Annotated in this window: 52 protein-coding genes (1 of these 52 cut by a window edge); 30 read left to right on the forward strand and 22 right to left on the reverse strand. The window is 64.4% G+C overall.

The features are described from left to right. On the forward strand, positions 1–129 hold the 3' portion of the coding sequence (locus tag K359_RS0106550; protein ID WP_029078623.1) for a TonB family protein. It extends 666 nt beyond the left edge of the window; 129 of the gene's 795 nt are visible here — the last part of the coding sequence; its start codon lies off the left edge, out of view; its stop codon occupies positions 127–129. Positions 130–241: 112 nt separating this feature from the next. On the opposite strand, the gene K359_RS0106555 is transcribed toward K359_RS0106550, so the two are convergent. From K359_RS0106555 to K359_RS0106570, 4 genes are all read right to left on the reverse strand, one after another. Beyond that, positions 242–1462, reverse strand: a complete 1221-nt coding sequence (locus K359_RS0106555) for an ABC transporter substrate-binding protein (RefSeq protein WP_029078624.1) — start codon at positions 1460–1462, stop codon at positions 242–244. A gap of 197 nt (positions 1463–1659) precedes the next feature. Beyond that, a complete protein-coding gene (locus K359_RS0106560) occupies positions 1660–2088 on the reverse strand; it encodes a hypothetical protein (protein WP_084518293.1) in 429 nt (142 codons plus the stop codon). A gap of 81 nt (positions 2089–2169) precedes the next feature. Beyond that, positions 2170–2850 (reverse strand): site-2 protease family protein, encoded by a 681-nt coding sequence (locus tag K359_RS0106565; protein ID WP_029078626.1) that lies wholly within the window; start codon positions 2848–2850, stop codon positions 2170–2172. An 86-nt stretch (positions 2851–2936) separates the two neighbouring features. Next, a complete protein-coding gene (locus tag K359_RS0106570; RefSeq protein ID WP_029078627.1) occupies positions 2937–3851 on the reverse strand; it encodes a DMT family transporter in 915 nt (304 codons plus the stop codon). Positions 3852–3942: 91 nt separating this feature from the next. Between K359_RS0106570 and K359_RS0106575 the strand changes: the two genes are divergently transcribed. Continuing rightward, positions 3943–4815, forward strand: a complete 873-nt coding sequence (locus K359_RS0106575; protein ID WP_029078628.1) for a LysR substrate-binding domain-containing protein — start codon at positions 3943–3945, stop codon at positions 4813–4815. Here K359_RS0106575 and K359_RS0106580 read toward each other — a convergent pair. From K359_RS0106580 to K359_RS0106595, 4 genes are all read right to left on the reverse strand, one after another. Next, positions 4812–5558 (reverse strand): SDR family NAD(P)-dependent oxidoreductase, encoded by a 747-nt coding sequence (locus K359_RS0106580; RefSeq protein ID WP_029078629.1) that lies wholly within the window; start codon positions 5556–5558, stop codon positions 4812–4814. The two genes, K359_RS0106575 and K359_RS0106580, sit on opposite strands and share 4 nt — an antisense overlap. Before the next feature lie 25 nt (positions 5559–5583). Then, complete coding sequence (locus K359_RS0106585; protein WP_029078630.1) at positions 5584–6315, reverse strand: SDR family oxidoreductase; 732 nt, start codon at positions 6313–6315, stop codon at positions 5584–5586. Positions 6316–6432: 117 nt separating this feature from the next. Next, complete coding sequence (locus K359_RS0106590; RefSeq protein WP_029078631.1) at positions 6433–8271, reverse strand: IlvD/Edd family dehydratase; 1839 nt, start codon at positions 8269–8271, stop codon at positions 6433–6435. A 212-nt stretch (positions 8272–8483) separates the two neighbouring features. Next, positions 8484–9512 (reverse strand): LacI family DNA-binding transcriptional regulator, encoded by a 1029-nt coding sequence (locus K359_RS0106595; protein WP_029078632.1) that lies wholly within the window; start codon positions 9510–9512, stop codon positions 8484–8486. A 206-nt stretch (positions 9513–9718) separates the two neighbouring features. Between K359_RS0106595 and K359_RS0106600 the strand changes: the two genes are divergently transcribed. From K359_RS0106600 to K359_RS0106675, 15 genes are all read left to right on the forward strand, one after another. Next, positions 9719–10786 carry an ABC transporter ATP-binding protein gene (locus tag K359_RS0106600; protein ID WP_029078633.1) on the forward strand — a complete coding sequence of 356 codons (1068 nt, stop codon included), beginning with the start codon at positions 9719–9721 and terminating at the stop codon, positions 10784–10786. Positions 10787–10865: 79 nt separating this feature from the next. Beyond that, positions 10866–12185: an ABC transporter substrate-binding protein gene (locus K359_RS0106605; protein WP_029078634.1), complete on the forward strand. Its 1320-nt coding sequence runs from the start codon at positions 10866–10868 to the stop codon at positions 12183–12185. 109 nt (positions 12186–12294) lie between these two features. Continuing rightward, complete coding sequence (locus tag K359_RS0106610) at positions 12295–13254, forward strand: carbohydrate ABC transporter permease (protein ID WP_029078635.1); 960 nt, start codon at positions 12295–12297, stop codon at positions 13252–13254. Between the two features lie 194 nt (positions 13255–13448). After that, entirely contained in the window at positions 13449–14372 is a 924-nt protein-coding gene (locus K359_RS0106615; protein WP_029078636.1) for a carbohydrate ABC transporter permease, read from the forward strand. Between the two features lie 70 nt (positions 14373–14442). Continuing rightward, positions 14443–15429: a D-erythronate dehydrogenase gene (gene denD, locus K359_RS0106620; RefSeq protein WP_029078637.1), complete on the forward strand. Its 987-nt coding sequence runs from the start codon at positions 14443–14445 to the stop codon at positions 15427–15429. 29 nt (positions 15430–15458) lie between these two features. After that, on the forward strand, positions 15459–16415 hold the full coding sequence (locus K359_RS0106625) for a sugar kinase (RefSeq protein ID WP_029078638.1): 957 nt from the start codon (positions 15459–15461) through the stop codon (positions 16413–16415). Beyond that, on the forward strand, positions 16412–17062 hold the full coding sequence (gene eda, locus K359_RS0106630; RefSeq protein WP_029078639.1) for a bifunctional 4-hydroxy-2-oxoglutarate aldolase/2-dehydro-3-deoxy-phosphogluconate aldolase: 651 nt from the start codon (positions 16412–16414) through the stop codon (positions 17060–17062). Before K359_RS0106625 ends, eda begins: the two co-directional genes overlap by 4 nt. A 45-nt stretch (positions 17063–17107) precedes the next feature. Beyond that, complete coding sequence (locus K359_RS0106635) at positions 17108–18280, forward strand: acetyl-CoA acetyltransferase (RefSeq protein ID WP_029078640.1); 1173 nt, start codon at positions 17108–17110, stop codon at positions 18278–18280. Position 18281: 1 nt separating this feature from the next. Then, a complete protein-coding gene (locus K359_RS0106640) occupies positions 18282–19832 on the forward strand; it encodes an AMP-binding protein (RefSeq protein WP_029078641.1) in 1551 nt (516 codons plus the stop codon). Between the two features lie 62 nt (positions 19833–19894). Continuing rightward, a complete protein-coding gene (locus K359_RS0106645; RefSeq protein ID WP_029078642.1) occupies positions 19895–20095 on the forward strand; it encodes a hypothetical protein in 201 nt (66 codons plus the stop codon). 162 nt (positions 20096–20257) lie between these two features. Next, positions 20258–21457: a CaiB/BaiF CoA-transferase family protein gene (locus K359_RS0106650; protein ID WP_029078643.1), complete on the forward strand. Its 1200-nt coding sequence runs from the start codon at positions 20258–20260 to the stop codon at positions 21455–21457. An 11-nt stretch (positions 21458–21468) separates the two neighbouring features. Then, complete coding sequence (locus tag K359_RS0106655) at positions 21469–22635, forward strand: acyl-CoA dehydrogenase family protein (RefSeq protein ID WP_029078644.1); 1167 nt, start codon at positions 21469–21471, stop codon at positions 22633–22635. A 130-nt stretch (positions 22636–22765) separates the two neighbouring features. Next, positions 22766–23902, forward strand: coding sequence for a thiolase family protein (locus K359_RS0106660; RefSeq protein WP_029078645.1), 1137 nt, complete (start codon positions 22766–22768; stop codon positions 23900–23902). After that, positions 23899–24258 (forward strand): Zn-ribbon domain-containing OB-fold protein, encoded by a 360-nt coding sequence (locus K359_RS0106665; RefSeq protein ID WP_029078646.1) that lies wholly within the window; start codon positions 23899–23901, stop codon positions 24256–24258. Before K359_RS0106660 ends, K359_RS0106665 begins: the two co-directional genes overlap by 4 nt. Positions 24259–24783: 525 nt before the next feature. Beyond that, on the forward strand, positions 24784–25311 hold the full coding sequence (locus tag K359_RS0106675) for a carboxymuconolactone decarboxylase family protein (protein WP_029078647.1): 528 nt from the start codon (positions 24784–24786) through the stop codon (positions 25309–25311). A gap of 163 nt (positions 25312–25474) precedes the next feature. On the opposite strand, the gene glsA is transcribed toward K359_RS0106675, so the two are convergent. The 4 genes from glsA to K359_RS0106695 form a co-directional block, all read right to left on the reverse strand. Further along, complete coding sequence (gene glsA / locus K359_RS0106680) at positions 25475–27334, reverse strand: glutaminase A (RefSeq protein ID WP_029078648.1); 1860 nt, start codon at positions 27332–27334, stop codon at positions 25475–25477. A gap of 22 nt (positions 27335–27356) precedes the next feature. Next, complete coding sequence (locus K359_RS0106685; RefSeq protein WP_035976226.1) at positions 27357–29555, reverse strand: TRAP transporter permease; 2199 nt, start codon at positions 29553–29555, stop codon at positions 27357–27359. A gap of 46 nt (positions 29556–29601) precedes the next feature. Beyond that, positions 29602–30765 carry a TAXI family TRAP transporter solute-binding subunit gene (locus K359_RS0106690; protein ID WP_029078650.1) on the reverse strand — a complete coding sequence of 388 codons (1164 nt, stop codon included), beginning with the start codon at positions 30763–30765 and terminating at the stop codon, positions 29602–29604. 153 nt (positions 30766–30918) lie between these two features. Next, positions 30919–31140: an acetyl-CoA carboxylase biotin carboxyl carrier protein subunit gene (locus tag K359_RS0106695; RefSeq protein ID WP_029078651.1), complete on the reverse strand. Its 222-nt coding sequence runs from the start codon at positions 31138–31140 to the stop codon at positions 30919–30921. 130 nt (positions 31141–31270) lie between these two features. Here K359_RS0106695 and K359_RS0106700 point away from each other — a divergent pair, with 130 nt between their 5' ends. Together K359_RS0106700 and K359_RS0106705 are read left to right on the forward strand one after the other, a co-directional pair. Continuing rightward, positions 31271–32242, forward strand: a complete 972-nt coding sequence (locus K359_RS0106700; RefSeq protein WP_029078652.1) for an IclR family transcriptional regulator — start codon at positions 31271–31273, stop codon at positions 32240–32242. Further along, positions 32172–33731 carry an acyl-CoA carboxylase subunit beta gene (locus K359_RS0106705; protein WP_029078653.1) on the forward strand — a complete coding sequence of 520 codons (1560 nt, stop codon included), beginning with the start codon at positions 32172–32174 and terminating at the stop codon, positions 33729–33731. Before K359_RS0106700 ends, K359_RS0106705 begins: the two co-directional genes overlap by 71 nt. A 100-nt stretch (positions 33732–33831) precedes the next feature. Here the strand turns inward: K359_RS0106705 and K359_RS0106710 are convergent, their stop codons facing one another. Then, entirely contained in the window at positions 33832–34995 is a 1164-nt protein-coding gene (locus tag K359_RS0106710) for a patatin-like phospholipase family protein (protein ID WP_029078654.1), read from the reverse strand. Positions 34996–35217: 222 nt separating this feature from the next. On the opposite strand from K359_RS0106710, the gene K359_RS0106720 reads away from it, so the two are divergent. The 3 genes from K359_RS0106720 to K359_RS0106730 all read left to right on the forward strand — a co-directional run bounded on the left by K359_RS0106720 (position 35218) and on the right by K359_RS0106730 (position 38518). Further along, a complete protein-coding gene (locus tag K359_RS0106720) occupies positions 35218–36003 on the forward strand; it encodes an acetoacetate decarboxylase (protein ID WP_029078656.1) in 786 nt (261 codons plus the stop codon). Between the two features lie 130 nt (positions 36004–36133). Next, positions 36134–37153, forward strand: coding sequence for a transporter (locus K359_RS0106725; protein WP_029078657.1), 1020 nt, complete (start codon positions 36134–36136; stop codon positions 37151–37153). Between the two features lie 24 nt (positions 37154–37177). Then, positions 37178–38518, forward strand: a complete 1341-nt coding sequence (locus K359_RS0106730; RefSeq protein ID WP_029078658.1) for a carbohydrate porin — start codon at positions 37178–37180, stop codon at positions 38516–38518. 27 nt (positions 38519–38545) lie between these two features. Here K359_RS0106730 and K359_RS0106735 read toward each other — a convergent pair whose 3' ends face one another. Then, positions 38546–39850: an MFS transporter gene (locus K359_RS0106735; RefSeq protein ID WP_029078659.1), complete on the reverse strand. Its 1305-nt coding sequence runs from the start codon at positions 39848–39850 to the stop codon at positions 38546–38548. 325 nt (positions 39851–40175) lie between these two features. Further along, entirely contained in the window at positions 40176–41372 is a 1197-nt protein-coding gene (locus K359_RS0106740; protein ID WP_029078660.1) for an acetyl-CoA C-acyltransferase, read from the reverse strand. Between the two features lie 1028 nt (positions 41373–42400). Between K359_RS0106740 and K359_RS51305 the strand changes: the two genes are divergently transcribed. Further along, positions 42401–43006, forward strand: a complete 606-nt coding sequence (locus tag K359_RS51305) for a CarD family transcriptional regulator (protein ID WP_029078661.1) — start codon at positions 42401–42403, stop codon at positions 43004–43006. 71 nt (positions 43007–43077) lie between these two features. Here K359_RS51305 and K359_RS0106750 read toward each other — a convergent pair whose 3' ends face one another. Then, the gene (locus tag K359_RS0106750; protein WP_245284528.1) at positions 43078–43815 is read right to left on the reverse strand and encodes a hypothetical protein; all 738 of its coding nucleotides are present in this window, start codon (positions 43813–43815) and stop codon (positions 43078–43080) included. 384 nt (positions 43816–44199) lie between these two features. Between K359_RS0106750 and K359_RS51310 the strand changes: the two genes are divergently transcribed. The 3 genes from K359_RS51310 (at position 44200) to thrS (ending at position 48088) form a co-directional block, all read left to right on the forward strand. Beyond that, positions 44200–45549: an adenylate/guanylate cyclase domain-containing protein gene (locus K359_RS51310; RefSeq protein ID WP_198031117.1), complete on the forward strand. Its 1350-nt coding sequence runs from the start codon at positions 44200–44202 to the stop codon at positions 45547–45549. A gap of 583 nt (positions 45550–46132) precedes the next feature. Further along, positions 46133–46603 carry a VOC family protein gene (locus K359_RS0106760; RefSeq protein WP_245284529.1) on the forward strand — a complete coding sequence of 157 codons (471 nt, stop codon included), beginning with the start codon at positions 46133–46135 and terminating at the stop codon, positions 46601–46603. Positions 46604–46876: 273 nt separating this feature from the next. Beyond that, positions 46877–48088 carry a threonine--tRNA ligase gene (gene thrS / locus K359_RS51315; RefSeq protein ID WP_051346027.1) on the forward strand — a complete coding sequence of 404 codons (1212 nt, stop codon included), beginning with the start codon at positions 46877–46879 and terminating at the stop codon, positions 48086–48088. 100 nt (positions 48089–48188) lie between these two features. Here the strand turns inward: thrS and K359_RS0106770 are convergent, their stop codons facing one another. The 3 genes from K359_RS0106770 to K359_RS63160 all read right to left on the reverse strand — a co-directional run bounded on the left by K359_RS0106770 (position 48189) and on the right by K359_RS63160 (position 49426). Next, positions 48189–48395 (reverse strand): hypothetical protein, encoded by a 207-nt coding sequence (locus tag K359_RS0106770; protein WP_029078664.1) that lies wholly within the window; start codon positions 48393–48395, stop codon positions 48189–48191. A gap of 194 nt (positions 48396–48589) precedes the next feature. Further along, on the reverse strand, positions 48590–49102 hold the full coding sequence (locus K359_RS0106775) for a ParB N-terminal domain-containing protein (RefSeq protein ID WP_029078665.1): 513 nt from the start codon (positions 49100–49102) through the stop codon (positions 48590–48592). Positions 49103–49258: 156 nt separating this feature from the next. Then, on the reverse strand, positions 49259–49426 hold the full coding sequence (locus tag K359_RS63160) for a hypothetical protein (protein WP_165123232.1): 168 nt from the start codon (positions 49424–49426) through the stop codon (positions 49259–49261). Between the two features lie 194 nt (positions 49427–49620). Here K359_RS63160 and K359_RS0106785 point away from each other — a divergent pair, with 194 nt between their 5' ends. Then, positions 49621–50265: a hypothetical protein gene (locus tag K359_RS0106785; RefSeq protein ID WP_035976230.1), complete on the forward strand. Its 645-nt coding sequence runs from the start codon at positions 49621–49623 to the stop codon at positions 50263–50265. A gap of 218 nt (positions 50266–50483) precedes the next feature. Next, positions 50484–50825 (forward strand): nuclear transport factor 2 family protein, encoded by a 342-nt coding sequence (locus K359_RS0106795; protein WP_029078667.1) that lies wholly within the window; start codon positions 50484–50486, stop codon positions 50823–50825. 8 nt (positions 50826–50833) lie between these two features. Here the strand turns inward: K359_RS0106795 and K359_RS0106800 are convergent, their stop codons facing one another. Then, positions 50834–52162 (reverse strand): ATP-binding protein, encoded by a 1329-nt coding sequence (locus tag K359_RS0106800; RefSeq protein WP_035976233.1) that lies wholly within the window; start codon positions 52160–52162, stop codon positions 50834–50836. A 71-nt stretch (positions 52163–52233) separates the two neighbouring features. Between K359_RS0106800 and K359_RS0106805 the strand changes: the two genes are divergently transcribed. After that, a complete protein-coding gene (locus K359_RS0106805; RefSeq protein WP_029078669.1) occupies positions 52234–52878 on the forward strand; it encodes a response regulator transcription factor in 645 nt (214 codons plus the stop codon). Between the two features lie 289 nt (positions 52879–53167). Here K359_RS0106805 and K359_RS63165 read toward each other — a convergent pair whose 3' ends face one another. After that, entirely contained in the window at positions 53168–53314 is a 147-nt protein-coding gene (locus K359_RS63165) for a hypothetical protein (protein WP_165123234.1), read from the reverse strand. 363 nt (positions 53315–53677) lie between these two features. Here K359_RS63165 and K359_RS0106815 point away from each other — a divergent pair, with 363 nt between their 5' ends. After that, on the forward strand, positions 53678–54937 hold the full coding sequence (locus K359_RS0106815; protein WP_029078670.1) for an MFS transporter: 1260 nt from the start codon (positions 53678–53680) through the stop codon (positions 54935–54937). Positions 54938–55034: 97 nt separating this feature from the next. Here the strand turns inward: K359_RS0106815 and K359_RS0106820 are convergent, their stop codons facing one another. Beyond that, entirely contained in the window at positions 55035–57314 is a 2280-nt protein-coding gene (locus K359_RS0106820) for an FdhF/YdeP family oxidoreductase (protein ID WP_029078671.1), read from the reverse strand. Positions 57315–57344: the final 30 nt, after the last annotated feature.

The following is a 57344-nucleotide window of genomic DNA, read 5'->3' on the forward strand; positions in this document are numbered from 1 at the left end:
GCCGCCTATGACGACGCGGCGGTCTCGATGGTGCACCGTTCCGATCCGGTGCCGGCGCCCCCGGCCGACCTGACCGACGATCAGTTCTCCTTCAGCCTCGACGTCAAGTTCAACAAGCCGAAGAAGTAAGCGGAAAGACTCGCGACATAATCGCAAGTCTTCGTCATTCCGGGGCGCGACGAAGTCGCGAGCCCGGAATCCATTTCACCGTTGAATACGCTGCCCAGTCGCGTAGGGCGGGTTAGCTTTTCTTCACCAATGGGCAGACGCTCTTCTCGAGCGGCAAAAAGGCTTCATCGGCGGGGATGGTGGCGACCAGCTTGTAATAGTCCCACGGATACTTTGACTCCGACGGCTTCTTCACCTCGAACAGATAGGCGGGGTGGATCTTGCGGCCGTCGATGCGGATCGAACCCTTGCCGAACAGCGGATCGTCGGTCGGCAATTCCTTCATCTTGGCGACCACGGCGCGGCCGTCGTGCGGATTGCCGCCGAGCGCCTCCAGCGCCTTGAAATAATGGATCAGCGACGAATAGACCCCGGCCTGCACCATGGTCGGTGGGTTCTTCTTGAAGCGCTCCATGAAGCGCTTGGTGAAGGCGCGGGTCTGGTCGTTCAGGTCCCAGTAGAACGTTTCGGTGAAGTTCAGGCCTTGCGCGACGTTGAGGCCGAGCGCGTTGACGTCGGTCAGGAACATCAGCATGCCGGCCAGCTTCTGGCCGCCGGCGACGATGCCGAACTCGGCCGCCTGCTTGATCGCATTGGTGGTGTCGCCGCCGGCATTGGCCAGTCCGACGATCTTGGCCTTCGAGCTCTGCGCCTGCAGCAGGAAGGACGAGAAGTCGGCGTTGTTGAGCGGATGCTTGACGCTGCCGAGCACCTTGCCGCCATTCGCGGTGACGACCGCCGCGGTGTCTCGCTCGAGCGCCTGGCCGAACGCGTAGTCCGCGGTGAGGAAGAACCAGGTGTCGCCGCCGGACTTCACCAACGCCTTGCCGGTGCCGTTGGCCAGCATGTAGGTGTCGTAGACCCAGTGCACCGTGTTCGGCGAGCACTGCGCGCCGGTCAGGTCCGATGATGCCGAGCCGGAGTTCAGGTTGACGACGTTCTTCTCCTTGGCGAGGTTAGCAATCGCAAGCCCGACGCCCGAGCTTGCGAGGTCGACGAACACGTCGACCTTCTCGACGTCGATCCACTGCTTGCCGATGTTGACGCCGACGTCGGGCTTGTTCTGGTGATCGGCAGCGATCACATCGATCTTCCAGCCCTTGGCGAGCAACCCGGAATCCTCGATCGCCATCTGCGCCGCCACCGTCGAGCCGGGTCCGCCGATATCCTGATAGAGACCGGACTGATCGCCGAGGCTGCCGACCCGGACAACCTTGTCCATGGTCTGCGCCGACGCGCTGCCTGCGAATACCAGGCTCGTGGTCATGACCAGGGCTGCAATGGAACGCTTCATCTTCCCTCCAGTATGATTTTGTTTTTTGAGTTCCGCATTATGCCCGGCATCGGGCGCATCGCCTAGGGCACTGGCGCGATCGGCCGCACGCGTTATTCCACGCTGCGGCGATATGAGGGGCCGGTGACGCGCGACGGGATGCCGCGGCGTCCGCGCGTCGATCATCAAAACGGGGGAGGGTTGAAGCGCGGACTGCGCTATTTGAAGTAGTAGCGGATCGCGACGTAGACCACGACAAGACAGGCGAAGATCAGCGCCACCGGCATCGGGCGCTTGGCGTTCGCGTCGGAGGCGTTCGCCTTCTTCGCAGGCAGGCGGCGGAACGTGGTGACGTTGCCGGTGTCGGCAACCGGTTCGCGCGAGCGCGCCGGAACTTCCGGCGCTTTGCCGGCGCCGCCCATCTCCGCATAGTAGGTGCGATACATCTGTTGGATGGTTGCCTCGCCGGCATCGGCTTCGCTCATCTGGTCCACAAGCTTCTTGTAGATGGCGAGGAAATTCTGCGCCTCAGGCGGCAATGCGGAGGCGCCGTTCAGCTTGGCCATCATCTTCCAGGTTGCAAGGTCAGCCCGCGCGCGGGTGTCGGCGCGTCGTGCAATCAGCATATCGGCAGCTTTGATCACCATGGCCTCGAAGCGTTCCCGTTCCCGCGCATGACCCGGACAAATGGACGCCGGTTTTCCGATCAGGTCATGCCTAAAGCAAGGCTATGTGTTTCCGGTAATGAGGAGAAGGGCATTGATCACATAGCCGGTCAGAGTTCGCAGTATCGTTGAAATAACATCAAGATTTAGGCCGATCTGCCGGCCGACCACCGGCAGCAGGATCAACAGCCCGATCAGGATCAGCATGCCGTAGGGCTCGAGCCTGGAGAGCGGGATCGCCAGCGGCCGCGGCAACAGTCCGACCGCGACCCGGCCGCCGTCCAGCGGCGGAATCGGCATCATGTTGAAGATCGCGAGCACGATATTGATCAGGAAGGCGTTTTTCAGGTTGTCCGCGGTCCATTTTGCGGCATCGGCCGGCACCAAGGGCAGTGCGTGGAATGCCAGCGCCGCCGCGGTCGCCAGGATGATGTTGGTCACCGGGCCGGCCAGCGCCACCCACACCATGTCGAGCTTGGGATGGTTGAGCTTGCGGAAGTTCACCGGAACCGGCTTGGCGTAGCCGAACAGGAACGGCGAATGCGCGAACAGCAGCATGGCCGGCAGGATCAGCGTGCCGAACGGGTCGATGTGCTTCAGCGGGTTGAAGCTGACGCGGCCAAGCTGCCAGGCGGTGTCGTCGCCGAGCCGGTGCGCGACGAAGCCGTGTGCGGCTTCGTGGAAGGTGATGGCGATGAGGACCGGCAGCACCCAGACGGAGACGTCGTAGAGGGAAATATTCAAATGCGTGCCGCCTCGGGTTCGCTTGGACCGGACCGTCAGGCTAGCACGGATTCGCCAGGAACCTGGCTGGCAGGCGTTGCCGCAGGTCAGCGCGGGTCCGGAGCGACGGCCGGCTCAGCCACGTGCGCCTGTTGCGGCTGGGTGGTGGCGATCCAGATGCCGGCGAAGACGGTGACGATGCCGGCCATCAGATTCCAGCTCAGCGGTTCGCCGAGCAGGACGGCGCCGACCAGCGAGGCCGCGATCGGATTGACGGTGACGGATATTGCGACCCGGGTCGGCGTCGTCCGCTCCAGCGCGAAGGCCCAGAGATAGAAGGTGAGCGCTGCGCCGAAGGCGCCGAGATAGATCGCGCCGAACCATTGCGGTGCGCCGAAATCGGCAACCGGCGCAAAGCTGCCGCGCACGAGCGAGGCCGTTATGAGGACCGCGGCTCCGGCCGCCATGGCGAATGTGGTGAAGGGGATCGGGCCGGAACGGCGGATGAAGGGTTTCGACCAGATGCTGTAGAGCGCCATGCACAGCGCGGCGGCGACCATCAACAGGTCGCCGCGCCAGGCGCCCATGGGCGCCGTGGCGAGGCCGGAGAGCAGCGCCAGCGAGACGCCCAGGATCGTGACCAGCACGCCTGTGGTCTTGCGTGCGGTCAGCGGCTCGGCACCGAGTGCCGCGCCGACCAGCATCGTCAGCAGCGGCAGCGTCGAGAGCGCGAGCGCGCCGCGCGCGGCGGTGGTTGATATCAGCGAAGCGTTGAACAGGATCGGAAACGCCGCAAAGAACAACAGGCCAAGGCCGGCCACGCCGGGCCAGTCACGCCGCGGCGGCCAGCTCCGACGCTGCAACAGCGCCAGCGGCAGCAACAGCAAGACGCCGATGCCGAAGCGGAATGAGCCGATGGCCAACGGATCGATGGCGCCGACCAGATACCGCGTCGCCCCGATCGAGGTGCCGCCGAGCGCACTCGACAGCACCGCCGCCAACACCCCAGAGATCTCGCCCATGCCGTTCGCCCCCGGTTTCGCTTGCGCAATCTAGGGAAGGGGCGATAATCAGGAAATCGAATAGATTTGATCAATCAAATCACGGATCGTTATGAGTATTCCTGTCCTGGATCCGGACCTGCTGCAGGCCTTTGTCGCGGTGGCGGACCATCGCTCCTTCACCCGCGCCGCTTCGGCGCTGAACCGGACTCAATCGGCCGTCAGCATGCAGGTGAAGCGGCTGGAGGAGCGGTTGCAGGCCGAGCTGTTCCACCGCAGCACGACCAATGTCGACCTAAGCGCGGCCGGCGAAGGGCTGCTGGGTTACGCCCGCCGCATTCTGAACCTCAACGCGGAGGCGGTCGGCCGGGTGCGCGAGCGCGGCACGGACGGGCGGGTGCGCTTGGGCGTGATGGACGACTACGGCACGTTGATCGTCCCGCCGTTGCTCAAGGACTTCATCGCCAACTATCCGCTGATCCATGTCGAGATGGAGACCGGGCTGACCTCGTCGATGACCGACCGGCTCGGCGAAGCCTATGACCTCGTGATCGCGATGCACCCCGAGGGGCGCGGCGAGGGCGAGCTGCTGCGCAGTGAGCAGGCGGTGTGGGCAACGAGCGCCGCGCATCGCGTCGAACAGCTCGATCCGCTGCCGGTCGCGCTCTACCCGCAGGGCTGCCTGTTCCGGAGCTGGGCGATGCAGGCGCTGGACGAAGCCAACCGCCCGTGGCGGCTCGCCTTTGTCAGCCACAGCCTGTCAGCGGTCGAGGCGATCGCGGCGCAAGGCCTTGCCGTGACCGTCGTCAAGTCGGGCACCTTTCCGCCGAGCTTGCGCCGCCTGACCGCGCGCGACGGCATGCCGCGACTGCCGCGCGCCGAGATCCGCCTGCATCGTGCGCCAAATCTTTCGCGCGCAGCGTCACTGCTCGCCGATCATCTCGTCACGGCGCTTCGGCAGCCGGCCAGGCGTGGAGCCGCCTAGTACGTCGCGCGTCCGCCGGAGATGTCGAACACTGCGCCGGTCGAGAAGGCGCAATCTTCCGACGCCAGCCACGCCACCATCGAGGCGAGCTCCTCGACCAGCACGAAGCGGGCTTTCGGAATCTTCGACAGCATGAAGTCGATGTGCGCTTGCGTCATCTGGTCGAAGATCGCGGTCTTCGCCGCGGCCGGCGTCACCGCATTGACCAGGATGTCATGCTGGGCGAGCTCCTTGCCGAGCGATTTCGTCAGCGCGATCAGCCCGGCCTTCGACGACGAATAATGCGCGGCGTTCGGATTGCCTTCCTTGCCGGCGATCGAGGCGATGTTGACGATGCGGCCGTATTTCTGGCCGATCATGGTCGGCACGATCGCCTTGCAGCAGATGAAGGGACCCTCGAGATTGATGCGCATCACCCTGCGCCAGTCGTCGAGATCGGTTTCCCACACCGGCTTGTTGGCCCCGGTGATACCGGCGTTGTTGACGAGGATGTCGATCTTGCCGAACGCCCGCAGCGTCTGATCGCGCGCGGCGTCGACCGCGGCGGGGTCGGTGACGTCGGTCTTGATCGCGATGACGTTCTCGCCGATCGCCCGCGCGGTCTTCTCGGCCAGCGGCTGGTCGAAATCCCAGATCGCGACCTTGGCGCCCGATCCGACAAAGCGCTCGGTGATGGCGCGGCCAAAGCCTTGCGCGCCGCCGGTGACGACGGCGCAGCGGCCGTTGAGATCGATCCTGTTCATGCAAAATGCCTTTGATCGCGTGGAGTCAGAGCATGAAGCCGCCGTCGACGACCATGTCGACGCCGGTGGTGAATGCCGCTTCGTCGCTCGCAAGATAGACCGCCATGGCCGCGATTTCCTCTGCGGTGCCGAGCCGGCCCATCTTCTGGCGGGCGACGAATTTCTCGCGTCCATCCGGGCCGGCGGCGGCCGCGCGATCGAGCATCGAGGGCGTCTCCACCGTGCCCGGGCAGATCGCGTTGCAGCGAATGCCCTGGGTGATGAAGTCGAGCGCAACCGCGCGCGTCAGCAGCGAAACTGCCGCCTTCGACGCGCTGTAGACATAGCGATTGGCCGGCGGCCGCAGCGCCGCGCAAGACGAGATATTGACGATGCTGCCGCCTCCGCCCGCCAGCATCCCAGGCAGAAACGCCTTGATGGTCCGGTGCATGGATTTGACGTTGAGGTCGAACGAGAAGTCGAAATCCTCGTCCGAGCACTCCAGAATGGTGCCGTGATGCACGAAGCCTGCCGCATTGAGCAGGATGTCGATCTTGCCGACGCGCTTGGCGAAGCTGTTGACCTCAGCGCTGCTGCGGACGTCGAGCCGCGCGGTCTCGGCGACGCCTTCCTTGCCCAGCGTGGCGATGCCGCTCTCATTGATGTCGGTCGCGATCACGGTGGCGCCTTCACGCGCGAATGCGATGGCGCATGCACGTCCGATGCCTGCCGCGGCGGCGGTGACAATTGCGCGCTTTCCCTTCAGTCGATCTGACATGCGTTTCTTCCTTCAGCTCTCGTATCTTTTTGCTGTCATGCGCGGGCTTGACCCGCGCATCCATCTTGCGAAGAGCGATGGATTGCCGGGTCAAGCCCGGCAATGACGGTTTTGGGGTCAGTGATTATCCCGCGCCACGCCGACCTTGCCGGCGATGTCGTGGTAGCGGGTCGCGAGCTCGAGGCAGGCGCCGGTCGCGTGCTGGCCGACGGTCTGGCGGTAGAGCTCCTGCCACGGCGTCTGGTTGGCCGGGTGCGGGAAGCCGCCCTTGGCCTTCAGCTCGGCGCGGCGGGTGCGCAACTCATCCTCCGAGATCAGGATGTTGGCGCTGCCCTTGTTGAGGTCGATGCGCACCTTGTCGCCGGTCCTCAGGATCGCGAGCCCGCCATCGGCGGCGGCCTCCGGCGAGGCGTTGAGGATCGACGGCGAGCCCGAGGTGCCGGACTGCCTTCCGTCGCCGATGCAGGGCAGGGACAGGATGCCGCGTTTGATCAGCGCCGCCGGCGGCTGCATGTTCACCACCTCGGCGCCGCCGGGATAGCCGATCGGGCCGGTGCCGCGGACGAACAGCACGCAGTGCTCGTCGATCTCGAGCGCGGGGTCCTCGATCCGGGCGTGATAGTCCTCCGGCCCCTCGAACACGATGGCGCGGCCCTCGAAGGCGTTGAGGTCCTTCGGGTTGGACAGATAGCGGTCTCGGAACTCCTTCGAGATCACGCTGGTCTTCATGATCGCGGAATCGAACAGATTGCCGCGCAGCACGAGGAAGCCGGCGTCCTTCACCAGCGGCTTGTCGTAGCCCCAGATCACGTCGCCATCCGGCTTCGGTGCTTCCTTGCAATTCTCGCCCATGGTGCGGCCGTTGACGGTCAGCGCCCCTTCATGGATGCGCTTGTGCTTGATCAGCTCGCGCACCACCGAGGGCACGCCGCCGGCGCGGTGATATTCCTCGCCGAGATAGAATCCGGCCGGCTGCATGTTCACCAGGAGCGGCACGTCATGGCCGTATTTCTGCCAGTCGTCGATCGACAGCTCGACGCCGACATGGCGCGCCAGCGCATTGATGTGGATCGGCGCATTGGTCGAGCCGCCGATCGCGGAGTTGACCACGATGCAGTTCTCGAACGCCTCGCGGGTCAGGAAGTCCGACGGCTTCAGATCCTCCCAGACCATGTCGACGATGCGTTTTCCGGTCTCGTAGGCGATCTGGCCGCGCTCGCGATAGGGCGCCGGGATCGCCGCGCAGCCCGGCAGCGAGAAGCCGAGCGCTTCGGCCAGGGAGTTCATCGTGGAGGCGGTGCCCATGGTGTTGCAGTGGCCGACCGAGGGCGCCGAGGAGGCGACGATCTCGATGAACTGCTCATAGTCGATCTCGCCCGCGGCGAGCCGCTCGCGGGCCTTCCAAACCACGGTGCCGGAGCCGGTGCGCTGGCCCTCGTGCCAGCCGTTCAGCATCGGTCCACCCGACAGCACGATCGCCGGCAGGTTGACGGTCGCCGCCGCCATCATGCAGGCCGGCGTGGTTTTGTCGCAGCCGGTGGTCAGCACCACGCCATCGAGCGGATAGCCGAACAGGATCTCGACCAGGCCGAGATAGGCGAGGTTGCGGTCGAGCGCCGCGGTCGGGCGCTTGCCGGTCTCCTGGATCGGATGGGTCGGAAACTCCATCGCGATGCCGCCGGCGGCGCGGATGCCCTCGCGGACGCGGTGCGCAAGCTCGAGATGATGCCGGTTGCAGGGCGACAGGTCGTTGCCGGTCTGGGCGATGCCGATGATCGGCTTGCCTGACTGCAATTCCTCGCGGGTCAGGCCGTAATTGAGGTAGCGCTCGAGATAGAGCGCGGTCATGCCCGGATTGTGCGGATTGTCGAACCATTCCTGGGAGCGGAGCCGGCGGCCCTTACCCTGCTTGGTCTCGCCTGCGGCGCTATGCCCGTTGGTGGGGGGTTTTGTCATTGGTTTCTCCCGCAATGCAAACACTTGATGGGCCCATTCAAGGGCTCTGGTTCAACGTTGTTCTACCTTGCGCAAATCGTGGCGCATTACAAACCTCGACGATCACGCACAGGTGTTTCACTGGATGGATTGGACCTTAGTTGAAGGCTCTTGGTTGCGCTACCATTTTGTCATTTTTGCTTCCCTTGTGACGGTCTGTTGGCGGGTGGATGTCAGGTGCGTCGCGCCGAGCTTTGTCGTTCCATGACACTGAAGCCGAGATCGACGACCGGCTCGGCGGGGCGGCGTCCTTCCAGCGTCTCGATCACCATCATGGCAGCGCTTCTGCCCATTTCGTAGCGATTGGTGCGCACGCTGCTCAGCGTCGGCTCGCTCGACGCCATGAATTCGAGGTCGTTGAAGCCGACGATGGCCATCTGCTCCGGCACCGCCACGTGACGGCGCTTGCATTCGAACAGCGCCCCCAGCGCAAGGTCGTCATTGACGCAGAACACCGCGTCGATATCGGGCGCCTTGGCGAGCAGGTCGGCAAATAACGTGCCGCCCAACGTCACCGAGGTTGGAATCGCCGTGGTGACGATCAGCTGTGGATCGAACAGCCCAGCCTCGGTCATCGCGGCGCGATAGCCGTCGAGCCGGCGCTGCACCCGTGGATCCATCCGCGCGCCGAGGAAGCCGATCCGCCGGTAGCCCTGCGCGAGAAGATGGGCGATCGCAGCTTTTGCCGCGTCAAAATGCGAGAATCCGATCATCATATCGATCGGAGAGGGGCCGACCTCCATGATTTGCACGATCGGGCAGTCGACCGTTTCCATGATGCTGCGGGAATCGGGGGTCTGGTTGATGCCGGTGATGATGAGACCGGCCGGCTTCTGTGCCAGAAAAAGACGCAACAGGCGCTCTTCCTGCAGAATGCTATAGCGGGTGTTGGCGAGCTGGATGCTGTAGCGGCTGCCGTCGAGTGCCTCATAGATGCCGCGCAGCACGTCGGAGAACACATTGTTGGTCAGCGACGGGATCAGGACACCGATCACCTCGGTGCGCTGCGATGCGAGCGCGCGTGCCGCGAGATTGGGCACATAACCGAGTTCTTTTGCCGCACTCTCAACCCGGGCGCGCTTGCCGAGCGAGAGGGCTTCCGGATTCCTGAAGAAGCGTGAGGCCGTAATCGGGCTGACACCGGCGAGTTTCGCGACTTCCGCGAGCCGGATCTTGCCTGGCATGATGCGCTTTCGGGCCATTTGCCGCTCATATCACGACGTTCGTCGCAGACAAACTGATATTGACAGCGCTACCAAGCGATTGCTAATCGAACGATTGCCAAAACCGGATAAACTGCGGACAATAAGTTCAGTCCAACAGAGCCGCGCACCCAGCGCGGCCGGAACAAAACAGAGCGGTGGCGGCACTCGCCGTACGTCGTCGGGAACTTGAGGGAGGGAAGTGGATGTCGTCGGTCCAGATTCGCGACGTGCGGAAATCGTTCGGCAATTTTGAAGTCCTGCACGGCGTGTCGATCCCGATCGAGGACGGCGAGTTCGTCGTTCTGGTCGGCCCTTCCGGCTGCGGCAAGTCGACCCTGCTGCGCATGCTGGCGGGGCTTGAGAACATCACCTCGGGCACGATCTCGATCGGCGACCGCGTCGTCAACAATGTCCAGCCCAAAGAGCGCGACATTGCGATGGTGTTCCAGAACTACGCGCTCTATCCGCACATGACGGTCGCCGACAACATGGGCTTCTCGCTGAAGCTGCGCGGCGCCAAGCCCGAGGAAATCTCGAGCGGCGTCAGGCGCGCAGCCGAGATCCTCGCCCTGACGCCGCTGCTCGAGCGCTATCCCCGCCAACTCTCCGGCGGCCAGCGCCAGCGCGTCGCAATGGGCCGCGCCATCGTGCGCGATCCCCAGGTGTTCCTGTTCGACGAACCGCTGTCGAACCTCGACGCCAAGCTGCGCGTCGCGATGCGCACCGAGATCAAGGAGCTGCATCAGCGGCTGAAGACCACGACCGTCTACGTCACCCACGACCAGATCGAGGCCATGACCATGGCCGACAAGATCGTGGTGATGCATGACGGCATCGTCGAGCAGATGGGCTCGCCGCTCGAGCTCTACGACAAGCCGGAGAACCAGTTCGTGGCCGGCTTCATCGGCTCGCCCGCGATGAATTTCCTCAAGGGCAAGGTCAAGGTGAACGGCGCGGCCTATTTCGAGGGGCCGAACGGCGTCAAGCTGCCGCTGAAATCGGCGCCGGCCAATTCCGACGGCCAGCCCGCGGTCTACGGCGTGCGGCCCGAGCATTTCACCATCGCCGATGACGGCGCCGAGGCCGAGATCGTGGTGGTCGAGCCGACCGGCTCGGAGACCCAGGTGTTCGCCAAGCTCGGCGGCGAGCAGGTCGTCGCCGTGTTCCGCGAGCGCCATCAGTTCAATCCCGGCGACAAGGTTCGGCTCAAGCCGGATCCGGCGCTGGTTCATCTGTTCGACGATTCGACGGGGAAACGACTGAATAGCTGACGGACCGATTGATCTGAATGGCCGACCAACAGGCCAGATCAAAAACAAGAAAAACACAAATCATTTGGGAGGAAGAACGATGCACGATTTGACTCGCCGCTCGCTACTTCAGGGCGGCACCGCGCTGGCTGCAACCGGCATGCTCACCGGGCCGGCGCTGTTTGACTTCGCCAAGGCCTGGGCGCAGAGCGCGCCCTGGAAGGCGGAGCCCGGCGCCAAGCTCACCGTGATGCGCTGGAAGCGCTTCGTGCCCGCGGAAGATGATGCGTTCAACGCCATGGTCGCGGCGTTCAAGACGGCGACCGGCACCGAGATGAACGTGTTCAGCGAGTCCTTCGAGGACGTGCAGCCGAAGGCGTCGGTTGCCGCCAACACCGGCTCCGGTCTCGACCTCGCCTGGGGCCTGCACACCCTGCCGCAGCTGTTCCCGACCAAAGTGCTGAAGATGAACGACGTTGCCGACTATCTCGGCAAGAAATACGGCGGCTGGACCGACGCTGCCGCGAAAACCTGCAAGCAAGGCGATGACTGGCTCGGCATTCCCGTCGCAACCATCGGCGGTTACCTGACCTATCGCAAATCGGCGGTGGAGAAGGCGGGCTTTAAGCAGGTGCCGTCGGACTTCCCGGCCTATCTCGAACTGTGCAAGGCGCTGAAGGCAAACAACACGCCGGCCGGCTTTGCGCTTGGCCACGCCACCGGCGACGCCAACGCGTGGGTACACAACATCCTCTGGGGCCACAACGGCTGGACCGTCGACAAGGACGACAAGGTCATCATCAACTCGCCGGAGACGATGAAGGCGCTGGAATATGCCAAGGCGTTGTCGGACACCTTCATTCCGGGTGTCGCATCCTGGAACGACTCCTCCAACAACAAGGCGTTCCTGTCCGGCGAGCTGTACCTAACCTCGAACGGCATCTCGATCTACGTCGCGGCCAAGGACGATCCGAGCAAGAAGGAGCTCGCCGAGGACATCGACCACGCGCTGTGGCCGGTCGGCCCGCTCGGCAAGCCGACCGAGCTGCAGCTTGCGGTTCCGATCCTCGCCTTCAACTTCTGCAAATATCCGAACGCGGCGAAGGCCTTTGTCGCCTTCATGCTGGAGAAGGAGAATTTCGAGAAGTGGCTGTCGGGCGCGCGGGGCTATCTCACCCAGACGCTCAATGCCTACGACACAGCTCCGGTGTGGACCGCCGATCCGAAGAATGCCGTGTTCGGCCAGGCCTCCAAGCGCGCTCTGCCGGCCTCCGGCATCGGCACGCCCGGCGAGAAGGCGGCGACCGCGATCGCCGACTTCATCGTGGTCGACATGTTCGCGAACTACTGCACCGGCGCCAAGGACGGCAAGACCGCGATGGCGGAAGCCGAGCGGCAGTTGAAGCGCATCTATCGCTGATGTGATGCCCGCGGGCGGCGGACAGCCGCCGCTCGCGCCATCGCTGGAATGCCATCATTGGAAGTTTGCGTAGCCATGCTCAATGCTTTGAGCAATCGGGACATCGCCTATGGCTGACATTGCCCTCGCGCCGCGACGTGCGAAGACGGAAATCCGCGAAGCGACCACGTGGGATCAGCTCCGCCACAACAAGAACTGGCTCGGCTTCTGGTTCATGTTGCCGGCGCTGGCCTTTCTGATCTTCTTCCTGGCCTATCCGCTGGGGCTCGGAATCTGGCTGTCGTTTACCGACACGCGGATCGGCCGAGTCGGTCATTTCATCGGCACCGAGAACTATGAGTGGCTGTGGGACGATTCCATCTTCTGGCTGTCGGTGTTCAACACGCTGCTCTACACCTTCGTCGCGAGCGCCATTAAGTTCGCGGTCGGGCTCTATCTGGCGCTGCTGCTCAATGAGCGGATGCCGTTCAAGGCGCTGCTGCGCGCTGCCGTCTTGATTCCCTTCATCGTGCCGACGGTGCTGTCGGCGCTGGCGTTCTGGTGGATATTCGATTCCCAGTTCTCGATCATCTCCTGGTCGCTGAAGCATCTCGGCGTGATCACCCAGAACATCAATTTCCTCGGCGACACCACCTGGGCCCGCATCTGCGTGATCTTCGCCAATATCTGGCGCGGCGTGCCGTTCGTCGCGATCACGCTGCTGGCCGGCCTGCAGACCGTGCAGCCCTCGCTCTACGAGGCCGCGACGCTCGACGGCGCGTCGCGCTGGCAGATGTTCCGCTTCATCACCTATCCCTTGCTGACGCCGATCATCGCGGTCGTGATGACGTTCTCGGTGCTGTTCACCTTCACCGATTTCCAGCTGATCTGGGCGATGACCCGCGGTGGCCCGGTCAACGCCACCCATCTGATGGCGACGCTGTCCTACCAGCGCGCGATCATCGCGGGGCAATTGGGCGAGGGCGCTGCGATCTCCAGCGCGATGATCCCGTTCCTGCTTGCCGCGATCATGGTGTCATGGTTCGGCTTGCAGCGCAGGAAGTGGCAGCAGGGAGAAAGCAATGATTGATCTCTCCGCTCGCTGGTTTTGTTTTGCGCTGACGGGGCAGGCCCCGCGCGCGCTCTCGCGTCCCGGGCGCAGCGCGGCATGCAATGACGCGCTGCTGAACCGGGACCCACGGGTCCACTCCACCAAGACAATGGGTCCCGCATCTGCGGTGCACCGCTGCGCGATGCACCGCGCGCGGGACAAGAGAGGGCGTCATGACTGATCTTCCCGCCCAAAAGGTCGATCTCAAGTCCATCCTGTCGACGTCGGCCCGCGTCGACAACAGCGAGGGCATGAGCTACCTGCAGTCGGTGCCGCGGCGGATCGTGACGCTCTACATCCCGCTCTCGATCATCGTCATCATCCTGCTGTTCCCGTTCTACTGGATGGGGCTGACCGCCATCAAGCCGGACGACCAGCTGCTTGACCTGGACAAGTACAATCCGTTCTGGACCTGGAATCCGACCTTCAAGCACGTCCACAAGCTGCTGTTCGAGAGCTACTATCCGCACTGGCTCTGGAACACGATGTATGTGGCGATCGGCGCCACCGTGCTGTCGATCGTCGCGAGCGTGCTCGCGGCCTATGCGATCGTGCGGCTGCGCTACAAGGGCGCCAACCTCGTCGGCGGCCTGATCTTCCTGGCCTATCTGGTGCCGCCGTCGATCCTGTTCATTCCACTCGCGACCGTCGTGTTCCAGTACGGCCTGTTCGACTCGCCGATGGCGCTGATCCTCACCTATCCGACGATCCTGATCCCGTTCTCGACCTGGCTGTTGATGGGCTATTTCAAGACCATCCCGTTCGAGCTCGAGGAATGCGCGCTGATCGACGGCGCCAGCCGCTGGCAGATCCTGATCAAGATCGTGCTGCCGCTCGCGATCCCCGGCCTGATCTCGGCCTTCATCTTCTGCTTTACGCTGTGCTGGAACGAGTTCATCTACGCGCTGACGTTCCTGCAATCGACCCCGAACAAGACGGTACCGGTCGCCATCGTCAACGAATTCGTTGACGGCGACATCTATCGCTGGGGTTCCCTGATGGCAGGGGCGCTATGCGGCTCGCTGCCGCTGGTTATTCTTTACGCCTTCTTCGTTGAGCATTATGTCTCGGCGATGACGGGCGCCGTGAAGGAATGAGCGCGCAAGGCCCGCATCTGAATTCGAAGAACAAGCCAAGAAGACAAGACAAGAAAAGGAGAGCAGGGTCGTGCACATTCTGATTCTGGGCGCCGCCGGCATGGTCGGCCGCAAGCTGACCGAGCGTCTGCTGCGCGAGGGACGCCTCGGCAAGCAGGACATCACCAGGATGACCCTGCAGGACGTGGTCGCGCCGGCCAAGCCCGCGAATGCCGCGATCCCGGTCAATGTCGTCGCCTCCGATTTCGCCGACGCCGGCGCTGCGGCGCCGCTGATCGCCGAGCGGCCCGACGTGATTTTCCACCTCGCCGCGATCGTCTCCGGCGAGGCGGAGGCCGAGTTCGACAAGGGCTACCGGATCAATCTCGACGGCACCCGCTATCTGATCGACGCGATCCGCGCGGTCGGTGGTGGCTACAAGCCGCGGCTGGTGTTCACGTCCTCGATCGCGGTGTTCGGCGCACCGTTCCCCGAGAAGATCGGCGACGAGTTCTTCCACACGCCGCTGACGAGCTACGGCACGCAGAAGTCGATCTGCGAACTCTTGATCAACGACTACACCCGCAAGGGCTTGCTCGACGGGATCTCGATCCGTCTGCCGACAATTTGCGTGCGTCCAGGCAAGCCGAACAAGGCGGCGTCCGGCTTCTTCTCCAACATCATCCGCGAGCCGCTTGCGGGCGAGGAGGCGGTCCTGCCGGTCTCCGAGGACGTCCGGCACTGGCACGCCTCGCCGAAGTCTGCGGTCGGCTTCCTGGTCCATGCCGGCACCATGGACCTCAATGCGATCGGGCCGCGGCGCAATCTCAGCATGCCCGGGATGTCCGTGACGGTCGGCGAGCAGATCGCGTCGCTCGAGCGTGTCGCCGGCAAGAACGTCACCGCGCGCATCAAGCGGGTGCCCGATCCGACCATCATCGGCATCGTCTCCGGCTGGCCGCGCGATTTCGTCACCGACCGCGCGCTGAAGCTCGGCTTCACCACCGCCGAGGAGACGTTCGACGACATCATCCGTATCCACATCGAGGACGAGCTCGGCGGCAAGTTTGCCGCCTGAGCGACGTCCGGGCGAGCGCGGCTCTCGAGATGACCAGGGTTGCCAGCATCGGCGAATGCATGATCGAGCTGCGTCAGGCCCCGGGCGGCCAGATCGGCGGTCTGTATTCGCGCTTCTACGGCGGTGACACGCTCAACACCGCCGTCTATCTGTCGCGGCTCGGCGTCCACATCGATTACATTACGGCGCTCGGCGATGACGCGCTGAGCGATGAGATGATCGCCGGCTGGGCGAGCGAAGGCATCGGCACCAAGCATGTCGCGCGATTGGCGGGCAAGCTGCCGGGGCTCTATCTGATCCAGACCGACGACAAGGGCGAGCGGCGCTTCGTCCACTGGCGCGACAGCGCCGCCGCACGCGAGCTGATGGACCTCCCCGAAACGGACGACCTGCTGAACTCGCTCGCGACCTATGACGTCGTCTATCTCTCGGCGATCACGCTCTCGATCCTGCGCGACGACGGCCGGGAGCGGTTGATGGCGGCGCTCAAGCGTGCGCGGCTGCTGGGGACGCGCTTTGCGTTCGACACCAACTTCCGCGCCCGTGGCTGGCCGGATCTGAACGTCGCGCGAAAAGTCTTCAGCAGCGCGTTCGAGACCGCCGATATCGTGCTCGCCTCGACGGAAGATCTGGCGCCGCTTTATCCCGGCGAGAGCAACACGGCGCTACTGGCGGGCATCTCCAGCCCGGAGGTCGTGCTGAAGCTCGCCGAACCTGCCTGCATCGTGCGCTCTGCCGGCGGCACGCGCGAGGTGAGGGCGGAGCCGCTGCCAAAGCCGGTGGTCGATACCACTGCGGCCGGCGACAGTTTTGCCGCGGCCTACCTCGCCGCGCGGCTCGGCGGCGCCGAGCCCGAGGAGGCAGCGCGCGCCGGCCATCGGCTGGCCGGCGTCGTGGTGTGCTATCCCGGTGCGATCATTCCCCGCTACGCCATGCCGCCGAAGAAGGCGCCTCGTCCCCCACCATCCCGCAAGGCCTCGCAATGACAACGACTTCAAAGCAGGACCGGATCGCCGAACTGATCCGCCAGGCCACCGTGATCCCGGTGCTGACCATCGAGCGGCTCGCGGATGCGGTGCCGCTCGCCAAGGCGCTGGTCGCCGGCGGCGTGCGGACACTCGAGGTGACGCTGCGCACGCCGGTCGCGGTTGACGCGGCCAGGGCCATCATCGCCGAGGTGCCTGACGCGATCGTCGGGATCGGCACGATCCTCAATGGCGACGATCTGGCGCGCGCCGAGGCGCTCGGCGCCAAATTCGGCATCAGCCCCGGCGCGACGCCCGAGCTGCTGAAGGCGGCTGCCGCCAGCCGGCTGCCCTTCGCACCGGGGATCGCGACCGCGTCCGAGCTGATGCAGGCGCTGACGCAAGGCTTCGACGTCGTCAAATTCTTCCCCGCCGAGCAGGCCGGCGGTATCAAGGCACTGCGGGCTCTGGCTGGTCCGTTCCCGCATGTGAGGGTCTGTCCGACCGGCGGTATTGGCGAGGCCAATGCGGCGACCTGGCTCGCCGAGCCCAATGTGCTGGCCGTCGGCGGCTCCTGGCTGTGCCCGGCCTCCGATATCCGCGCCGGCAATTGGGTAGGCATAACCGCCATGTGCGCGCAGGCGATGAAAACGCTGAAAGCCGCCTGAAGATACGCTACATAACTCCCTGAACAGGAACAGGGAGATACGGCCATGACAGCAGCCAGCATCGTGGGTTGGGCGCATACGCCATTCGGAAAGTTCGACGCCGAGACCGTCGAGAGCCTCGTCGTCAAGGTCGCCAACGAGGCGCTCGCCGATGCCGGCATTGCTGCGTCCGACGTCGACGAGATCATGCTCGGCCATTTCAACGCCGGCTTCTCGCCGCAGGATTTCACGGCTTCGCTGGTGCTGCAGGCCAATCCGGCGCTGCGCTTCAAGCCGACCACCCGCGTCGAGAACGCCTGCGCCACCGGATCGGCCGCCGTCCATCAGGGCATTCGCGCCATCGAAGCGGGCGCTGCGAAGATCGTGCTGGTGGTCGGCGTTGAGCAGATGACGCGGACGCCGGGCCCGGAGATCGGCAAGAACCTCCTGAAGGCGTCGTATCTGCCGGAGGACGGCGACACCGTCGGCGGCTTCGCCGGCGTGTTCGGCAAGATCGCGCAGGCCTATTTCCAGAAGTATGGCGACCAGTCGGACGCGCTGGCGATGATCGCCGCCAAGAACCACAAGAATGGCGTCGCCAATCCCTATGCGCAGATGCGCAAGGATTTCGGCTTCGAGTTTTGCCGCGCCGAGAGCGACAAGAACCCGTTCGTCGCGGGTCCCCTGAAGCGCACCGATTGCTCGCTGGTGTCGGATGGCGCCGCCGCGCTGGTGCTGACCGATGCCGAGACCGCCAAGACCATGGGTAAGGCGGTGAACATCCGCGCCACTGCGCATGCGCAGGATTTCCTGCCGATGTCCAAACGCGACATCCTGCAGTTCGAAGGCTGCACCACCGCCTGGCAGCGCGCGCTGCAGAAGGCCGGGCTGCAGCTGTCCGATCTCTCCTTCGTCGAAACCCATGACTGCTTCACGGTTGCCGAGCTGATCGAATATGAAGCGATGGGCCTGACGCCGAAGGGCCAGGGCGCGCGCGCGATCATGGAGGGCTGGACCCAGAAGGACGGCAAGCTGCCGGTCAATCCGTCCGGCGGCCTCAAGGCCAAGGGTCATCCGATCGGCGCCACCGGCGTCTCGATGCACGTGATGAGCGCAATGCAGCTCACGGGACAAGCGCCCGAGGGCATGCAGCTCAAGAACCCGCAGATCGGCGGCATCTTCAACATGGGCGGCGCCGCGGTCGCCAATTACGTCTCGATCCTCGAGCCGGCGAAGTAGCTTGAACGTTGCCGAATGGCTGGCGGCGACGGCGCGGGCGCGTCCCGCCGCGCCGGCGCTGCTGACCGGATTCGACCTCGACGCCGACTATGCAACCTTTGCCCGCCGCGCCGCCTCGATCGGGGCGGCGCTGGCGCGCGATCACGGGATTGCCGCCGGCGACCGCGTCGCACTGTTTGCGACGAATTGCACGCAATATCTCGAATGCCTCTACGGCATCTGGTGGATCGGCGCCGCCGCGATCCCGATCAACGCAAAACTGCATGGCCGCGAGGCGGCGTGGATCTGTGGCAATGGCGGCGCGAAGCTCGCCTTCGTCTCCGACGACACGATCGATGCGTTGAGCGAGGCGAAGTCCGATTGCCCCGCCGGCATGACCATGCTGTCGGTCGACAACGCTGCCTACAAGGCGATGCGAAGCGGCGAGGGCGCGCCCGCGCCGCTACCGCGCGAAGTCAACGACCTCGCCTGGCTGTTCTACACCTCCGGCACGACAGGCCGTCCCAAGGGCGTGATGCTGAGCCACGGCAATCTGGTCGCGATGTCGCTGTGCTACCTCGCCGACGTCGATGCGGCGACGCCGAACGACGCCTCGCTCTACGCCGCGCCGATCTCGCACGGCGCCGGCCTCTACAATTTTCCGCATGTCCGCATGGGCGGCCGTCACGTCGTTCCGCAATCCGGGGGCTTCGATCCGGATGAGGTGCTCAACCTCGGCCGCCAGCTCGATAACGTCGTGATGTTCGCCGCACCCACCATGGTGCGCCGCCTCGTCGATGCCGCCAGGAAGCGCGGCGAGAATGGCGAGCGGCTGCGCACCATCATCTATGGCGGCGGGCCGATGTATACCGCCGACATCCTGGACGCGATGGCGACGATGGGCCAGCGCTTCGTGCAGATCTATGGCCAAGGCGAGTCGCCGATGACCATCACGGCGCTGTCGCGCGACTGGCACCGGCAGAGCGATCACCCGCGCTATCTCGAACGGCTGGCCTCGGTCGGCACGGCGCAGAGCGTCGTCACCGTGCGCATCACGGACAAGGGCGGCCAGCCGCTGCCGGCGGGCGAGACCGGCGAGATCGAGGTCAAGGGCGCAACCGTGATGCTCGGCTACTGGAACAACCCGAAGGCCAATGCCGAGACCCTGAAGGACGGCTGGCTGCGCACCGGCGACGTCGGCCGGCTCGATGCGGACGGCTTCCTGACGCTGTCAGACCGCTCCAAGGACGTGATCATCTCCGGCGGCACCAACATCTATCCGCGCGAGGTCGAGGAAGCCCTGCTGACCCATCCCGATGTCCGCGAGGTCTCGGCGATCGGCGTGCCGGATGCCGAATGGGGCGAGATCGTCGTCGCCTGCGTCGTGCTGGAGGACGGCGTCGCGGCCGACGACGGCAAGCTCGACGCGCATTGCCTGGCTTCGATCGCCCGCTTCAAGCGGCCGAAGCGCTACGTCTATCTCGATGCCCTGCCGAAGAATAATTATGGCAAGGTGCTGAAGACCTCGCTGCGGGAGATGATGGCCAAAGGGATAGGCCAAGGGATAGGCTAAGGGATAGGCCGCTGCCTCCCGCCGCGCTAAGCTGCCTGTGCCTGTCACCGGGAGAACGGACCATGGGAATCGAGACGTCTCTGTCACTGTCGGAAGTGAACAATCGCATCGCAATCCTCCGGGACAACATCAGGCAGCTGATCGAGCAGGCCGCAGGCGCTGCGGGCGCCGAAGTCGAGGAGCGCATCGCCGACCGCCTCGAGCAGCAGAATGCGGAACTGGAAAAGCTCCTGAAAGCGCGCGAGGCGATGACGGGGCAGTAACATTAGGGGCGGTGGACACGCTACGGTTTTCCCGCCGTTCCGCCGCGCGGAAACCGTTCGGCCGCCGCCGCGCATACGCCCATACGCCTGGCGCCGGTTGATCTCGGCAAAGACCTCCCGTTACTAGCTCCGTAACCAGAACATCCGGGAGCGAACAGGACGATGGGACCACTGCAGGGTATCAAGGTCGTCGACATGACGACCGTGCTGATGGGACCCTATGCCACGCAGATGCTTGGCGACTACGGCGCCGACGTTATCAAGGTGGAATCGCCTGACGGCGACGTGACGCGGCAGATCGGTCCGACGCGGCACCCCGGCATGGGGCCGGTGTTCCTCAATACCAACCGCAGCAAGCGCTCGGTCTGCCTTGACCTGAAGAAGCCGGCGGGGCGCGAGGCCGTGCTGCGGCTGATCGCGAAGGCTGACGTGCTGGTGTACAATGTGCGCCCGCAGGCGATGGCGCGGCTGCAGCTCGGCTACGACGTCGTCGCCAAGGTCAATCCGCGCCTGATCTATGCCGGCGTGTTCGGCTTCGGCCAGGAGGGACCGTATGCCGCCAAGCCCGCCTATGACGATCTGATCCAGGGCGCGACCGCGCTGCCGGCGCTGATGGCGCAGACCTCGGACGGCGTGCCGCGCTACGTGCCGAACGCGCTGGTCGATCGCATCGTCGGCCTCACCGCGGTCGGTGCGATCTGCGCGAGCCTCGTGCATCGCGACCGGACCGGGCAGGGCCAGCGCGTCGACATTCCAATGTTCGAGACCATGGCCGGCTTCGTGATGGGCGACCACATGGGCGGCCTGACCTACGATCCGCCGCTCGACAAGGGCGGCTATGCCCGCCATCTGTCGCCGGACCGGCGGCCGTACAAGACGCTCGACGGCTATATCTGCGTGATCGTCTACAACGACAAGCAGTGGGAGAACTTCTTCAAGGCGACCGGGCGTGACGATCTGCGCAGCGATCCGAAGTTCGCGACCTTCGCCGGCCGCGCCAGCAATATCGATGTCGTGTACGCCGAGCTCGCGCGCATCCTGCTGACCAAAGCGACTGCCGAGTGGAACGAGATCCTCGAAAAGGCCGACGTGCCTGTGATGCCGATGCACGATCTCGAGAGCCTGCTGCAGGACCCGCATATGGTTGCCACCGGCGTCTTCCCCGTGATTGATCATCCAACCGAAGGCCGCATTCGGAGCATGACGCCGTCGGCACGCTGGTCGGAGACCAAGGTCGAGCCGAGCCGGCTGGCACCGCGGCTGGGCGAGCACAGTGCGGAGATTTTGCGGGAGGCGGGTTACTCCACCGATGAGATCGCGGCGATGGTGCGCGACGGCGTTGCCAAAGCGGTGAAGGCATAGGAGCACGACAGATGGATTTCGCACTCTCCGCCAACCAGGAATCGATCCGCGATGCCGTCGCAAAGATCTGCACTAGCTTCGACGAGGCCTACTGGCTGAAGAAGGACAAGGAAGGCGGCTATCCCTCTGACTTTCACCGCGCGCTGGCCGATGCCGGCTGGCTCGGCATCTGCATCCCCGAGGAATATGGCGGCTCCGGCCTCGGCATCACCGACGCTGCCATCATGATGCGGACGATCTCCGAATCCGGTGCCGGCATGTCCGGCGCGTCAGCCGTGCACATGAACGTGTTCGGGCTCAACCCGGTGGTAGTGTTCGGCACCAGGGAGCAGTGCCAGCGCATGCTGCCGCCGATCGTCGACGGCCGCGACAAGTCCTGCTTTGCGGTCACCGAGCCGAATACCGGCCTCAACACCACGCAGCTCAAGACCCGCGCGGTGCGCCAGGGCGACAAATATATCGTGAACGGCCAGAAGGTGTGGATCTCGACCGCGCAGGTCGCCAACAAGATCCTGCTGCTCGCGCGCACCACGCCGCTGGAGGAGGTGCGCAGCCCGACCCACGGCTTGAGCCTGTTCTACACTGATTTCGACCGCAAGCGTGTCACCGTGCACGAGATCGAGAAGATGGGCCGCAAGCCGGTCGACTCCAACGAGCTGTTCTTCGAGAATTTCGAGATCCCCCTCGAGGACCGCATCGGCGAGGAGGGGCGCGGCTTCGAATACATCCTGCACGGCATGAACCCGGAGCGCATCCTGATCGCGGCCGAAGCCGTCGGGCTCGGCCAGATCGCGCTGAAGCGGGCGTCGGAATATGCCAAGGGCCGCATCGTGTTCAACCGCCCGATCGGCATGAACCAGGGGATCCAGCATCCGCTGGCGAAGTGCTGGATGGAGCTGGAGGCCGCCTGGCTGATGGTGCTGCGCGCCGGCTGGCAGTACGACCAGAACCTGCCCTGCGGCCCCGCCGCGAACGCGGCAAAATATCTCGCGGCGGAAGCCGGCTTCCACGCCTGCGAGCAAGCGGTGATGACCCATGGCGGCTTCGGCTACGCCAAGGAATATCACGTCGAGCGTTACTTGCGGGAATCCCTGATCCCGCGCATCGCGCCGATCAGCCCGCAGTTGATCCTCAGCTTCATCGGCGAGAAGGTGCTCGGCCTTCCGAAGTCGTATTGATGTTAACCCGTCATTCCGGGGCGATGCGAAGCATCGAACCCGGAATCTCGAGATTCCCCGATGCGCAATCGCGCATCTGCGGTCTGGTCCTTCGGACCATCCCGGAATGACAGCGGATCGAGGTGAACAGATGAGCTTCGTCACCGGCGTCGGCCTCACACCCTACGGCAAGCATGAGGGCTCATCCTCGCTCGACTTGATGAGCAAGGCGGCCGAGCTTGCGATATCGGATGCCGGGCTGAAGCGCTCCGAGATCGACGGCATCCTCTGCGGCTATTCCACGGTCTCGCCGCACATCATGCTGGCGACCGTGTTTGCCGAGCATTTCGGCATCCGCCCGTCCTACGCCCACGCCGTGCAGGTCGGTGGCGCCACCGGGCTTGCGATGACCATGCTGGCGCATCACCTGGTCGACGCCGGCGTTGCAAAACACGTGCTGGTGGTCGGCGGCGAGAACCGGCTGACCGGGCAGAGCCGTGACGCCTCGATCCAGGCGCTGGCCCAGGTCGGGCACCCCGATTACGAGGTGACACTGGGGCCGACGATCCCAGCCTATTACGGCCTGGTCGCAACGCGTTACATGCATGAATACGGCCTCACGCAAGAAGACCTCGCCGAGTTCGCCGTGCTGATGCGCAAGCACGCGCTGATGCATCCCGGCGCGCAATTCCACGAGCCGATCACGGTTGCCGACGTGATGGCCTCGAAGCCGGTGGCGATGCCGCTGAAACTGCTCGACTGCTGTCCGGTGTCCGACGGCGGTGCGGCCTGCGTGATCAGCCGCGAGCCGACCGGTGAGCGGCGGGTCCGTGTCCGCGGCTGCGCCCAGGCACACACCCATCAGCACGTCACGGCCGCGCCGGCGCTGAGCGAGCTTGGCGCGGAGATTTCGATCGCGAAGGCGAAAGCGGCGTCGGGCGTCGCGATCTCGGACGTCCGCTATGCGGCGGTCTACGACAGCTTCACGATCACGCTCGCGATGCTGCTCGAGGACCTCGGCTTCGCCGGGCGTGGCGAGGCGGCGGCGCGGGTGCGCGCCGGCTGTTTCAATCAAGATGGCGAGATGCCGCTCAACACCCATGGCGGGCTGCTCAGCTACGGCCATTGCGGCGTCGGCGGCGCAATGGCGCATCTGGTCGAAACCCATCTGCAGATGACCGGCCGCGCAGAAAACCGTCAGGTGCGCGACGCCTCGGTCGCGCTGCTGCACGGCGACGGCGGCGTGCTGTCGTCGCATGTCAGCATGTTCCTGGAGCGCGTGCGATGAGCGGACCGATCGCGGACTGGACCAAAGGCGCGGAAGCCATCGTCTATCAGAGCTGCAACGCCTGCGGCGCGCGGCAATATTTCCGCCGCAGCTTCTGCGCGGCGTGCGGCGCGTCCGATCTCGCCGAGCATCGCGCGAGCGGGGCAGGGACGGTGTATGCGGCCTCGCTGGTCTGCCGTGCCGCGACACCGGCGACGCGGGCGCATGTGCCTTACAACATCCTGCTTGTTGATGCCGACGAGGGCTTTCGCATGATGGCCCATGGCGACCACGACCTCGCCATCGGCGACAAGGTTTCCGCGCGTTTCACGCAATTTGCGGGACGGCTGGTTCCATATTTCGCGAAGACGAAATGAGGGGCTGAACGATCCGATCAGAACGCAAGACCAGGCTGAATTGGTTCGCTCGCGCCCCTCATAGTTGCGGATATTAGTGCCAGTAAAAGACAAAGCTGGCGATGACGAGCATTGCCGTCACCGCCAGCATTTGCGCAAGCGCTTCCGAGGCCGCCCTCTTGGTGGCTTCCTTCATGCGTTTCCCCTAGACTTGGGCGTGACTCATCGTTGCGCTGAAAGCGCGCTAGACGGCCAGATTTTTGTACTCGGAACACCCCGCGTCGAGCATCCGCTTTTGATGAGTCCCCACTCAGCGAATATCGACTGTGACAAGGTTGTCTCGGAATGCGGCGGCAATTTGACTCGCGCGTGTTGCTCCTGCGACGGCCGCCCGTACAGAGCGTTTTCGAGCGAAGTGGATACCGGTTCGCGTGAAGAAAACGCGTCAAAACAAGGATCTAGAGCCCCGTTCCGATTTCATCGGAACGGAAAAGGCTCTAGTGTTTCGGAACCCGACAGAAACGACGGCAAGATCAAGGTTAGGAAATGGCCCGTATCGATTACTCCGATCCCGCGAAGGCAAACCCGCGCACCCGCGAGATCCTCGACAAGAACCGCAACGCCAACATCTTCCGCATGATGGCGCATTCGCCGAGCTACTTCGAACAATACTGCCGGCTCGGCGGTGCGATCCGCCACAAGGGCGAGCTCGATCCGATCGTGCGCGAGCTTGCGATCACGCGCACCGGCATTCTCTGCGAGGCGCCTTACGAGATCGTCGCGCACAAGCGCATCGGCAAGAATGTCGGCGTCACCGACGAGCAGAACGCGGCGCTGGACAACTGGCAGTCCGCGACCTGCTTCACCGAGGTGCAGCGCGCGGCGCTTACCTTCACCGACGAGGTCGTCAAGCTGAAGAAACCGACCGACGCGACCTTCAAGGCGATCGCGGCGATGCTGACGCCGGCCGCGCTGATCGAGCTGCAGCTCTCGGTCGGCTTCTACATCATGACGTCGAAGTTTCTCGAAACGTTCGAGATCGACATGCAGCCGGTGACGGAAGTGGTGAGCTGAGGCGCCGCGCGCGAAGACCGGAGCGCATGCACCCTCCGACGTCATGGCCGGGCTTGACCCGCCCATCCACGTCTTTCTTCACGGTCAGCAGCAAGACGTGGATGCCCGGGTCAAGCCCGGGCATGACGGAGTTGTACGAGTCCTCTCGCTGCGTGATTGGAATCTACCCCGACGTCAGCAGATCGACCTTCGCATTCGCCAGGATCAGCCGCTCGGCGAGAATCTGCGCGAGGTTGCGCATGATCCGCTCGCCGGCGCGCGGATGTTGCCCGCGGAAGCGCTCGAAATCCTTGATCGTCACTTCGTAGGTCGTCGCCGACATGTCGGCGACCACGTCCGCGATCCGCTTCGGCTCCAGCAGTCCCATCTCGCCGAACGCCATGCCTGCGGTCAGCGTCGCAAGGCGGATGCCGTCGGGCAGGGTGACGTGGACCACGCCGCTGCGCAGGAAGAACAGTGAGGTCGCCTCGCTGCCCGCGGCGATGATCTGCTCATTCGGCTGGTAGGTCCTGACCGTGCAGAGCGGGATAAGATCGGCAATCTCCTGCTCACTTAGTCCGGCCAGCAGCGGCTGCTCGGCAAGCTCCGTCGTCTCGAGGAAGTCGATCGAGCCGCCATAGCGGTAGACGATCTGGTCCTCCGCCCACTCGATCGCGGTGTCGAGCAGATAGAAATCCCTGATATTGCCGAGCCGGTTGGTCCATTCGCTGATCGTGGTCCATTCGCGCGAGGTCCGCTTGATGCCTGAGAGGATCACGGTGACGCCGAGCTCGGCCAGTTCCTGAAAGGCTTCCGCGACCAGCCGGGCGCCGGCGCGGGTCGTCGCGGTGACGCGGCGCAGATCGAAGATCACGAACTCCGGCCGCGGGCTGCCGGCGAGGCGGCGCGAGACATAGTCGACATTGGAGAGCGACAGCGTGCCGACCAGCTCGATCACGCGCACCTCCTGGAAGTGCTTCGCCAGGATCTCCTGCTCCTGCGGTCGGCGCACCCGCCGTGACGGGTTCTTGCCGATATTGTAGTCGGCGATGATGCTGTGGCGGGCGTCGTCGCTGCGGTTCAGCATGTGCAGGTCGTAATGCGACGACAGTGCCTCGCATACCTTGATGCCGCGCACGCTGTTGCCGTGCTTGTCGAGCTTTGGTGAATAGCTGCCGAGCCCAAGCCGCGCCGGCAGCGCCGCCAAAATGCCGCCGCCGACGCCGCTCTTGGCGGGGATGCCGACCCGGTAGATCCATTCGCCGGCGAAGTCGTACATGCCGGACGACGTCATCACCGAGAGCGTACGCGCGATCGCATAGGGCGTGACCACCTGCTCGCCGGTCACGGGATTGATGCCGCGGTTGGCGAGCGTTGCGGCCATCACCGCGGTGTCGCGCGCGGTGACCAGGATGGCACATTGCCGGAAATAGACGTCGAGCACCGCCGGGACGTTCTCGGTGATCACGCTGTTGGTGCGCAAGAGATAGCCGATCGCCCGGTTGCGGTCGCCGGTGGCGCTCTCGGAGGCGTAGACCGCTTCGTCGACGCCGAGCTCGCGGCCGGCGAAGCGGCCGAGCGCCTGGCGGATGAAGTCGAACGCACCGTCGCCCTTGTCGGCGTGGAGCAGGCCGGAGCAGGCGATCGCGCCGGCATTGACCATCGCATTGAACGGATGGTTGTCGGCGTTGAGCCGGATCGAATTGAAGGGGTCGCCCGACGGCTCGACGCCGATCACGCTCTCCACCCGCTCGGCGCCCAGCGTGTCCAGCGCCAGTGCGAACACGAACGGTTTTGACATCGACTGGATGGTGAAGGGCACCCTGGTATCGCCGACCTCGTAGACATGGCCGTCGAGCGTCGCGAGGCTGATGCCAAAATGGGCAGGGTCGGCCTTGCCGAGCTCGGGGATGTAATCGGCGACCGCGCCGGCGGCCTCCGGAAGGAAGTCTGCGTAACACGTGTGCAGAAACCGCAGCAGCGGCGGCTTCGAGCTGGACCAGCTGACGGTGCTGGCGGTGACAGGCGGAGGCGATTGTTTCATCGCCTCCTGTTGTGCAACGCAATCAGGGCGCGCGCAACTGGTTCGCAACCAGCGGCTGGCGGCGCACCAGCACCAGCGCGATCAGGATGGTCGGGGCGAGGATCGCAAGCCCCAGCAGCGTCACCTGCAGCTGCGACAGCGGGTTGATGCCGCCGCCCGGCGTCGCGATCACAAAGCCGCCGATCACCAGCAGCACCCGCAGCGGCCATTCCACGATGCCGGCCCTGCGCAGGTCGCCGACATAGGCCTGGTAGCCCTGAATGCCGCCGCAGATGAAGACGATGCCCAAACAGGCAAGGCCGGTCAGCCCGAGCGCCTCGAGATAGGGATTGCTGCCCTGGAGCAGCAGGGCCGGGTTCAGCACGAAGAAGAACGGGATGAAATAGATGATGCTGCCGACCCACATCGATTCCCATCCGGTCTTCATCGCCGGCGCGCCGGCGATGCCGGCAGCCGCGAAGGAGGCGATCGCGACCGGGGGCGTGATCGAGGACAGCATGCCCCAGTAGAAGATGAACATGTGCACGGCCATCTTGTTCAGCCCGAGCTTCTCCAGCGCGGGGGCGACAAGAATAGCGAGGAAGATGTAGCAGGACGTCGTCGTCAGCCCGAGCCCAAGGATCAGGCTGGTGATCGCGCACATGATCAGCAGCAGGAAGGCATCCCCGGCGGCGATGCTGAGCAGATCGTTGGCGAGGCTCGAGATCACGCCGGTCAGCGAAAACGCGCCGATCAGGAGGCCGCAGCCGGCGAGGATCGCGATCAACTCGACGAAGGTCTTGCCGTTCAGCTCGAGGAATTGCAGCCAGCGGGCGCCGCCCCAGTTCTTGCCAGGGAAGAACTCGTTGAGTGCTACAAGCAGGCACATTCCCCACAGCACGGCGTTGAGCACGTCGAACCAGAGCATCAGCGCCGTCACCGCGACCGACAGGGCGAGAACCGCCGTGTTGCCAGCCTTCCACGGCGCCGGGCCCGACCATTGGTGCAGGATCACGAGCAGGGCGGAGGCATAGAACGGCGCGTGGCTTTCGCGCTTGAAGTAGAGCAACATCACCACCAGCACGACGATGACGAACAGATAATACCAGCCCTCCATAAAGGCATCGCGGAACCGCGGCAGCTCGGCGCGCGGAATGCCTTCCAGTTTGTGGCGGGCGGCGTAGGCATCGACTTGCGCGAACAGGCCGACATAATAGAGCATTGAGGGGATGGTCGCGGCGAGTGCGACGTCGGCGTAGCTCGTGTTCATGAACTGCGCCATTACGAACGCCGTGGCGCCGAGCACCGGGGGTGCCAGCACCGCGCCGGTCGAGGCGCAGGCCTCGATGGCGCCGGCATAGGACGGCGTGAAACCGGTCTTCTTCATCGCAGGGATCGTCATGGTGCCCGCGGTGAGCACGTTGGAGACGATGCTGCCACCGACGGTGCCGAGCACTCCCGAGGCGAACACGCAGACCTTGGCGGCGCCGCCGCGGAAGGTGCCGCACATCGCGAACGCGATATTGATGAAGAACTTTCCGGCACCCGTCATCATCAGCGCGGTGCCGAACACCAGGAAGCCGATCACCGTGTCGGCAAAGGCCTGGATCGGGATGCCGAGCAGGCTCTCGCCGGAGAGCATGTGATAGGCAGTGGTTTGCTGCAGCGTCGACTGCGTGCCGCGGAATGGGCCGAGCCAGCTGGCGTCGGCAAACAACGGATAGAGCGTGAACGGCAACACGCTCAGCAGCAGGCTCCAGCCACCGGTGCGGCGCAACGCCTCCATCAGCACGAACCACATGATCAGTCCGGCTACGATGACATTGGTCGGCGCGCCATCGAACTCCCATCCGGCCTGCGCCGCCTTGCGGATGTTGGCCATCAGCCAGATCGCCGAGCCGAATGTCAGCGCGAACAGCAGCAGGTCGTACCAGGGAATCCGGTCAAGCGGCGCTTGCTCGCTTCCCGGGAAGATCAGGAAGGTGAACGGCAGCATCAGCGCGATCAGGACATAGAAATATTCGGTGTTGAGCTGGGTGTAATCGATGAAGAAGCGCAGCGAGAATTGCTGATTGACGCACAGCAGGATGGTCGCAGCAGTGGCCACCAGCAGGGCCCAGCGCCAGGCGCCGCGCAAGGTGCGGACGCGCGTGACCTCGGATTCCTGCAGGTCGGCCGCCGCGGAGAGATGCGGATCGTCGAACTCGACCTTCTTCGCCATCGCGGCCGCGCCGTCGGACATCGCGCTCCCTCTCGGTGATCTTGTTATCGCGGCAGCCTAACCGCCTTTAGTCGAAGCCATTAGGCATATTGGCTTTCGTAAGCGCCGTGGCGCGCGCCTTCATCCAGCCGTCGAGGAAGGCTTTTTCATCGGAGGGTGGATTGGACTTGCCGTAATCCGTCCAGGCCGCGCCCAGCACCTCCTGGCGCTTGTAAAGTGCGTTGTTGTGCGCGTCCTGCTCGTCGCTCCAGTAGCCTGCTTCCTTGAGCGCCTTCACCGCGCCGGGATGCACCGGGACGACCCAGTTCTTGGTCTGACGGTCGGCGCTGAGGCCGCCGGCGCCGGGCGCCGAATCCTTGTAGGCGTCGTAGTTGACGATCATCGCCTTGGTGATCGCATAGATCTGGTCGGCCGGTTGCGCGGCGTAGGCGACGAAGATCGGGTAGGGGTAGTTGCCGAGCTGGATCGGCTTGTCCGGCGAGATGCCGGCGCCGCAGGTTGCGGTTTGCGGGAAGAGGAACGAGCCGACCTTCTTCACCCGCGCCCAACCTTCCTTGTCGCTGGCGGGCAGCGGCGGCCACATCAATCCGCGCGGCGAGGTCTCGGCCTCCTTGGCAGGGCCGGTGATCGTGGTGCCGAAGGCGGCGTCGGTGTCGTTGTTGATGAGGCCCTTCCACATCGCGCCATAGCTTGCGAACTCGACGACCTTGACGTCGCTTTGGGTGAGGCCGCCGAAGGCGAGCATCGCCAGCGAGTTCTGGTTCAGCGCCGGCGAGCCGACCACGAAGCCGACCCGCTTGCCGCGCAGATCCTTCATTTCCTTGACGCCGGCATCGGCCGCCACGCCAAGCGCTCCGCAATTGCAGTCGACCGACGACAGCATGAGCTGCAACGGCTGCGGGCCCCATTCCTTGGCGCCGAACTCGAACACGCCTTCCTGCGCGAAATAGGTCCCCGATCCCATCGCCGAGGAGACCGCGCGCTTGGCGCGCAAGGGTGCGAGACGCGCGACGTCGTTGCCGGCCGGCAGCACGCGGACGTCGGTGCCGTATTTGTCCTTCATCATCTTGCCGACGCCGACCGCGATGTTGAAGCCGGCGGTGCCGGTGTCATAGGCGGTCACCGCCATGGTCGGCGGCAGCTTGATGTCCTCGGCCGAGGCGGGCAGGGCAGCGACGAGTGACAGGCCGGCAAGCGCGGCAGGCGCGAGCGCCATCAGCCGATGGATCATAATCCCTCCCTTTGTTTCGCTGTGCGAAACTTTTCCGGGCGGGATGATTGCATCGCGATCCGGCGATGGCAACGCCGCCCTGGCCGCAGGCCGCCGATTTCGGCCGCTGCATCACCGGACAGATTGTCGCGGCTGGCCGGAGGTTGCGAGATCTCAGGTCTCGACGATCGCGACCGCCTGGCCTTCGGCGATGACGTCGTCGATCTTGACCAGAATCGACTTGATTTTGCCTGCTGCCGTCGATGTGACCGGTATTTCCATCTTCATCGCCTCGACGAACGCAATCTCGTCGCCATCGCCGATGCTGGTGCCGGCCTCGACAGGAAGCGCGCAAACGCGCCCGGCAACTTCGGTCACGATCTTGATCTCAGGCATTCCACTCTCCGATACCGTCTTGCGGAAATTTCATCCGGCGAACGGCTTTTTGTTGTGGCGGCAGATTGCCTGAGGTAGCTTCATCTGCAAGTGGAATTTTATTCCGCAGGACGGAATGGAGCCAAAACAAATGGGACGGCGCTCGGAACGACTTAGCAGGCAGGGAATGCTCGCCAGCGAGACAGGCGATGGCGATGTCATCCAGGTGGTGTCGCGCGCCTTTGATGTGTTGCGGTGCTTCGAAGGGCACGAAGCCCGGCTCGGCAATCTCGAAATCTCGAACCGCTGCGGCCTGCCGCGTTCGACGGTGTCGCGGTTGACGCACACGCTGACGCGGATGGGACAGCTCGTCTATCTGCCGCGCGATCAGAAGTATCGGATCGGTCCGAGTGCGGTCGCGATGAGCACCACGATGATGAAGGGGCTGCAGCTGCGCAATCTGATCCGGCTGCGCCTGCAGGATGTCGCCGATCAATTGCCGGGCACGGTGGGCTTCGTGATCCCCGACCGCTTTCAAATGGTCTATCTGGAGTTTGCCCGCGCGGCGAACGCGCTCGGCCTGCATGAGGCGACCGGCAGCCGCATCTCGATGGCGACCACCGCCGCCGGCCACGCCTACACGGCCGCGCTCGATCCCGCGATCGGCGACGCGCTGATATCAGAGATGGAAGGCGAGTTGCCTGAGAGCGCCAAGATGCTGACGCCGCGGATCGAGGCCAACCGCCGTCACCTGCAGGAGCACGGCTACGTCGTCGCCTGCGGCCTTTGGAGCCCGCATATCAACGGCGTCGCGGTGCCGCTGTGGTCGCCGCAATATCAGACCTATGTGGTCACCACGATCGGCCTGCTCTCGGCGATGTACGACGAAGAGCGGCTGCACCGCGAGGTCGCGCCGCAGATGGTCGAACTCGCCGCCGCGCTCGGCAGCCTGCTCGAAGGCGCCGACGGCGATATCTTCAGCAATCGGATCGAACGCAAGTCGCTATCGGTGGCCGCCCATAACAACAAAATGATCAAGACGGAGGCAATGAATGAACTGGAAGCCGGAACTCGACGACCTCGCCCGGCGCGAAGCGTTCGCGCGGGAGATGGGAGGCGTTGACAAGGTCAAGCGGCAGCGCGACCAGGGCCGGCTCACCGTCCGCGAGCGCATCGACAAGCTCGTCGACCAGAACAGCTTCCACGAGGTCGGTGCCATCTCCGGCATCGCCGAATATGACGAGAGCAACGAACTCAAGCATCTGACGCCGGCGAACTGCGTGTTCGGCCGCGCCAGGGTCGACGGCCGCACCGTGGTGGTGGTCGGCGACGATTTCACCGTGCGCGGCGGCTCGGCCGATGCATCGATCTCCGCCAAGCCGTTGATGGCGGAGGAGATGGCGCATGATTTCCGCCTGCCGATCGTTCGCGTGATCGAAGGCTCCGGCGGCGGCGGCTCGGTGAAGACGATCGAGACCAAGGGCGCCGCCAATCTGCCAGGCGGCGTCGGTGGCACGCGCTGGTACTGGTACACGACCGCCAATCTGGCGCGCGTGCCGGTGGTCGGCCTCGGCCTCGGTTCGGTCGCCGGCTTAGGTGCGGCGCGGCTGGCGGCCACGCATTATTCGGTCATGACCAAGAGCTCCGCGATGTTCGTCGCCGGCCCGCCGGTGGTGAAACGCTTGGGCCAGGATCTGACCAAGCAGGAACTCGGCGGCGCCGACATCCAGACCCGCGCCGGCGCGATCGATCAGGCGGTCGAGACCGAGGAGGAGGCGTTCGACTACGCGCGGCGCTTCCTGTCCTATTTGCCGTCGTCGGTCTACGATTTGCCGCCGACCATTCCCTGCACCGACGATCCGGAACGCGCCGAGGAGCAGCTGTTGAAGGCGGTGCCGCGCAACCGCAGGCAGGTCTACAAGATGCGGCCGATCATCGAGGCCGTCGTCGACAAGGGCTCGTTCTTCGAGGTCGCCGCCAATTTCGGCCGGCCTGTGATCACCGGGCTGGCGCGCATCGAGGGCCGGGCGGTGCTGCTGCTCGCCAGCGATCCGTTCCACTATGGCGGCTCGTGGACCGCGGACGCCTGCCAGAAGGTGGTGCGCTGGGTCGACTTCGCCGAAACCTTCCATCTGCCGGTGGTCTATCTGATGGACTGCCCGGGCTTCATGATCGGGCTTGAGGCGGAGAAGTCGGCGACCATCCGGCACGGCGTGCGGGCGATGGCGGCGGTCAACCAGAGCACGGTGCCGTGGTGCACCATCATCATCCGCAACGCTTTCGGCGTTGCCGGCGTGGTGCATCAGCCGGCCAACCGCTTCTCGATGCGCTATGCCTGGCCGTCGGCTTATTGGGGCTCGCTGCCGCTCGAGGGCGGCATCGAGGCCGCCTATCGGGCCGAGATCGACGCGGCCAGCGATCCCGCCGCCAAGCTGCGCGAGATCGAGGATCGCCTCAACAAGCTGCGCTCGCCGTTCCGCTCGGCCGAGAAGTTTTGGGTCGAGGAGGTGATCGATCCGCGCAAGACGCGCTCGCTGCTCTGCGAATTCGCGCGTCTCGCCGAACCGATCCGAACCCCGGGCCCGCCGGGCAACATGTCGACGCGGCCGTAAGCTTTTCACGCCGTCATTCCGGGGCGATGCGAAGCATCGAACCCGGAATCCCGAGATTCCGGGTCTGGTCCTTCGGACCATCCCGGAATGACGATGCGTGCTACTCGCTCTCCCGATGCACGTCGTGGATCACGATGCCCATGCCGTTCTCGGGCATCTTGATCCATTCGCGATGCTTTAGCGAACGCTTGGTGTCCTCGTGTCCACTCACCCAGTGCTCGCGCATCGAGGTGCCGGAGAATTCGTGGTCCTTGGCGTCGCCCTCATAGGCCTTCTGCTGATAGATCAGCTGCAGCAGCGTGATCCCGGGCAGCCGGCTGTTCGCCTCCTTGAGCTGGCGCTCTTCGTCCGAGAGCTGATCGTCGGGGATTTTTCCCAACGCGTTGTGCAGGGCGGTGCGCAGATTGTAGGTCTTGCGATAGACGTCGGTGTTGTAGCGGGTGCGCGACGAATACATGATGTCCTTGTGGCGGGCCATCACGTCCTGGATGTCGCGTGGCAGCATGCCGCGCGCCGAGAACAGGTCGACCTGGAACACCAGCGAGTTGGCGTTGTCTTCCTGGTCGAGCAGATGCTGCAGGGGCGTGTTGGAGACGATGCCACCGTCCCAGAAATGATCGGTGCCGACCTTCACCATCGGCAGTGCCGGCGGCAACGCGCCGCTCGCCATGATGTGCTCGGGGATGATCTCGTCATGGGCATTGTCGAAATAGATGAAGTTGCCGGAGAGCACGTTCACCGCGCCGACCGCGAAGCGCATCTTCTTGGAGTTGATGCGGTCGAAATCGACCAGCTCGAGCAGCGATTCACGCAACGGCGTGGTGTCGTAATAGCTGGTGGCGGTGCGCGCGCCGGCCGGGCTGAACCACGGATTGGCTTGATGCGGGGTGAAGAAGCCGGGTTGCCCGAGCGTCGTCGTCAGCCATGAACTGGTGAAATTGCGGGCCTTGCGGAAGATGTCGCCGTCTGGCGTGTAGTGCCAGATCTTGCGGCTGGTGATGCGATCCCAGAATGTGTGCAGCCGCTCCAGCCGCTTCGAAGGCGGATTGCCGGCGATGATCGCCGAGTTGATCGCGCCGATCGAGACGCCGCAGACCCAGTCGGGTTCGATATTGGATTCGTGCAGCGCCTGATAGACGCCGGCCTGATAGGCGCCGAGCGCGCCGCCGCCTTGCAGGACAAGAGCCACGCGATCGCAGCCTTCGGGGCGCCAGCCGGGCGTCGCGTGCTCGATATCGTCAAAATGAGGGGTTCGCGCGTCCATCTCATGGCACTCCAAAAATTCGCGGCGAGAATTCAGGGCGCCGATGACGCCGTGATGACAAACACCGCGTCGGCCCATGGCGCATCCGCCATGCCTGCCTGCATGGTTAGCATTGGCCACCACCGTGAGACGCGGGTCATGCGGCTGACGGAAATCCCTCATCTCGCTGTCAATCTCGGCCGTTAGCTTCCGCGCAAGCTTTTCAAACAGGGGGTTATTGCGATGCGCAGGGAAGATCTGCTCAAGCTTCCGTCCATGCCGGCCGCCGGTCCGAGCTATCCCGCCGGTCCCTACCGCTTCATCGATCGCGAATTCCTTGTCATCACCTATGAGACCGATCCGGAGCTGATCCGTGCCGGCCTGCCTGAGCCGCTGGAGCCGATCGAGCAGGCGATCGTGCATTACGAATGGATCAAGATGCCCGACAGCTCCGGCTTCGGCAGCTACACCGAGTCCGGTCTTGTGATCCCCGCACGCTTGCATGGCGAAGAGGTCAATTTCGTCTGCCAAATGTATCTCGACGATGATCCGCCGATCGCGGCCGGCCGCGAGATCTGGGGCTTTCCGAAGAAGTACGCCCACCCGAAGCTCGAGATCGTCAAGGACACGCTGACCGGTACGCTGGAATATGCCGGCCAGCTCGTTGCGATGGGCACGATGGGCTACAAACACGAGAGCATGGCGGGCAATGGCGACATCACGCGCGCCACGCTGTCGAAGACGCAGATCAATCTGAAGATGATCCCCGGCGTCGACGGCCATCTCGAAATCTGCCAGCTGGTCGCGATCAACCTGACCGACATCGTCGTCAAGGGATCGTGGATCGGGCCGGGCCGGCTGCATCTGGTGCCGCATGTCAACGCGCCGGTCGCGGATTTTCCGGTCAAGCGCGTCGTCGGCGCGCATCATTTCCTCGCCGATCTGACGCTGCCGTTCGGGCGCGTTGTGCACGACTACAACAAGGAAGCCGCCGAGGCGGCGACGCCGACCGGCCTTGCGGCCGAGTAGGGCTGTCGCTGACACAAAACTGTAACGGGCGCGTCCTCCAATATGAAGGACGCGCCCGCCCGGTTTTGCACGTGGGCGGGGTTTTGAACATTTCGCGCGGTTGCCTTGAAGATTCCCTTGGAGAGCGGCCATGCTGGCAGATCCACCTCCTGCTCCTGTCGGCTCGCTGCTGACACGTGAGGCCGTCCCCGGCCTGGTCTGGGCGTTTCGCCTGCACCACGACGGCCGTGCCGAGGCGCTTCCGATCGACAAGCCGATCGAGCCGAGCCATGACGGAAGGTTGTGGCTGCACTTCAACCTGAGCGATGTCCGCACCCGGGCGTGGCTCGCCAACATGCATATCCCGCAGCTCGCGCGGGACCTGCTGCTGTCGAGCGACGAATTCCAGCAGATCCACACCATCGACAATTGCGTCTATGGCGTGTTCTCCGATCTGGTGCGCAGCATCGATGCTCCGACCGAGGAGACCGACTTCCTTCGGTTTGCGATGACCGAGCGTCTCCTGATCAGCGGACGCCACCAGGCGCTCTGCGCGGTCGACGCGACGCGCCGCGTGCTCGAAAGCGGCTATCGCGTCGAGAGCGTCGCGGCGCTGCTGGAAAAGATCATCCACGAGGTCGCCGACACCATGGACCGCATGGCCGACAAGATCGGCACCGAGATCGATGCGATCGAGGACCGGGTGGTCGCCGGCGAAACCAATTCCGAGATGCGCAGCGCGCTCGGGCGGATGCGCCGGACCTGCGTGCGGCTGCATCGCCAGCTCTCCGGTTTGCGTGTGCTGTTTCACCGTCTCGAGCTGAAGAACATGGACAATCTCAGCCCGGCGCTGCGGCTGCAGGCCGGCAAGCTGGCACAGCGGCTCGACGGCCTCGACCATGACATCGTCGAACTGCGCGCGCGCAGCCGCCTGCTGGAGGAGGAGCTGCGCTTCAAGCTCGAGGAGGAGAGCAACAAGCATCTGCATGCGCTCTCCGTCGTCACCATGATGCTGCTGCCGCCGACGCTCGTCACCGGCATCTTCGGCATGAACACCAAGGGATTGCCGCTGACCGACGTCGACAGCGGGTTTCTGTGGGCTGCAGGCTTGTTGGTCGGATCGTCGCTCTTGGCCTATCTGCTGATGCGGCGGCTGCGCATCGTCAAATAGCGCGATCGCACTGCGGCATCTTCCATGAGCAGAGCTCTTTCCCGCGCAACACTGGTGGCCGCGGCCCTCGCGCTCTGCGCCCCGGCGCATGCGGACGACAAGCCGGTCGCCGATCGGATCGCGGATACGCGCGCCGCGCTGGAGGAAGCCGGCTACCAGTTCAGCATGACCTATATCGGCGAGGCGTTTAGCAACACCTCGGGCGGTGTGAGCAACGGTGCGGCCTATACCGGCCGTCTCGATCTCGGCACCACGATCGACCTCGACAAGGTGATGGGCTGGACCGGCGCGACCTTCCACGCCAACATGTTCCAGATCCATGGCGACGGGCTGTCGCGGGGCTATGTCGGCAATTTGTTTCTGGTGTCCGGCGTCGAGTCGCTGCCGGCGACGCGGCTCTACGAGTTCTGGATCGAGCAGAAGCTTCTGGACGGCAGGCTCGCGGTGCGCGTCGGCCAGCAGGGCTCCGACGTCGAGTTCATCGACAGCCAGTACGACGACATCTTCATCAATTCGGCGTTGGGCTGGCCCGGCATCACCGGCGTCAATCTTCCGACCGGCGGGCCATCGCCGGCGCTTGCCGTGCCCGGGATCCGCATCAAGGCGAGCCTGACCGACCGCCTCACGGCCTATCTGGGGCTGTTCGACGGTTCGGCCGCTCCGCCGCAGGGAACCGAGGACCCGCAACTCCTCAATCCACACGGGATCCTGTTCCGCGTCAACGATCCGCCCTGGTGGATCGGCCAGCTCAAATACAAGTTCGAGATCGGCGAGAGCAAGCTGCCGGCCACGATCACCGGCGGCGGCTGGTATCACATGATGTCGTTCGCCGATCAGCGCTTCGGGGCCGACGGGCTGTCGCTCGCCGATCCCAACAGCTCCGGCGACACGCGGTGGCTGCGGCGGGACAACGGCATCTTCATGGTCTATGAGCAGTTGCTCGCGCGCGCCAAGCCGGACGCGGACAAGGGCGTCGCGTTCTTCATGCGAGCTTCGGTCAGCCCGTCGGACCGCAACCTCATCAGCACCTATGTCGACGGCGGCTTCCTGTTCACCGGCTTCAGCGACAAATATCCGGACGACCGGTTCGGCATCGCCGGGATTTACGGCAAGATTTCCGACGCCGCGCGCGCGCTCGATCGCGATACGCAGATCTTCACCGGCACGGCGTATCCGATCCGCGACTATGAGGCGATCCTCGAGATCACCTACCAGCACGTCGTGAACGCCAACTTCACGATGCAGCCGATGTCTCAATACATCGCCCATCCCGGGGGCGGCGCCGTCGACCCAAACGATCCGACGCAGACGCATCGGATCAAGGACAGCATCGTGTTCGGGATGCGCACCATCCTCTCGTACTGACCGGCGCAAGTCGCGCAGGCGAGGGCCTCAAGCCGCCGCCGGTTTCGGCTCGGCCGCGGGCTTCGGCTGCGGCCGTGCGATTGCGAGGGCGATCAGCGCGGCGAACACGCAGAGCGCGCCGGCAATGAAGAACGCCGGCAGATAGCTCTGATAGAGCGTGCGCGACAGACCGGCGCCGAACGCGGCGGTGCCGGCGCCGAGCTGGTGGCCGGCGAAGATCCAGCCGAACACCAGATTGGCGCGCTCTGCGCCGAAGCGCTGCGCGGTGAGGCGCACCGTCGGCGGCACGGTCGCGATCCAGTCGAGCCCGTAGAACATCGCAAACAGCGACAATCCGTAGAACGTGAAGTCGGAGAACGGCAGGAACAGCAGCGAGAGGCCGCGCAGGCCGTAATACCAGAACAGCAGGTAGCGGTTGTCGTAGCGGTCCGACAGCCAGCCCGAGACGATGGTGCCGAAGAAGTCGAAGATGCCCATCGCGGCGAGCAGGCTGGCGGCCTGCACCTGCGGGATGCCGTAGTCGAGGCACATCGGGATCAGGTGGACCTGGACCAGGCCGTTGGTCGATGCGCCGCAGACGAAGAAGGTCGCGAACAGGATCCAGAACACCGACGATTTCGAGGAATCGCGCAGCGTGCCGAGCGCGGCCGCCACGATCGGCGCATTGGCCGGCGGTGGCGCCGGGAGGGGCGCGGTGCCCTGATCGCCGAACGGACGCAGGCCGACATCGCTGGGACGGTCGCGCATCAACATCAGCACGGCGAAGGCGGCGACGCCGAGCACGACGCAGACCAGCGACAGCGCGATGCGCCAGCCGTAACGCTCGGTCAGCGTCGCGAGCAGCGGCAGGAAGGCGAGCTGCCCGGTCGCAACGCTCGCGGTGAGGATCCCGATCACGAGCCCGCGCCGCGCCACGAACCAGCGCGTGGCGATGGTCGCGCCGAGCACCAGCGCGGTCATGCCGGTGCCGATCCCGATCACGACGCCCCACAACAGCACCAGCTGCCAGACCTGCGTCATGGCGAGCGAGGCGAGCAACCCCGAGACCACGATCAGCTGTGCCGCCAGCGTCACGTTGCGCAGGCCGTAGCGGTTCAGCAGCGCTGCGGCGAACGGCGCCATCAGCCCGAACAGGATGAAGCGGATCGACAGCGCCGAGGAAATCTCGGCGGTGGACCAGCCGAACTCCTTCTGCAGCGGCACGATGAAGACGCCGGGCGCGCCGACGGTGCCGGCCGAGATCAGCGCGGCGAGGAAAGTGACGGCGACCATCACCCAACCGTAGTGGATGTTGCGGCGGGCGAGGGCGGAAGCAAGCCAGTTCGAGATCATTGGGCCCCAATTGAAATGCGATGAGGGTTCTGTTCGTGATGCGCAATATGGCACGACGGAGCTATGTCTAAAACGACTTAGTTCCCTCGTTTTCGGACTCGCAGGCTGCGCTCGAATTGCCGGCTGCGTAGATGCTGTGCTCCCTCTCCCGTTTGCGGGGGAGGGCCGGGGTGGGGTCCCGCCGCGAGTCATATTGTGGAGACACCCCCCAAACCCGCCGCGCTCTGGCACGCGAGTGCGCTGCCGCGCGCGTCGGCCTCCCCCGCAGGCGGGAGAGGCGAGGTGAGGCTGCGGACAAAGCGATCGGAACTAGGATCATTGCGCCTCAGTGCGTGACGCGCTCGATCGCGATCGCGGTGGCTTCGCCGCCGCCGATACACAAAGCGGCGACTCCGCGCTTCAAATTCTGCGCTTCCAGCGCGTGCAGCAGCGTCACGATCAGCCGCGCGCCGGTGGCGCCGATCGGGTGGCCGAGCGCGCAGGCGCCGCCATTGATGTTCAGCCTGTCCCTGGGAATTCCGAGATCGCGCTGCGCCGCCATCGCGACCACGGCGAAGGCTTCGTTGATCTCGAACAGGTCGACATCGCCGACGCTCCAGCCGACCTTGTCGAGCAGCTTTCTGATCGCCGGGATCGGCGCGGTGGTGAACCACTGCGGCTCCTGGCTGTGGGTGGCGTGGCCCTTGATCTCGGCCAGCACCGGTAGCCCGTCGCGGTAGGCAAGCGAGCGCTTGGCCAGGATCAGCGCCGCGGCGCCGTCGGCGTTGGCGGAGGAGGCCGCCGGCGTGATGGTGCCGTTGGCACGGAATGCGGGTTTGAGGCCGGGGATCTTCGCGGGATCGACCTTCAGCGGATGCTCGTCATTGGCGATGATGCGCGGGCCGGCCTTTTCCTGCAGCGTGATCGGCGCGATTTCGGCCTTGAAGGCGCCGCCCTCGACCGCCTTGCGGGCGCGGCTCAGCGTCTCCATTGCGAAAGCGTCCTGGTCGGCGCGGGTGAACTGATAGGCCTCCGCGGTCGCCTCGCCGAAATCGCCCATCGAGCGGCCGGTCTCGTAGGCGTCCTCGAGCCCGTCCATCATCATGTGGTCGATGATGCGGTCATGGCCGGCGCGATAGCCGCCGCGCGCCTTCTGCAAAAGATAAGGCGCGTTGCTCATGCTCTCCATGCCGCCGGACAATACGATCTCGGCCGAGCCGGCCTTGATGATGTCGTGGGCGAGCATGGTCGCCTTCATGCCGGAGCCGCAGACCTTGTTGACGGTGGTGGCGCCGGTGGCATCGGGCAGTTTTGCGCCGCGCGCCGCCTGGCGGGCAGGGGCTTGGCCCTGGCCGGCGGGCAGCACGTTGCCCATGAACACCTCGTCGATGCGTTCCGGCGCGAGCCTCGCGCGCTCGAGCGCCGCGCCGATCACATGCGAGCCGAGCTTGTGGGCCGCGAGCGGCGTCAGTTCGCCCATGAAGCGGCCTAGCGGGGTGCGGGCGGCGGAGAGGATGACGACGGGATCGGCGCTGGATGCCATGGCAGGATTTCCTTCAATGCCGGGGATTTGATTGAATTATCTTCATCATATGATGCGATGCAAAAAATGCAACTCCGCGTCCCATGACAAAATGTCGTGTTCGCATGAGTTGGAGAGGGAGCGTGAGGCCGCGTTGTCGCCTCGATTCCGCTGTCGTCCCGGCGAACCCCCAACCCGGGATGTCATCACCCGCGTATGCGGGTGATCCAGTATTCCAGAGACTGCGGTGCTTGAGCCGAAAGGCCGCGGCGTACTGGATCGCCCGGTCGAGCCGGGCGATGACAGGGGAAGATGTGGATGCAGTTCTATATTCTCGCGACATGATTTGCCCGAGCTTTGTTCTTCGTCTCGCCCTCTTGCAGAGGGCGCAGGGAAAGCCGGGTGCCGATCGCACCCATGGGCCCCGAGCAATGGGTAGAAAGCTCGGAGGTAGGACCACAGGTGTAACCGGAGCAGTCCGGCTTTCCCTGCGCGATGGTTTTACGGCTTACTTCGTGCTCTCCCCGGCGAGACTTGGCTTGTTTGTCACCGCCTTCGCAAGACGCAATTACGTCTTACAAGGGGACACCTAGGGCGTCAGGACCACACGACTTCGCCGTCCGCGTCATGCGCATTCGTCGACTGCGCGATCGGCGTCCACCGCATCCCACACCGCGTTCGTGACGACCGCGAAGCGCCCCTCGATCGGGTGAGACGAACAGTTCATACACTGAGTTGGGTATTCTGATAAATAGAAATATTTTTGCTGCGGGGGCTTGCGTCGTCGGGCAACTCAGTGATCGAGATTTCGGCACGGAACCGTTGATTTCGCCGAGTGGGAACACGTTGCCAAGAAGCCACAGCGATCGAAAGGAATGGAAATTGGTAGCGTCATTCCCGTGGCGGCGCGCGCGCTCGCGGCTTATTGGTTAGGGATCAAATCGGGCAGCGTGAATGATTTCCGGCCCGGCAGTTTGTTTCAAATGCGTGATTGATCAGAGCTGGAATTGGCATGAGCCAATTCAAGAAGCCATGGAGCTTGTCGCGAAATGAATTTTGATAATCGATCCACATCCAACTGTTCGAACCACACACATTCAGCATCAGCGAACCCCGTCGACGAAACGACTGAAAACCAGAGCGCTGAGATGCGCTTTGGTTTCAAGGCGACGGACTTGATCGTGTACCCTGCGCACGGCGTCGGCCAAATTGTAGCGATTGAGGAGCAGACAGTGGCAGGGGCTTGCCTCGAGTTCTTTGTCGTCTATTTCGCGAAGAGCAAGATGACGCTGCGCGTTCCGACGAGGAAAGCGGCAAGCGCTGGAATGCGTAAGCCCTCCGATCCCGCTGCCATCCAGCACATGCGACGAATCCTGGGTCAAGCGCCGCACAAAGCGCGGGGGAATTGGTCCCGGCTTGCTCAAGAATACGAAGGCAAGATCAATTCGGGCAATATTGTCGCCATCGCGGAAGTCATGCGGGATCTCTATCGGCCCGCGGTCAATCCCGAACAGAGCTACAGCGAACGGCAGCTTTACGCGGCGGCAGCCGATCGCCTGTCCGGAGAAGTCGCGCTCGTCAGCGGCATAACCGAAGCAGAAGCCGTCAGGGAGCTTGAAAGCCTGATGCTCGCTGAGGTCAGGCGGAGCGCATAGAGCGGTCGGCTCGGACATCGTCGGAACGTCCGCTTCCGCCTCCAGGCTGACGTTCCGGCGCCGCTGGCGCTCTAGGATGGCCGTTCGACGAAGGCGACGGCCTTGTTGCTATAGGTCCATATCGCGCCGTCGCGTTTGCTGATCCCGAGAAAGGCGGTCGGCGAACCGGCATATTTCATGTTCCGATTGCCGCCGTCGATGCCATAGGCCCATGGGTCGAGGCATAGAAACTCGGTGATCTTGCCGTCGGCTCCCGAAGTGCGGTGGCCGACGATGCCGACATAATGGGCGCCGCCGAGCGAGGCCCGCACCGGCACCTTGTTTTCAAGATTCTTGATCGTCCAATCCACCGCTTTGCCGGGATCGCGGGCCGCGCTCACTTGGTCGCGCGACGTCGGTTCGGCCATTTTCCAGCCCATATAGCGGACGAACACGATCTTGATGATCGAACCGCACCAATATTGATTGTTCACTGCCTTGAGGAAGCCGCCATTGTTCTGGTTCCATGGCAGCTTGCTCTTCTTGTAGTTTTCCATCGACTCGTCGGCGGTCGCCGCCAGGGTGGGAAGGGTGTTCAGCGGTTCGTCCACCAGCATTTCATAGACGCGATGGCGGTCGTCCAATTCGTCGCTGGGGTCTTGGTTGCTGTAGAACTTGCGATAGGCGGGCGTCTTGGCCGCCGTCGTGACGTTGTGGAGATAGTGCCAGATCAAATCGGTTGTCCACGAGGAGTCGCGGGTATGGGTGTCGGCCATCGGGAGGTTCCATATAGGGCATTCGGCTGCGGCGGCTTCGCGGCCGTTTCCCACTTGCGGTCAGACCAGCCGCGCTGAAAGGTTAGTCCCCGCTCGGTTGATGACGGTTCACTGAGGACTTCGCGAAGCCCGATCTCGTCTTGGCAGGAACATTGATCAAGCAAACCGTCTTGGAAGCACCGGCCGCATGATCGAATAGCGTCTCTTTTTGGTGCACCACCTGAGCCTGGATTTGGCCCTTGGCGGACCTGCGCGTGTCCCAGGCTGAGGTCGCGAATGACCCAAAGCAGACTTCCGCGCGGGCTCGGAGCAGACAAAGCCGTCGGCGCACGCCGACGTCGGCCGTTGACCCGCAGCCGACTTCGCGAACTCGATAGACACGCCCCGGTTCCGACGCATAGACTTGTCCCACTACTACGCTGGGTCGGAGCGCACCACGTGGCCGAGACGCGGGTCGAACGCAGACTTGCTGCCATCCTTGCAGCTGATGTCGCAGGCTACTCGCGCCTGATGGGCGCTGATGAGGTCGGCACGCTGGCCGCTTTGAAGGCGCACCGCCGCGAGGTCGTCGATCCAGCCATCGCCCAGTATCACGGCCGGATTGTCAAGACCACCGGCGACGGCATGCTCGTCGAGTTCGCCAGCGCGGTCGACGCCGTAACTTGCGCGGTTGCGGTTCAGGAAAAAATGGCGGAGCGAACGGCCGAAGAGACCGTGGCGCGTGTCCAGTTCCGGGTCGGAATAAACGTTGGCGACATTATCATCGACAGCAACGACATCTTCGGCGATGGCGTCAATGTCGCCGCGCGGGTCGAGAACGAATGCGAGCCGGGTGGCGTATACCTATCAGAGGATGCCTATCGGCAGGTACGGGGAAAGACGGCTTATTCGTTCGATGATCTCGGCGAAAGATCGCTAAAAAACATTGACCGGCGGGTGCGGCTTTATGCCGTGCGTTCAGCCATTTCGTCTGCAGTAGACACCAAGTCGCCTGCCGAGACCGGCAAGCTTCTCCCGCTGCCTGACAGACCCTCCATCGCAGTACTGCCGTTCGCCAACATGAGCGGCGACCCCGAGCAGGAGTATTTCGCTGATGGCGTTGTGGAGGACATCATCACGGCGCTGTCCCGCTTCAAGTCACTGTTCGTGATCGCGCGAAATTCCAGTTTCACCTACAAGAGCAAGGCCGTCGATATCAAGCAAGTCGGTCGCGAGCTCGGGGTGCGCTATGTACTGGAAGGCAGCGTTCGCAAGATGGGCGGGCGGGTGCGCATTACCGGCCAGCTCATTGAAGCTGCGACCGGCGCTCATCTCTGGGCGGACAAGATCGATGCTGCGCTGGAAAACGTGTTCGAACTACAAGACGATGTGACGACGCGCGTGGTCGGCGCTATCGAGCCGTCGATCACCGAGGCCGAGATCAGTCGTGCGCAGATGAAGCCGACGTCCAGCCTCGATGCCTATGATTTCTATCTAAAGGCCCTCTCGATCCACTATTCTCAACTGCGCGCCGACCTCGACGAAGCGCTCCGGCTGCTTGAACGGGCTATCGCTCTGGACCCGACCTATTCCTGGGCAAAGGCATTCGCGGTCTACATTCATACCTTACGCTTGAGCCAGGGCTGGGCATCGCCAGAGGACGTGGCGCGGGGACGTGAGTTGGCTCAGGAGGCATTGCTCGCGAGCCGCGATGAACCCAACACGATAGCACTCGCGGCTCATGGCTTCGCTTGGCTGGCACATGAGTTCGACATGCCTCTCGCTGCCATGGACCGCCCCTCTATCTAAATCCCAATTCGTTCAACGTTCTGATTCGGAGCGGTTGGCTGCGGGCCTGGGTAGCCGATACTGAACGTGCCATCGATAATTTCTCGCGTTCGATCCGATTGAGCCCGGTCGATTCTTTACTTGGATGGGCTTACGGCGGCCTCGCCTTCGCCCATATTCTCAAAGGCGAATACGCGATTGCCTTGGAGTATGCCCGCCGCACCACATATGAGATGCCGCGATGGGTCGGGAGTTGGAATGCGGTCGCCATTTCGGCAGGTCACCTTGGCAATCAGCAGGAAGCGGCTGTTGCCAAGGATCGGCTACTCGAATTGATACCTCACAATTCCATAGCGGCGACACGTTTACGCAGACCTTTCCGAGACAGATGGGTCAGCGACCTGTTCGACGAAGGTCTGCGTCTGGCAGGGCTACCCGAGGGTTAAGTTCGTCAGGCGACTGCTGTACTTCCGCTCCTGGCCCCAAAAGCAGACTTCGGCGCGGCCAACCCGCCTACGGTGCGACAGAGCGAGCTGGTAGGGTTGCAAGAGCGGGGCCAATTTGCCGGAAAGTCACCCTGCCGAGGTGGAGCCCGCGCGTCCGAGTGCATGGCGTTGATGACGGGAGTAACGAGATGATACTCAATCCTGACCATGTCACCATCGCAGTGGCCGACGCCGGCCCGGCGATCGCGTTCTTCGCGCTGCTTGGCTTCAGAAAGGCGCATGTCGCGACGATCGACGGTGGCGTGCCCGCTCAGTACATGGGCATGCCGGGCATGAAGGCGCAGCACATCACCCTCGCACTCGAGGGAGCGGATCCTCATTTCGAGATTCAGCTGCTCGCGTTCGACCCGCCGCCTGCGACCGATCCGGGTGCGCACCCGACGAATCTGCGACGACGAGGCTTCAACCACCTCGCGTTCCGCGTCGACGACATCGAGGCGGCCACCGCACACCTCGTGGCCAATGGCGTGACCATGCTGAGCGACGAGATGGATTACATCAGCCGTAAGCTGCGGCTCTTCGAGGGTCCCGAGGGCATCACCATCGAGTTGGTGCAGCGGGACGACTGAGACGCTTCCGATTAAGGGCCGTTACTCGGCGCGACGCCGAGCGGCTCGAGCGGGCGTTGACGCCCGGGCGTTTTGCCGCCATATACAACTCATGAACAAGCTTTTCTCAGCCGCTTCGACCACCACCGCGACCGCTGACGGCGGATCGCCTGCTGGTTGCGCGCGCTAGAGACAAGCGTCCTTCACCCAGAAAGGCCCCGCCGGCGACGGACGGGGCCTTTTCTGTTTGGGTGGTCACCGTCCGCGCTGTTTCCCATCACAAGGAACATAGCCATGGACGATCTCGACCACAGACATCTCGGCGTACAGCTCAAGCTCTGGCACCTCCAGGAGGATGCGCCGGGCATGGTGTTCTGGCATCCGCGCGGCACCGCGCTCTACCGGGTGCTGGAGGACTATGTCAGGCGCAAGATGCGCCGCGCCGGTTATGCCGAGGTCCGGACGCCGCAGCTGCTGCCAAAGCAGCTCTGGGACCGCAGCGGTCACTGGGACAAGTTCGGCGCGCACATGTTCCGCGTCGACGACGGCGAGGCGGCGATGGCGCTGAAGCCGATGTCGTGTCCGTGCCATGTGCAGATCTTCAACAAGGGGCTGCGCTCGTGGCGCGAGCTTCCGATCCGCTATGCCGAATTCGGCGCCTGCCATCGCAACGAGCCGTCCGGTTCGCTGCACGGCATCATGCGAACGTGCGCGTTCGAGCAGGACGACGCGCATGTGTTCTGCCGCGAGCAGGACGTCGAGAGCGAAGTCGCGTGCTTCATCGCCCTGCTTGATGAGGTCTACCGTGAGCTCGGCTTTCCCGACTACGAGGTGGCGCTGGCGACGCGGCCCGCGCTGCGCGCCGGCAACGATGCGAGCTGGGACTGGTCGGAGGCGAAGCTCGGCGATGCCGCGCGGCGCTGCGGCCTCGCGCCGCAGATCAATCCGGGCGAAGGCGCGTTCTACGGACCGAAGCTGGAATTCGCGTTGCGCGACCGTCTCGGACGATCCTGGCAGTGCGGCACGGTGCAACTCGACAGTGTGCTGCCGGAGCGCCTCGAAGCGTCCTACATCGCCTCCGACGGCAGCCGTGCGACGCCGCTGATGATCCATCACGCCATCTTCGGATCGCTCGGCCGCATGATCGCGATCCTGCTCGAGCATCACGGCGGTGCGCTGCCGTTCTGGCTGTCGCCGGACCAGGTTGCGGTGGCGCCGATCTCGCAAGAGCAGGCGGCGTATGGCGCGGACGTCAAGGCAGCGTTCGAGGATGCCGGGATCCGGGCTGTTGGCTATGACGGCGCCGACACGCTGTCGCGACGCATCGTGGCGGCGCATGACATGGCGGTGCCTGTGATGGCGATCGTCGGCGGGCGCGAGATGAGGGAGGGCCGGGTGACCTTGCGCGAGCGCGACGGCGCGCAGGCCGACATGCCGCTGGCCGAGGCGGTGTCCCGCCTGCAGGCGAGGGCACGGCCGGGTGCCGTGATGGCTGAAGCGTTGTAGCCCGCGGATGCAGGTCCCAGGCGAGCAGGCGCCAGGATGAGGGGGGCTTCGCCCGCTGGCTCACTGCGGACCTGCCGATCGGCGGCGCTGCCAGACGCTTTCACCGCTTTTTCTTGGGCGCGGCTTCGCTGCTCGCCGCTGCCTCGCGCGCCAAACGCTCCGCCTTCAGTCGCTCACGGTTCGCATGAAATGCGTTCTGGACGCGTTGGTGTTCCGATGTCGCGGTCTTGGCGTCAGCTGCCCGGAACGCCTTTTGGGCCTCGCGCTGAGCCTGGGTGGGTCTCCTCGACTCATGGGTGTAAGGCATTTCTTCCTCCTTACCGGGGCATTGCTCCCGACTTGGGCTCTCAGGGGCGTCGCTTGCCGGAGGTAAGAAGTCTACTCCCGATTCGCCCTAAAGTTCCATTTTGCGGTGCAGCGGAACGCACACAGCGTTCGAAGACGCGGTCTTGTGTGCACCTTTGGGCATACGCGGAAGGCAGAAGGGGTGCGAGCCGACAATCAATAGCGACCACCATCGCGCTTCTGTTGTGTGAGCCATTCCGACAGGGTCTTGGTTTTTGATCCTGGATCGGCCGACGCCCCTCGTCTGATACTTCCGCCGGAGCGCGCTGACCGAAGCCCGGTTGATTGAGTTTCCGTGATCGCCTCCGCGGAAGCGGTCGATCTCACCGCAGCTTCCTTTTCGAGGCGCAGCTTCTTCAATCGCGCCATCTTGTCCCGCTCGGCCTCAGTTTCAGCTGTGTCCGACAGCAGCGCCTTGTGGTGAGCGGTCTCTGCTGAACCCAAGACTCCGATAATCGTCGTCTCGCCAAGCGCCTTGCAGGCCTCGAGCCGATGCAATCCCTCGAGCAAAACGAGCCGGCCTTCGTCAGGCCGAACGAGAATGGGAATCTGTTGTCCTAATTCCAGAATACTCGCCGCGATTTCCTGAACGAGCTCAGGCCTCAGCGTTTTCCTCTTCTTGATGGGAACGTAAATCTGGTCGATTGGAAGACTTTCCGGGTCGGGCACAGTCATACTCCCTCCTCAGGGTCCGTCCACAATACGGTTTAGGGACGAAGCGCTATGCCGCCAAGGGATTTCTAAGGCATTTCTCATCCTATGGGGCGGTGCACCTGTCGCGGCCCGGGAGCGCGTCCGCATTCGATGCCACAAGGCTGGCGTGCCTCAGTCCGAACGCCACGCGCCGAGCAGGAATCGCCGCTTCGGTGTGGCGCCTGCCTGATTGTGCAGATCGGGCAGATCGACGGCGTAACGCTTCATCAGGAGCCGGATTGCGACCCCAAGGATCACAAAGGGCGTCAGATAGATCGCGAAAACTTCGAAGGCTTTCATGTGGTCCTCCGCAGCTTTGAAGCGGGCATGCTACCCCAAAGCCGGCACGGCGGCACCTAAAACTGTACCTGTGACGCTGGGTCCCCGTTAACCGAATTCCCGAACGCCGATCAATTCAAGGTTGCGGCATGGAGGGTCCATTTACCGACCGGATGCTAGGCATCGCCGATTGTGCAATGGAAAGTCATATCGCAATGTCCGTCATCGCTGTCGAACAGTCGCCCGCGCGCATTCCGCTCTCCGTCAAGATCGGCTTCAGCGCCTTCATGGCCGTCCTGGTGCCGGTGTACACATATTCCTACGGGCCGACGAATTTCCTGTATTTTTGCGACGTCTGCCTGATCCTCACTTTGATCGGGGTCTGGACCGAAAGCGCGCTCCTGATTTCGATGTGCGCCGTCGGGCTGCTGGTGCCGCAGACCGTCTGGGTGATCGACTTCCTCGCGCATGTCGCCGGCTTTTCGCTGACCGGAATGACCGATTACATGTTCGACTCGAACGTCTCGCTGTTCCTGCGCTTCCTGTCGGGCTTCCACGGCTGGCTGCCGTTCCTGCTGCTGTTCCTGGTCTGGCGTCTCGGTTACGATCAGCGCGCGCTGATCGCCTGGAGCGTGCTGGCATGGGCGCTGCTGCTGCTCTGCTACTTCGTGATGCCGCCACCGCGGCCGGACCCGGGCATGGCCCCGGTCAACATCAACTACGTCTTCGGCACCAGCGACAGGGCGCCGCAAGGCTTCGTGCCGCCGCTGGTGTGGCTCGCCGGCCTGATGATCGGCCTTCCGCTGCTCGCCTTCATTCCCACGCACTTCATGCTGCGGCGCGCCGTGCCGCGGACGTGAAGGACGTCGGCTTCCGCAGATCGAAGACCCCGCCGCTGATGCCATGGCGGCATGGCGGTGCGGCGGCGCCGGAGCACGATCCGCTGTATCGGCATCCGCGGATGCGTTAACATCCAGCGGCGCCGTCGTTGCAGAACGAGCCGGAGCGGCGTTTGCGCTGCATTCGGCGGGCGCGACCTGACCGGCATTATTCCGCAATCGATTTTTGTGGAGTTCATTTGACCAATCAGTTTGACGAGATGGCCGTCGTGGTGGACTGGCTCGACTGCTGCCGGAGCCGCGATCTCGAGGCGTTGCTCGACCATTATGCCGATGATGCCCGGCTGGAATGCGCCTGCGAGGGGAGCTCGATCAGCGGCCGTTCGGCGCTGGCGGATTACTGGCGACCGAAACTGTCCGCGGTGGCGTCGAGCGCGTTCGGGCTCGAGGAGATTTCGCCGCGAGGGAACGGGATCGTGCTTGACTATCTGAGCTTCGAGGGCAGGCGGGTTCAGATCGTGTTCGGGTTCGATGCCGAGGGGCGGATATCGCACATGCGCTGTGCCCCGTCGTCGCGGTGATGCCTTCCTCATTGCACGACAGCATGGTCGAGCGGCAACAGGCATCGCACGACGGTGAGACCTTGCTCGCGGACCAGCTCCAGCGTGCCGTCGAGCGCGCGCACGCGTTCCTGCATGCCGGTCAGGCCGCGGCCGAAAACCAGGTTCCGCGGCAGGCCAATGCCGTCGTCCGAAATCTCGATCCGGATCTGGCCGTCCTCGATCGCCGCCGCGACGCTCATCGTCCACGCCTCCGCATGGCGGAGGACGTTGGTCACCCCCTCCTGGATGACGCGGTAAGCGGTTTGCGAGAGCAGGCCGTCGAGGTCGTTCAGACGCTGATCGATCTGCGATTGCAGGCTGAGGTCGGGAGCCTGGGATTTGGCATTGCGCAGCAACGCCTGCACGCTGGCCATTAGTCCCAGCTCCGTAACGTAGAGCGGGCTCAGCCCCTCAAGCACGCGCCGGTTGGCCAGCTGCAAGGCCTCGGCCGCGCTGAGGATGCCATGCGCCGGCGAGCCCGGCTCGGGAGGGCCCTCGGCCTCGGCCAGCGCCGTGGCGTTGGCGCGGATGGCGAACAGCAGCGGGCCCATCTCGTCATGCAGCTCGCGGGCGAGCTCGCGGCGCTCGTCGTCCTGCACCGCAACGAGCTTGCGCAGCAGCTCGCGATTGTCCTGGCTGAACCGCCTCAGCGTCGCGGCGAGCTGGTTGGCTTCCGCGCAGCTGTTGCGGATCTCGGGCGGGCCGGCCAATGGAATGGCGGCGTCGTATTCGCCGTTTCGCATCCGGGTCAGGCCGGCGCCGAGCTCGGCCAGCGGGCGCAGCGCCGTGCCTGTCGTGAAATAGACGCTGAGCGCGGCGAGCAGCATCAGCGCCGAGCTGGACGCGGCGATGGCCAGGAAGCCGAACCATTTCTCCTCGATGTCGGGCGAAAGATCCGGACTGAAGACGATGTCCCCGACGTGAGCCGCCCCGATTCTGACCGGATGGGTCGAGCCGAGCTGGGGGACCTGGAGCAGGGCGGTGAACCAGGCGGGAATGTTGCCGCGATAGGGGGCGGCCGCATTGGGCTGCGGGCTGGACCCGGGCGGTACGAATGCGATGGCCTCATGGCTCCCGAGCCCGGCCGCGAACGCATCGAGGGTCTGCTGCGGATTGCGCGCAGCCGCCAGCGCGGCATTTAGCGCGTCGGCGACGAACCGGGCGGAGCGCGCCCCTTGCGCGTTCTCGTTCTCGAATTGCTCGGGCGAGGCGATCTGCAGGGCCAGGCCGCCGAGCAGCAGCGCCCCGACCACCATCGCCGCCATCGGCAGCAACAGCCGGGCGCGAAGGGAGAGGCGGTTCCAGAGTTTTGGCACATCGGGCTCCGTTCGGCGATTCTTCTCTTTCCATTCCCGCGCGAAGTTTCTATCAAGGCGGAGGGGTAGTCATGCACGAAACGGCCAAATCAGCCACGAGGGTATTGATCGTCGACGACCATCCGGTCGTGGTCTCGGGCTGCCGCTCCCTGTTCGCCTCCGACAAAACGGTCAAGATCGACGAAGCCGCCGATGCCAAGGCCGGCCATCGTGCCTTCATGCAGAAGCGGCCCGACGTCACCGTCATCGACATCAAGCTGCCCGATGTCTCCGGGTTCGAGCTGCTGCGCAGGATCCGCAAGGACGATCCGGACGCCCGCATCATCATGTTCAGCATGAACGACGACCCCGCATTCGTGGTGCGGGCCGTCGAGATGGGCGCGCAGGGCTATCTCTCGAAGAGCGACGATCCGCGCCTGTTCGTGAAGGCGGTGCGCAAGGTCGCAGCCGGCGAGCGGTTCATCTCGCCGCATCTCGCGGAGGCGATCGCCTTTGCCGGCGCCGCGATCAAGGCCAACCCCGCCTCGCAGATGTCGGCGCGGGAACTGGAGATCCTGCGGCTGCTGGGCCGCGGCGACAAGATCGTCGATGTCGCCTCCGCGCTCGGCATCTCCTACAAGACCGTCGCCAACACCACCTCGCTGCTCAAGCAGAAGCTCGGCGCCAAGAACCACTCCGACCTGGTGCGGATCGCGGTCGAGCTGGAGCTGGACTGAGCTTTGCGGAAGACGCCCAATCCTGCTTTTCGGGAAAAATATGCAGCCGGCTGGAACTGTTTGTCTCTGTCCCGGTTGATGCCGTGCGTTAAGACACAATCAACTTCCCAATAAGACTCCGGCGCGGCTCCCCGGCTGCGCCGGAGCTGATTTTTGTGTGCAGTGGTGGAGCAGGAACGAGATCAGGCGCGGCGGTCGCGCCGCGCGGGATGATACCTCAATTGACGGCTTTGCCTCAGACGCTTCAGAGACCACAGGCTCTGACAGAGCGTGAGCACTTGACCGCGCGCTAGAGCGGAACCCTGACCTGCGGCACGGCCGGCATTACAGGGCTCCTTGCCGCCCGGGACTCGACGAACAGGCTGGATGTGACGATCAGCGCGATCGAGAACAACGCCACCACCGACATGCATGCGACCTGATCGCCAGCGCCCATTTCGCTCCTCCGCGTTTGCTTCGAGCGGAGAACTTGGCAGCGATCGGTTCGTTCCTATGATCGGGAAAAACCAGCAATACTCGCTTCGCCGTTGCCGGCGCTTCCGCAACGCAGGATCGGCTGCGGCTGATTCGGACCGGGTTTGACGCGAGGCCTTGACGCGAGCGGTGCGAAGAGGGCCGCGCCCGGCATGGCCGCATGCGGCGGCCGCGATTGACAGGGGCGGCGTTGGCGCTACGCTTCCGGAACAGGGAAGTTTTCCCAAACGACTGCAATCAAGACCACGCTCATCACGACCAGACTCAAGAGCCAACCAAGAACCAAGAACAAGGGCAGGAACGCCGTGAAACGCGTCATCGCGTCTTGAGCGGAGCCACGCGGACCTCCGCGCTCGCGCCATTTCGCATCCGCAGCTATCGCTTTCAATGGCCGTCCGATCTGCTCACCTCGTGGGCGTTCGAGGTCGAGACGCTGGTGCTCGGCTGGTACATCATGGTCGAGACCGGCTCGGTCCTGCTGCTGACCGTGCTCGCCTCGCTGCAATATGTCGGCACCCTGGTCGCGCCTGTCGTCGGCATGATCGGCGACCGCATGGGGCATCGCGATCTGCTCGCCGTGATGCGCTTTGCCTATACCGTACTCGCCGGCACCATCATGACGCTGGCCCTGACGGGGCACCTGGCGCCCTTGAACGTCATGATCATCGTTGCGATCATGGGCGTGATCCGCCCGTCGGATCTCGGCGTGCGCGGTGCGCTGCTCGCCGACATCATGCCGCCGGAGCAACTGGTCGGCGCCATCAGCCTGGCGCGCACCACGCAGGATTCGGCGCGGATCGCCGGCGCGCTGACCGGGGCCGGATTGTTCGCGGCGCTCGGCATCGGCTATGTCTATGTCGGGATCGCCGGCTTCTATTTCATCGCGGCGATCCTGATGCTGTGCATGAGCCGTCCGAAATCACACGGCGTAGCTGATCTTGCGGCCGACGATCTGCCGGGTTCAAAACTGCTGCGGGACCTCAAGGAGGGCATCGTCTATGCCTGGAGCGGCCCGGGCATGCGCGCCGCGCTGTGCGTTGCATTCCTCGCCAACCTGACCGCGTTTCCGCTCACCAACGGCCTATTGCCCTTTGTCGCGCGCGACATCTTCCATACCGACCAGACCGGGCTCGGCTATCTCTCGGCGAGTTTTGCGGTCGGCTCGCTGATCGGCTCGATTACGCTCAGCATGGCCGGCGGCGTGCGCATCGCGCGGCTCCTGATCGGCGCGACCTTGGCCTGGTACGCAATGCTCTTGGTGTTCGTCGAGCTCAGGACCATGCCCGTGGCGATGGCCTGCCTGGTGCTGGCCGGCATCGCGCAGAGCATGTCGATGATCTCCGCCGCGGTGATGCTGATGCGCAATGCCAGCGCCCATTTGCGCGGCCGCGTGATGGGCGTGCGGATGATGGTGATCTACGGCCTGCCGCTTGGCCTGCTCGCCGCCGGCAGCCTGATCGACCTGATCGGCTACACCGCGACCGGCACGCTGCTCGCTGCCGCCGGCTTCATCGCGATGCTGGCGATCGCGCTGCACTGGCGCGCCGATCTCTGGCCGACCCATGCGCCGGCGAATGCAAGGTGAAGGCGAGCTTCCGTAGCCCGGATGAGCGAAGCGATATCCGGGGCGAATGGTCCCGTATGTCGCTTCGCTCATGCGGGCTACATTCAGCGAAGCGGCGCTACGCCGCCTTGTCAGCGCGGCGGATATGCACGGGCACCGACTTGTACGAAGGCGTGCCGCTTTCCTTGTCCTGGTAGTCGAGCGGCACCAGGCCGTTGGCTTCCGGGTAATAGGCGGCGACCGAGCCGCGGGCGATGTCGTAGGCGATCGCGGTGAGGGTGAGGCGGCGTGGCGCGCCCGAGGGCAGCGCGGTCTCGATCTCGACGAGGTCGCCATGCGCAAGCCCGAGTTCGGCGAGATCAGCCGCGTTGGTGAACAGCACGTCGCGCCGCCCGAACACGCCGCGATAGCGGTCGTTCAGCCCATAGATCGTGGTGTTGTACTGATCGTGGCTGCGAATCGTCGTGAGCTTGAGGACCGCGTTGTCCGACAGCACCGGATCCTCCTCGAGGCCGTCGAAGATCAGGAATTCGGCCTTGCCTGATGGCGTCGTCCATTTGCGCTCGGTCGGCGGCAGCGGCAGGCGGAAGCCGCCGGGAATCCGGATGCGCGCGTTGTAATCCTTGAAGTCGGGGAAGACGCCCTCGATGGCGTCGCGGATGCGGTCGTAATCGGCGATCAACTCGGCCCACGGCACCTTGCTTGCCGGCAAGGTCGCCATCGCGATGCCGGCGACGATGGCCGATTCCGAGCGCAGATGCGCGGAGGCCGGGGTCAGCTTGCCGCGCGAGGCGTGCACCATCGACATCGAATCCTCGACGGTCACGACCTGCGGGCCCGAAGCCTGGATGTCGCGCTCGGTGCGCCCCAGCACCGGCAGGATGATCGACTGCTTGCCGACCAGCAGATGCGAGCGGTTGAGCTTGGTGCCGAGATGCACGGCAAGCTCGAGCTTGCGCATCGCGACCGTGCAACGCTCGGGGTCGGGCAGCGCAATGGCAAAATTGCCGCCGAGACAGATCAGGACTTTCGATCGCCCGTCGTCGATCGCCTCCATCGCCGCGACCGCGTCGTGGCCCTGATGGCGCGGCGGCTTGAAGCCGAAGGTGCGCTCGATGCCCTCGAACATCGGGATGTTGGGCTTCTCGGTGATGCCGACGGTGCGGTTGCCCTGCACATTGGAGTGGCCGCGGAGCGGGCAGATGCCGGCGCCCGGCTTGCCGTAATTGCCCTTCAGCAGCAGCAGGTTTGCGATCTGCTGGACATTGTCGGTGCCGTGGCTGTGCTGGGTGATGCCCATGCCGTAGGTGACGATGGTGGCGTTGGATTTTGCGTACGCGGCGGCGACCTCGCCGAGCTGTGCGCGCGTGAAACCGGAGACAGCCTCGATCGCGTCCCACGCCGTGCCGCGCAGATCGGCCGCAAACGCCGCAAAACCGTTGGTGTGCTCGGCGATGAAGGCATGATCGAGCACGTCCTTGGCAACGTCGTCCTTCTCGATCAGCGCCTTCATGACGCCTTTCAGCACCGCGGCGTCGGCGCCGACCTTCGGCTGATAATAGGTCGACGCGATCCGCGTCGAGCTGAAGGTCGCCATCTCGATCGGGTCCTGCGGATCGGCAAAGCGCTCCAGCGCACGTTCGCGTAAGGGATTGAACACGATGATCGGCACGCCGCGGCGCGAGACCTCCCACAGCGTGCCCATCATGCGCGGATGGTTGGTGCCGGGGTTGTGGCCCATCGCGATGATCAGCTCGCAATGGTCGAAATCGTCCAGCGACACCGTGCCTTTGCCGATGCCGATCGATTGCGGCAGGCCGACGCTGGTCGCCTCGTGGCACATGTTGGAGCAGTCGGGGAAATTGTTGCTGCCGTATTCGCGCGCGAAGATCTGGAACAGGAAGGCGGCTTCGTTCGAGGCGCGGCCGGAGGTGTAGAACTCGGCCATGTCGGGATCGGGCAGGCTGCGCAGGCTCGCGCCGATCCGCGCGAAGGCATCGTCCCATGCGATCGGCTGGTAGGTGTCACTCGCGGCGTCATAGGCGAGGGGCTCGGTCAGGCGGCCCTCGTTCTCCAGATGGAAGTCGCTCCAGGTCAGCAGCTCGGTGACGGTGTGACCGGCAAAGAATTCCGGCGTGACGCGCTTGCTGGTCGCCTCCCAGGTCACGGCCTTGGCGCCGTTCTCGCAGAACTGGAAGGTGGAGGTGTGCTCCTTGTCCGGCCAAGCGCAGCCCGGGCAATCGAAGCCATCAGGCTTGTTCGTCCGCAGCAGCGTGATCGGCGCCTCGACCAGATCCATCTGATCGCGAACCGCTGTTGCGGTGGCCTTGAGGGCGCCCCAGCCACCGGCCGGAGCATCATAGGGGCGGATACCGGGAACGTCGCGCTTTCGGACCATATGTCCTCCTGCAGCTCTAGAGTGGTGACC

It is taken from the genome of Bradyrhizobium sp. th-b2, assembly GCF_000426785.1.
In the GTDB taxonomy this organism is placed as follows: domain Bacteria; phylum Pseudomonadota; class Alphaproteobacteria; order Rhizobiales; family Xanthobacteraceae; genus Bradyrhizobium; species Bradyrhizobium septentrionale.

Coding starts and splice junctions, on each gene's coding strand:
- K359_RS0106725 (WP_029078657.1), top strand. CDS start 36,134: ATGCTGGCAGATCCACCTCCTGCTCCTGTCGGCTCGCTGCTGACACGT.
- K359_RS0106615 (WP_029078636.1), top strand. CDS start 13,449: ATGACTGATCTTCCCGCCCAAAAGGTCGATCTCAAGTCCATCCTGTCG.
- K359_RS0106650 (WP_029078643.1), top strand. CDS start 20,258: ATGGGACCACTGCAGGGTATCAAGGTCGTCGACATGACGACCGTGCTG.
- K359_RS0106575 (WP_029078628.1), top strand. CDS start 3,943: ATGAGTATTCCTGTCCTGGATCCGGACCTGCTGCAGGCCTTTGTCGCG.
- K359_RS63165 (WP_165123234.1), bottom strand. CDS start 53,314: ATGGGCGCTGGCGATCAGGTCGCATGCATGTCGGTGGTGGCGTTGTTC.
- K359_RS0106820 (WP_029078671.1), bottom strand. CDS start 57,314: ATGGTCCGAAAGCGCGACGTTCCCGGTATCCGCCCCTATGATGCTCCG.
- K359_RS0106735 (WP_029078659.1), bottom strand. CDS start 39,850: ATGATCTCGAACTGGCTTGCTTCCGCCCTCGCCCGCCGCAACATCCAC.
- K359_RS0106600 (WP_029078633.1), top strand. CDS start 9,719: ATGTCGTCGGTCCAGATTCGCGACGTGCGGAAATCGTTCGGCAATTTT.
- K359_RS0106805 (WP_029078669.1), top strand. CDS start 52,234: ATGCACGAAACGGCCAAATCAGCCACGAGGGTATTGATCGTCGACGAC.
- K359_RS0106690 (WP_029078650.1), bottom strand. CDS start 30,765: ATGATCCATCGGCTGATGGCGCTCGCGCCTGCCGCGCTTGCCGGCCTG.
- K359_RS0106720 (WP_029078656.1), top strand. CDS start 35,218: ATGCGCAGGGAAGATCTGCTCAAGCTTCCGTCCATGCCGGCCGCCGGT.
- K359_RS0106625 (WP_029078638.1), top strand. CDS start 15,459: ATGACCAGGGTTGCCAGCATCGGCGAATGCATGATCGAGCTGCGTCAG.
- thrS (WP_051346027.1), top strand. CDS start 46,877: ATGGACGATCTCGACCACAGACATCTCGGCGTACAGCTCAAGCTCTGG.
- K359_RS0106685 (WP_035976226.1), bottom strand. CDS start 29,555: ATGTCCGACGGCGCGGCCGCGATGGCGAAGAAGGTCGAGTTCGACGAT.
- K359_RS0106655 (WP_029078644.1), top strand. CDS start 21,469: ATGGATTTCGCACTCTCCGCCAACCAGGAATCGATCCGCGATGCCGTC.
- K359_RS0106695 (WP_029078651.1), bottom strand. CDS start 31,140: ATGCCTGAGATCAAGATCGTGACCGAAGTTGCCGGGCGCGTTTGCGCG.
- K359_RS0106740 (WP_029078660.1), bottom strand. CDS start 41,372: ATGGCATCCAGCGCCGATCCCGTCGTCATCCTCTCCGCCGCCCGCACC.
- K359_RS0106770 (WP_029078664.1), bottom strand. CDS start 48,395: ATGCCTTACACCCATGAGTCGAGGAGACCCACCCAGGCTCAGCGCGAG.
- K359_RS0106580 (WP_029078629.1), bottom strand. CDS start 5,558: ATGAACAGGATCGATCTCAACGGCCGCTGCGCCGTCGTCACCGGCGGC.
- K359_RS0106675 (WP_029078647.1), top strand. CDS start 24,784: ATGGCCCGTATCGATTACTCCGATCCCGCGAAGGCAAACCCGCGCACC.
- K359_RS0106590 (WP_029078631.1), bottom strand. CDS start 8,271: ATGACAAAACCCCCCACCAACGGGCATAGCGCCGCAGGCGAGACCAAG.
- K359_RS0106560 (WP_084518293.1), bottom strand. CDS start 2,088: ATGGTGATCAAAGCTGCCGATATGCTGATTGCACGACGCGCCGACACC.
- K359_RS0106555 (WP_029078624.1), bottom strand. CDS start 1,462: ATGAAGCGTTCCATTGCAGCCCTGGTCATGACCACGAGCCTGGTATTC.
- K359_RS0106645 (WP_029078642.1), top strand. CDS start 19,895: ATGGGAATCGAGACGTCTCTGTCACTGTCGGAAGTGAACAATCGCATC.
- K359_RS0106705 (WP_029078653.1), top strand. CDS start 32,172: ATGAACTGGAAGCCGGAACTCGACGACCTCGCCCGGCGCGAAGCGTTC.
- K359_RS0106585 (WP_029078630.1), bottom strand. CDS start 6,315: ATGTCAGATCGACTGAAGGGAAAGCGCGCAATTGTCACCGCCGCCGCG.
- K359_RS0106635 (WP_029078640.1), top strand. CDS start 17,108: ATGACAGCAGCCAGCATCGTGGGTTGGGCGCATACGCCATTCGGAAAG.
- K359_RS0106700 (WP_029078652.1), top strand. CDS start 31,271: ATGGGACGGCGCTCGGAACGACTTAGCAGGCAGGGAATGCTCGCCAGC.
- K359_RS63160 (WP_165123232.1), bottom strand. CDS start 49,426: ATGAAAGCCTTCGAAGTTTTCGCGATCTATCTGACGCCCTTTGTGATC.
- K359_RS0106730 (WP_029078658.1), top strand. CDS start 37,178: ATGAGCAGAGCTCTTTCCCGCGCAACACTGGTGGCCGCGGCCCTCGCG.
- K359_RS0106785 (WP_035976230.1), top strand. CDS start 49,621: ATGTCCGTCATCGCTGTCGAACAGTCGCCCGCGCGCATTCCGCTCTCC.
- K359_RS0106660 (WP_029078645.1), top strand. CDS start 22,766: ATGAGCTTCGTCACCGGCGTCGGCCTCACACCCTACGGCAAGCATGAG.
- K359_RS51305 (WP_029078661.1), top strand. CDS start 42,401: ATGAATTTTGATAATCGATCCACATCCAACTGTTCGAACCACACACAT.
- K359_RS0106665 (WP_029078646.1), top strand. CDS start 23,899: ATGAGCGGACCGATCGCGGACTGGACCAAAGGCGCGGAAGCCATCGTC.
- K359_RS0106610 (WP_029078635.1), top strand. CDS start 12,295: ATGGCTGACATTGCCCTCGCGCCGCGACGTGCGAAGACGGAAATCCGC.
- glsA (WP_029078648.1), bottom strand. CDS start 27,334: ATGAAACAATCGCCTCCGCCTGTCACCGCCAGCACCGTCAGCTGGTCC.
- K359_RS0106710 (WP_029078654.1), bottom strand. CDS start 34,995: ATGGACGCGCGAACCCCTCATTTTGACGATATCGAGCACGCGACGCCC.
- K359_RS0106570 (WP_029078627.1), bottom strand. CDS start 3,851: ATGGGCGAGATCTCTGGGGTGTTGGCGGCGGTGCTGTCGAGTGCGCTC.
- eda (WP_029078639.1), top strand. CDS start 16,412: ATGACAACGACTTCAAAGCAGGACCGGATCGCCGAACTGATCCGCCAG.
- K359_RS0106605 (WP_029078634.1), top strand. CDS start 10,866: ATGCACGATTTGACTCGCCGCTCGCTACTTCAGGGCGGCACCGCGCTG.
- K359_RS0106595 (WP_029078632.1), bottom strand. CDS start 9,512: ATGGCCCGAAAGCGCATCATGCCAGGCAAGATCCGGCTCGCGGAAGTC.